Raw genomic sequence first — 49,118 nt, 5'->3', positions numbered from 1 at the left:
GTCAGATGCTCTAACCAACTGAGCTATTCAGGAATTTACCCGCGCTTGTCGTTTGGGATTGCAAAGATACGCAAGAATTTTAAGGTTGCAAATTTTTTTGAGAATTTTTTGGTGTGTGATTATTTATTAACTTTGCGTGATTTGTAGGAAGACCCAGAAAGCGTATGGATATCGAACTTCTGTCCAAGATGGTGAAGGAGCTGATCCTTGACAATGACAAGGTATATCTCCCTGGCCTTGGCGCATTTGTCGCCGAGGTTGCACCGTCTACATTCTCTGACAGAGGATACACTATAAATCCTCCATACAGGAAGCTTTCCTTCAAGACAAATGCGGATAAGGACAATCTTCTTTCCTCCTTCTACGCCAGCAGCAACGGAATTGCTCAGGATGTGGCAGAACGCATCCTGGAGAGTTTCTCGGCAGATCTTGCCAAGGCTCTTGACACGAATAGGGCAGTGCAGATTCCCGGACTTGGAAGGATGAGGCTCGGAAGGGATGGCAATATCTTCTTCATCGCGGATGAGGAACTGGATGTCTATCCTTTGGGATTCGGCCTTGAGCCTATCTCCCTCAAGACCCATCAGAAGCCGGCTTCGTTCGATTTCTCTACTCTGGAGGTTCCTGTTCCGGAAGCCAATGCTCCGGCAGTCGAGGTCGTCGTGCCTTCGTCATTCTCCGGTATCCCTGAAGCGGAACTTGTCTCTGAACCGATTGTCGATCCGGAGTCAGAACCGGTTGTCGAGCCAGAGCCAGAACTGGTTGCCGAGCCGGAGACTATTGAGGAACCACAGCCAGTTGCTGAATCAGAGATAGAGCCAGCTCCGGAACCAGAGTCCGTTGTTGAGCCTGAACCAGAACTGGTTACCGAGCCGGAGCCTACTGAGGAACCTGCACCAGAGCCTGAAAAGAAGAAAGAGGAAGGCTACTTCCTATACGAATATGAGGAAGAAGAGAAGATTCCGTCGCGCAGGAAGGGACTTCTTATATCGCTGATAGTGGTACTTTGCATTATTGTGATTGTGGTCGTGGGATTCATCGTTCTGAAGAACTGCTTCCCGGACCTTCTCGACAGGATGCTATACACCAAGGAAGAACTTGAGATTCTTAATTATTACAGATAATGCTGAAAGACAAGAAACTTACGACTGATATCCATGTCGTTTGTAGTGAGACTGATGAGGCCTGCTTGCTGAAGCCGGCCTCGTTTCTGAATTATGCACAGGAAATCGCAGGTGACAGCGCAGATATGCTCGGCTTCGGACAGAATGTCCTTGGCCCGCAGGGCTGCGCATGGATCATCTCCCGAATGAAGGCAGATTTCCTCGAGTATCCCCAGTGGAGGGATGACCTGAAACTTACCAGCTGGCACCGTGGCCCCGATGGACTCTTCTTCGTCCGTGATTATTGCCTTGCCGACCAGAGTGGAAAACCTATGGTTCTCGGAACATCTTCTTGGGTGATCCTTGACCTCAATGAGAGAAAGATCGTGCGTTCCGACCTCCCGAACAGCGAGGATACGGTATGTGACGAGACTGTATATAAAGACGCTACAGAGCATAAGGATACCGTATGCCAGAGGCTCAGACTTCCGAAGGATATCACTATGGAAGCATGCGGGGAGCACAAGGTGAGCTATTCGGACATAGATAGAAATGGACATACCAACAACGTCCAGTACACTGTCTGGGCGATGGACTGTCTCGATCTGGACTTCCTTCTCCACAACCATGTCCGCACACTCGAGATAAACTTCAACAAGGAAGCTATGCCTGGCGATACCGTACTTCTCTCGAAGGGTACGGCAGACGGAAAGGTATGGTGGGTTGAGGGCACCGTGGGCGGCGTCCAGTCATTCATCTCCAAATTCACATTCTAAGATGGAACTTATCTATCCTGTCGGTAGCTACGCGCCGGTAATCCCGTCGCCTAAGGCAACGGACCTTGAAAAACATGATGCAAAATCCGGCAACGAGGAATGGTTTCCCGTCGTCGAGCCGAGCGGTGAAGTGATAGGCATGTCTCGCAGGAGCTATTGCCATAGCGGAGCGAAGGTCCTGCATCCGGTGGTTCATCTCCATATCCTGGACAGGATGGGTAGGGTTTATCTTCAGCAGAGGGCGGATACCAAGGACCTGCTTCCAGGCGTCTGGGACACGGCCGTAGGTGGCCATGTCTCATACGGAGAGGCCATTTCGGAGGCGCTGATCCGCGAGTCCAGTGAGGAACTGGGCTTCTCCGAGTACAATCCTATCCCTATCTGCAGCTATGTGTTCGAGTCTGCGATAGAGAAGGAACTCGTGAATGTGTTCGCGGCGGTGGGCAGCAACTTCGTTCTCACTCCAGACCCTTCTGAACTCAAGGACGGACGTTTCTGGACGGTTGAGGAGATTGACGCACATATCGGTGACGGAAGTTTTACTCCGAACTTCGAAAGTGAATTCGCAATGATAAGGCAGCAGCTCTTCTCATTGCTTTAATGATAAAAATATGGGCAGATTCCAGTTCTTCTTCGTCGATGACATCAGACTTGCCTCGACTACCTTCCTCAGGGAGGTGGCGTCGCAGCTTGATTCGGATTACGCAGTGATAGAGAGTGCTTCCGTAGAGGTCGTGATAGACGACGCTGCTCTCGAGCGTATTTGTTCAGTGGCCGAGGACACGGCTGCGGACATGGTATATGCCGATTATGTCGGCCATCCTCTGATCGATTGCCAGAAAGGTGCGCTCAGGGACGACTTCGATTTCGGACAGCTGCTTGTTTTTCGCTCGGAAAGCCTTCGCAAGGCAGTCGCGGCGATGGTGACGGAGCGCAGCTGGGGTGCCCTCTATGAGCTCAGGCTCATGATGGATAAGATAGTCCATGTCAACGAGCCTCTCTACAGCGCAAAGGAGATTGACAAACGCAAGTCCGGCGAAAAGCAGTTCGACTACGTGAATCCGCGCAACCGTGAGGTGCAGATCGAGATGGAGAAGGTATGCACTGACGCTCTCAGGAGGATTGGCGGCTACCTGGCTCCGAATTTCGCGGAACCTCCTGCCGGCGACTGGAATGGTAGTTCTGCAGCGGATCAGGGCTTCCCTGTGGTTGCCAGCGTAATCATTCCTGTCTTCAACAGGATACGTACGGTAGCTGATGCGGTTCGCAGCGCTCTTGCGCAGACTCCGGACTTCCCGTTCAACGTGATCGTGGTCGACAATCATTCCACCGACGGAACCACAGCACTGCTGGATACACTCGCAGCAGAGGACAGGAGGCTCATACATCTCGTGCCGGAATCCACCACCCTCGGAATCGGCGGATGCTGGAACTATGCGCTCCATAGCGAACATTGCGGCCTATATGCAGTGCAGCTCGACAGCGACGACGTGTACAGCGGACCGGACACTCTCACCAAGGTCGTCGATGCCTTCCGTACGCAGAAGTGCGCGATGGTGATAGGCAGCTATCTGATGACTGATTTCAATATGAATCCTATACCTCCAGGGGTGATAGACCATAAGGAATGGACGGATGACAACGGCCGCAACAATGCTCTCCGAATCAACGGCCTCGGAGCACCGCGTGCCTTCCTCGTGCCGGTCGCAAGGAAGATAAACTTCCCTAATACCAGCTACGGCGAGGACTATGCCATGGGCTTGCGAATCAGCCGTGAATATAGGATAGGACGAATCTGGGACGTACTTTATTGCTGCCGTCGCTGGGAAGGAAATTCCGACGCGGCACTCAGCATCGAGAAGGTGAACAAGAACAATCTCTACAAGGATCGTCTCAGGACATGGGAACTGGAAGCGAGAATCAGGCTAAATGAATCCAGATAAGTTCATAAATGACCAGCTTTCGCGTTGGCCTCTTGCATGCGGGAACTTCAGGGCGCTCAAGAACGTCCGGACGAAGGATTTCGTGGTTGGAGGTCTGACCGTCAAGGCCCAGTTCAATCCGGCCAGGATAGTGTCTTCCGCGGCTAAGGTCGATCGCAAATCCCTTGAGCAGAGACCTTGTTTCCTCTGTGCCGACAATCGCCCATCCGAGCAGGTCGCATGGCCTTTCGAGGGCAGGAAAGGCAAGAGATACTCTATACTCGTCAACCCTTTCCCTATCTTTCCTGACCACCTGACCGTTCCGTTGGACTCCCATTCGGAGCAGAGCATCAGGAACAGGTACGTCGATATCCTCGACCTTGCCAGGGCATACAAGGGATATACATTCTTCTACAATGGCCCGAAATGCGGCGCATCTGCGCCGGATCACCACCACTTCCAGGCTGCGGGAAGCGGCAGAATGCCGTTGGAGAGCGATATAGACTCGCTTTTCGAACAGATCCTTGCTGCGAAGGAGGAGGCTCCTGAGCATAGGGCAGAGGCGGCAGGCATAGCCGATGTGATGGAGTACATGGCTTCTATCCTGGACGCCCATCTGTTCCATTATCATAAGTTCACCAGGGGAATTTTCGCTCTGAAGGCGCGCGAGCCAAAGTCGGCAGCCAAGCTGTTCTACCGCCTGATCGACTGCGCCGAGATTCAGGACGGAGAGACGGAACCACGCTTCAATATGATGACATGGTTCCGCTCGGGAGAGTTCAGGACCATAGTGATCTTCCGTAACCAGCATCGTCCGCACCACTATTTCAGTGATGGCCCCGACCACCTTACGATGAGCCCGGGATGTGCTGACATGGGAGGGCTTCTGATAGTCCCATGCCCGGAAGATTTCGAAAAGATAGATTCACGCCTTGTCGAGGAGGTGATGGCTGAGGTGTCCTGTGCCCCAGAAAAGGAGAGGGACATCATAATGAAGCTTACCAGGAAGCAACCAAAGCTCGCCGTGGGCATACTTACAGCCCCTGAGATCGAGTTCGAGATGCTCTCTGACAGTGCCGGACGCCAGCTGGCCAGCTGGCGTGATGGTAGGATAGACTATAACGGGGCTCTATATGATGAGCTCATCTTCGATTCCGTCACTCAGTCGACACTCTTTGCAGAGCCGTCCTTCGTGCTCCACGATGTCGTGATCGGAAAGAATTTCCATTGGCAGCGCAAGGAGAGCCAGAAGTTCGCCGGAAGCCTCCGGATAATAGTCGATGGTGACAATCTCACTGCCGTCAATGTCATAGGTGTCGAGGACTATCTCCTCAGCGTGATTTCTTCCGAGATGAAGTCAACTTCATCCGAGGAATTCCTCAAGGCCCACGCGGTCATATCCCGTTCATGGGTGATGTCCCAGATCGCTTCCTCGCATGATGGAAAGAGTGAAACCGTGGGCATGATAGATACCCCGGACGAGATCAGGAAGTGGTACGACCACGATGACCATAAGCTCTTTGACGTGTGTGCTGATGACCACTGCCAGAGGTATCAGGGCCTGACAAGGGCCACAGGGGAGACCGTCAGAAAGGTCATTGACGCCACCTGGGGCCAGATATTGACTTCTGAAGGAAAGATATGCGACGCCCGCTTCTCGAAGTGCTGTGGTGGCGTGATGGAGAGATTCTCGGCATGCTGGGGCGACGTTGATTACCCATATCTGCAGGCACTTCCGGACACTCCGGAGCATGACCCTCAGGGCAAGCCTTTCTGCGACACCCAGGACGCTGCCGTGCTCTCGCAGATACTCAATAACTACGACCTTGAGACACCGGATTTCTTCCGTTGGGAACAGGAATATGACAAGGATGAGCTTGCCGCTCTTATTGCGCAGCGTTCAGGAAGACGGATTGGACGTCTGCTCGGACTCGAGCCGATAGATAGGGGAGAATCGGGCAGGATCACGAAGCTCATGATCAAGGGAAGCGAGAACAGCTTTGCCGTCGGCAAGGAACTGGAGATACGCAGGACACTCTCCTCAAGCCATCTCAAGTCCTCGGCTTTCGATGTCGTGGATGCCGGAGACAGGATAGTACTCCGCGGAAAGGGCTGGGGGCACGGTGTCGGCCTCTGCCAGATAGGTGCGGCCGTAATGGCCTCGAAGGGCTATGGCTACCGCCAGATACTCGAACATTATTATCCGGGCTCTGAAATCACCGTCAGGCCCGCGTCAGATACAGGAAGATAATGGAAGCAAAGAGAAATATGTCCCCATGGTCATGGGTGCCGACCGTTTACATCTTCGAGGGACTGCCGAACGCCATCGTCAATACGGTGTCGCTCATCGTGTTCAAGAATATGGGCATGCCGAACGACAAGCTGACCCTCTACACCTCGCTTCTCTCGTTCCCATGGATACTCAAGATCGTGCTCAGCCCCTTCGTCGACACGATAGGCACGAAGAGAAGGTGGGTCGCAGCCATGCAGATTCTGATGGTGGTATGTACCTGTCTGCTCGGTCTCACGCTCCCAAAGTGCCCTCTGAGCCTCATCCTGATACTTTTCCTCATCACTGCGTTCGCGTCATCCATCCATGATATCGCGGCCGACGGCTTCTACATGCTCGGACTCGACCAGCACCGCCAGTCGCTCTTCGTCGGCGTCAGGAACACCTTCTTCCGCCTTGCGCTGCTCTGCGGCCAGGGTCTGCTCGCCATCATCGCAGGAATCTTCCAGAAGAACGGACAGGACGCGGTGGTCTCATGGTCATGGACCCTCATCGGAGGCTCCGCAGCCATGGCGCTCATCGCGGCGTGGGACATGATCTCGATGCCGAAGCCATCGACCGACCATCCGCGCAAGGGGAGTGACGCGAAATCCACTCTGGGCGACCTGTACCAGCTTTTCAAGACTTTCGTGGGCAAGAAGGAATTCCTTGTCGCGCTGGTCTTCCTGCTCCTCTACCGCCTTCCGGAGGCATTCTCGATCAAGATGCTCATTCCTTTCCTCAAGGACGCGAGGGAAGTCGGCGGACTGGGCATGGACGACGTCCAGGTCGGCCTCGCGAACGGTACCATAGGCGTGATCGCGCTGCTTCTCGGTGGTATACTCGGCGGTATTGCCGGTGCGAAGTGGGGATTGAGGAAATGTCTCATCCCGATGGCGCTCAGCCTCGCCCTGCCATGCTCCGTGTACCTCTACCTCAGCGTCGCGCAGCCAGCCGGAGTGCTGCCTGCATACCTTTGCATAGCAGTGGATCAGTTCGGATATGGATTCGGATTCACCGCATATACTCTTTACATGCTCTACTACTCCGTCGGTCAGTACCAGACCTCGCACTATGCGTTCTGCACTGTCCTGATGACGTTCAGCATGATGCTCCCGGGCCTTGTCGCAGGTAAGATACAGATGGCCCTGGGTTACCCGAAATTCTTCATCATGGTGATGGTGTGCTGCCTGATAACCATCGCCGTGACCTTGATGATCAGGCGTCATATCAATCCTCAGTATGGAAAGAAAGACGATATGTAGCATCGCTGCAGTGCTCGCGCTGCTTATGGCATTCCCTATGCCTGCCGATGCGATTAAGAAAAAGAAGAAACAGACTCCTTCCACCACCATCATCGTGCGCGACACAGTCGTGATCGAGAGGGAGGTCCAGAAACCTGTGTTCGTGGAAAAGGAGGTCGTCAAGATAGTGGAAATCCCTGCCGAGGTCTGCGTCAAGCCTGGTGTCGAGGTGCTCCGGGAGAGCGGCTTCGCCTGCCTCAAGGGCAAGCGCGTCGGTCTTGTCACCAACCCTAGCGGCGTGGACCGTAACCTGAAGTCCACCATCGACATACTCAACGAGGCTCCGGAAGTCAACCTTGTGGCCCTGTATGGCCCTGAGCACGGAGTCCGCGGCGATGTCTATGCCGGCGGAAAGGTGAGCGACACCAAGGACGCGAAGACTGGCCTTCCTGTATATTCTCTCTATGGCTCGACCCGCAAGCCTACCGCAGCGATGCTCAAGGGCATCGATGTGATGGTCTATGATATCCAGGACGTCGGAACTCGTTCTTACACCTTCATCAGCACCCTCGGCCTCGTGATGAGGGCATGCTCGGAGCAGGGTATAGAAGTCGTCGTTCTCGATAGGCCTAATCCTCTGGGAGGTAAAAAGATAGAAGGCTGCTACGTGGAGCCTGGCTACTTCTCTTTCGTGAGCCAGTTCCGCATTCCTTACGTATATGGCCTTACCGTCGGAGAGTTCGCTCAGATGATCAACGAGGAAGGTCTCAACAGGGACCAGAAGGGCGATCTTCCGCATCTCAAGTGTAAGCTCACGGTGATTCCTATGGAAGGATGGACCAGGGATATGGTGTATGCAGATACCAAACTTCCATGGGTGCTCCCTTCTCCTAACATCCCAAGCGCACAGGCAGCGATCAGCTATCCTTCTGCAGGCATCTGCGGAGAGTTCTCGAACTTCCTCAACATCGGCATAGGATATACCCTTCCTTTCCAGGTGTTCGGAGCCACATGGATGGACCCGGACAAGCTCAAGGCCAAGCTCGACAGCTACCATATTCCGGGAGTGGACTTCAGGGTGATATACTTCAATCCTATAGCCGGAAGCCAGAAGGGAGAGCTCGTCAAGGGCGTTCAGTATTTCTATACGGACTACGACAAGGCTGTGCTCACGCTGACTCAGTTCTACGTGATCCAGGCCGTCTGCGAACTCTATCCAGACCGTACTCCTTTCGAAAAATCTACGGTCTCGAATCTCTTCGACAAGGTTTGTGGCACGGACTATGTAAGAAAGGTATTAGGAAAGAGATATAAGGTCGAGGATCTTGAGCCGGTTTGGCAGAAAGATGTTGAAGATTTCAGGACGATGTCCTCGCGATATCATCTTTACAAATAAGTTTAACAATTAAATAACCAACACCATGAAAAAGTTTGCTACCATCTTGACAGCCAGCTTCATGGCAATAGCCATTGCAGCTCCACAGGCTGAGCTCAATGCACAGTCACGCACTTCGAGCGGATCCTCAACTTCAAGGACCTCGTCGTCGTCATCTTCTTCTACCAGCAGATCAAGCGCTCCCGCTTCGTCTTCACAGACCAGGAGCAGCAGCTCTTCTTCTACTACAAGAAGCAGCGCAGCTGTCAGCAGCACCCCTTCAAGGAGCACCACTCCTTCGGCTTCGGCTCAGAACAGGACTACCACCTCTTCTACCACCAGGAGCAGCAGCTCGCAGTCTACTGTAAGAAGCAGCAGCTCTTCTACTACAAGCAGAAGCTCTCAGGGTAGCGTTGTTTCACGCAGCACTACCTCAGCAGGCGCTTCAACCGTACGAAGCGGCTCTTCAAGCAGCAACAGCACCAACAGGACCGGTTCAGCTACCAGCTCAACCACCAACAGGACTGCTACTACTTCAGGTAATACCACCAACCGTACTTCTACAAGCGCGACTGCAGGTACCGCCGGTAACCGTACCGCGACTACCGCAGGCAGCAATTCAGGAAGCACGACTGACAGAAGGGCCGTAACCGCTACCTCAACTGCAGGCAACAGGACTGCTCCAGGCAACAGCCAGGTTGCAGACAGGCCTCAGAGCGGTACAGTATCTGCTCCAGTGAAGCCGGTACAGGTGAAGCCACAGCAGAAGCTCTACGAGGTACCTCACGTACACCCACGCGAGCATGACTTCATCAGCTACAAGTATATCGGTCACTTCTACGATCCAGGTCACCACTGCTTCGGTTACAGGGTCATGAGAATCCCTTCAAGGGCTATCAGGCTCCATCACCATCACCACGTATACTACTGCTACAACGGTGTGTACTACAGACCTTACGGCTCTTACTACGTGGTTTGCCGTCCACCTCTCGAGACCATCCTCGAGTGGGAGATCGCAAAGGCAATGAACCTCTATCGTTGCAAGATCAGCTACTACTACTCAGAGGCAAGAAGATATGACGCTGTTTACAAGAACAACCGCTATATCGACGAGCAGTATGAGATCATGGCGAAGAACAACGAGATCATCGCGCAGCAGAACGCTATCATCGCAAAGAACAACAGCCACCTTGAGGGCTTCTCTTCAAACGGCCGTCTCCTCGCAACTGATGCATTCAATACTGCACAGAGCCTCGGACTCGTTCAGAGCTATGCAAACGCAAACGCTGAGTACTACTATCAGGACGGTATCTTCTACCTCCCTGATAACGGCAAGTACAAAGTCATCACTCCTCCTGCAGGAGCGTTGGTAGAGTACATCCCTGACGACTATGAGGTCATCACCCTTAAGGATGGCAATCAGTACTACCAGGTAGACGAGACTGTCTACAAGGTTACCGTCAAGGAAGGCGTTGCTTACTTCGAGGTAATGGGACAGCTCTACAAGTAAGAGCTTCCTAGAAATAAAAAACACATTGAAAGACCGGGCAGACAGCTGTCCGGTCTTTCTTTTTTAGGTAAACATTTACTAAATTTGCAGAGATTGACGATAATATGGTAAGTACCGAACAGATAAGGAATCTGCAGCAGCGTGTGGCTGTGCTGGAGAAGTGCCTGAACATAGCACAGAGGAGGGAGGAGGTGGCCGCCAAGACGGAGAAGACGCTTGCCCCTGATTTCTGGAACGACGCGAAGGCGGCCGAACTTTTCCTCAAGGAACTCTCGGGCGTCAAGTTCTGGGTGAACGGCTACGACAAGGCGGCATCATCTGTTGCCGATCTCGACGTTCTCCTCGAGTTTGCGAAGGACAGCGGTGCTTCCGATGATGCCGAGACAGACGAGTCGAGGGAACTCGACCAGGCATTCCAGGCTGCGCTCTCGGAGGTTGAGGCCTTGGAGCTCCGCAACATGCTCGGCGAGGAAGGCGACAATCTCGGAGCCATACTCACCATCAACTCGGGCGCCGGCGGCACCGAGGCCAATGACTGGTCTGCAATGCTGATGAGAATGTACCTCCGCTGGTGCGAGTGGAACGGATACATGACCACTATCACCGAGCGGACCGAAGGTGAGGACGTCGGAATCAAGTCCGTGTCCATAGCGGTCGAGGGCGAGTTCGCGTTCGGTTACCTCAAGGCAGAGAGCGGAGTCCACAGGCTCGTGCGAATCTCTCCTTTCAATGCCCAGGGCAAGCGTCAGACCACCTTCTCTTCCGTGTTTGTATATCCTCTCGTGGATGATACCATCGAGATCGAGATAAATCCGGGTGACCTCGAGTGGGATACCTACCGTTCGAGCGGCGCCGGCGGACAGAATGTCAACAAGGTCGAGACCGGCGTGCGCGTAAGGCATATTCCTTCGGGAATAGTCGTTGAGAACACCGAGACCCGTTCTCAGCTCGACAACAGGAACAATGCTCTCCGTATCCTCAAGTCACGTCTGTATGACCTGGAACTCAAGAAGCGCCAGGAGAAGCAGGCGGAGCTCGAGGGACAGAAGAAAAAGATCGAGTGGGGATCGCAGATACGCTCGTACGTGCTGCATCCTTACAAGATGGTGAAGGACCTCAGGACGGGATATGAGACCTCGGACACGCAGGGTGTGCTCGACGGAGATCTCAACGAGTTCATGAAGACCTATCTGATGAATAATTAATCTAAGAAATATTAAACTACTATGGCAGAATTCAAGTACGCTCCAATGTTCCAGCTCGGTCCAGATACTACCGAGTACTACAAGATCCCAGGCTCAGAGAGCCTCGTATCAGTAGGCGATTTCGAGGGAAAGCCAATGCTCAAGGTCACTCCTGAAGCTCTTACCCTCATGACCAACACCGCATTCCGCGATGTGAGCTTCCTCCTCCGTCGTGCACACAACGAGCAGGTGGCAAAGATCCTCTCTGATCCTGAGGCAAGCGAGAATGACAAGTATGTAGCCCTCACCTTCCTCCGCAATGCAGAGGTTGCAGCAAAGGGTAAGCTCCCTCTCTGCCAGGATACTGGTACTGCCATCGTCCATGGCGAGAAGGGTCAGCAGGTCTGGACAGGCTTCGAGGATGAAGAGGCCATCTCTCTCGGCGTATTCAAGACTTACACAGAGGAGAATCTCCGCTACTCACAGAACGCTCCGCTCGATATGTACAATGAGGTCAACACCAAGTGCAACCTCCCTGCACAGATCGACATCGAGGCTACCGAGGGCATGGAGTACCGCTCCCTCATGGTAACCAAGGGCGGTGGTTCTGCAAACAAGAGCTACCTCTATCAGGAGACCAAGGCCCGCATCCAGAACCCTGGCACCCTCATTCCTTTCCTCGTGGAGAAGATGAAGAGCCTCGGTACCGCAGCGTGCCCTCCTTACCATATCGCATTCGTTATCGGTGGTACTTCAGCTGAGAAGAACCTTCTCACCGTGAAGCTTGCATCTACCCATTACTATGACAGCCTTCCTACCACAGGTGACGAGACCGGCCGCGCATGCCGCGACGTAGAGCTCGAGACACAGCTTCTCGAGGAGACCCACAAGATCGGTCTCGGTGCTCAGTTCGGCGGTAAGTACATGGCACATGACATCCGCGTCATCCGTCTTCCTCGCCACGGTGCGAGCTGCCCTATCGCTCTCGGCGTAAGCTGCTCTGCAGACCGTAACATCAAGGCAAAGATCAATGCAGACGGCGTATGGAACGAGAAGATGGAGGACAAGCCATACGAGCTCATCCCAGAGGAGCTTCGCAATGCAGGTGAGGGTGAGGTAGTGAAGATCGACCTCGACCAGCCAATGAGCGAGGTTTGCAAGATCCTCTCTCAGTATCCTGTCAGCACCCGTCTCAGCCTCAACGGTACCATCATCGTCGGCCGTGACATCGCTCATGCGAAGATCAAGGCTCGCCTTGACGCAGGTGAGGGTATGCCTCAGTACCTCAAGGATCATCCTATCTACTACGCAGGTCCTGCAAAGACTCCTGCTGGCATGCCTTGCGGCTCTATGGGCCCTACCACTGCAGGCCGTATGGATCCTTATGTGGACGAGTTCCAGGACAATGGCGGTTCTATGATCATGCTCGCAAAGGGTAACCGTAGCCAGGCTGTGACCGACGCTTGCAAGAAGCACGGCGGTTTCTATCTCGGTTCTATCGGTGGTCCTGCTGCGATCCTCGCACAGAACAACATCAAGAGCATCGAGTGCGTTGAGTACCCAGAGCTCGGTATGGAGGCTATCTGGAAGATCAAGGTCGAGGATTTCCCTGCTTTCATCCTCGTGGATGACAAGGGCAACGACTTCTTCAAGCAGCTCTAAAGAACAGATAAGATGAAGAGATGGCAGGTGAAGGCCCTCAAGGGGCTCGCCTGGACGGCGGGTGTCGTATTCGGGCTTCTCGTTGTGGTGGAGGTTCTCCTTTCACCGGCGGTAGCTACGCGCCTCGTCAATAGATATGCTCCGGAATTTCTTGATGCTGACCTTGTCTTTGACAAGGCCGGCATCTCTATTTTCCGAAACTTCCCCAATGTCAGCGTCAGGATGCACAATGCCGTGCTGACATATCCGCATGACCGTTACGCACGCTTCGAGAATGCTTCTTCTGCCGTGCTGATGAGGGAGGGAAGGAACGTTGCTGCCGATACCTTGGCCAGCTTCGAACGTTTTACCGGAGCGGTGAGCGTACCTGCCCTCTTGACTAAGACCATAAAGATAAAGAGAGTCGAACTCCTCCATCCTCGCGTGTTCGCGAAGATGTACGATGGGGAGAATGCGAACTGGAACATTCTCCGTGATGGCGGAGAAAGCGTCAGTGATGAAGCTTCCGACCAGGAGGCGATCGAGGTCGAGTCCGAAGCTGGTAACAAGCTGAAGATTAAGCTCAACAAGGTGCGTCTTGCAGACAATGCACACATAGTATTCTGCATGCCGTCTGACACTCTCTTTACTCGCATGACTCTCAAGGAGATGAGTCTCAGGGGCAGACTTGCCCTCCAGGACTTGTTCTCCAGCAGGGGCAATTTCGAGGTGGATGAGCTCACCGTGACCGGTAGGTACAAGAAGGACACCGTACTGTTCAATCTCCAGAGCCTCGCGCTCAAGGGGAACAGGAAGGATTTCTCTCTTGACGCAGATGCCACGGCCTACGCCGCCACCGACAATTTCGGCAGGCTCAAGGTCCCAATGACCATAGATGCCAAGGCCGGATGTCCTAAGGACAGCATTCCTGTCATCAATATCAAGCGCCTCAGAGCCGACGTAGCCGGTATTCCTCTTGATGTCAAGGGACAGGCAATACTCTATTCTGACAGATATTTCGTCGATGCGGACGTGGCGATGAAGCCTATACGTGTCGGTGATCTCATCAAGGAATACGGACCGTCATTCTGGTCGGAGGCTGGAAAGATCGAGTCCGATGCGAAGATCCTGCTCAGCGCGGATGTGAACGGATACTATGTGCCGGCGACCAAGGAACTTCCTGCACTCAAGGCTAGCATATCCATTCCTGATTCGTACCTTAAGTACAAGGGCGTGGATCAGGCACTCCACCTTTACATGGATGCCGCAGCCAAGGGTGGTGCCGGAGATCCTCTCAACGTGAGGGTGGATACTCTTGACGTCCATACCGACGGACTCCTGTTCGGGGCCGCTGCTGAGGTCAAGGACCTTCTCGGCAAAGATCCGGCAATAAAGCTTGACTCGAAGCTCGCAGCCGACGTCGCAAAGGCGATGGGCGTGCTCCCTAAGGACCTCGGAATGGAGGCCGAGGGAGATGTGAACGCAGTAATAAGTGCGAAGGCCCTGCTGTCGCAGCTGACGTCGATGAACCGCATAGGAGATGCGGAGATTCTTGGAGAGCTTACCAGCGACTGCTTCGTGTTCTCGATGCCGGACAATCAGTTCTCCGTCGATGTGGATGGCCTGGACATAAATCTCGGCATTACGAAGAATAGGTATGACGAGAGCATGGCGGACAACGCCCGTGTGCTGATGGTCTCTACCGTCGCAGATACGCTGAGCGCTGATTACAAGGGCATGTACATAAGGGCCGGAAAGCTTGTCCTCGATGCTCAGAACTCCGCCGATCTGCTCAGCGACATGAAGTTCTCGTTCACTGAGAACGTGCGTCCTTTCTGCGGCTTCAACACGATCAGGTCGATACGCATCAAGGACGCTGATTCGACCAGAATCAATGTACGTGACCTCAAAGACCATTTCTATATCAGACCTCATGCCGGCAATCCGAACATTCCGGAGCTCTACGCGACGAGCGATATCGCACGTGCTTCGATCAGGAGCGCTGCGAACCGCATGAACGTAAGCCGATTGAATGCCGAAGTCACGGCCGTGATGAGGCAGAATCTGCGCAAGGCAAGGTCGAATGCACGATTGGATTCCATCTCGAGGAACCATCCGGACATCCCACGTGACTCCATCGCAAAGCATGTCCGTGGTCAGAGAAGGGGAGGTGAACGTCGTCGTGGCGAACTTCCTGAATGGCTTCGCGAAGAGGATTTCAGGGCAGCGGATCTGAACTTCAAGCTTACCGGGAATGTTGCTGAGATGTTCAATCAATGGGATCTCAAGGGTCGCTTGTCGCTCGGCAGGGCGACCATGACAACTCCGTACCTACCTTTGAAGAACAGTGTCAGCAAGGCTGTGGCAAGTTTCACGAGCGACAACATTGACCTTAGCAGCATAGTCTTCAGAAGTGGTACTTCGGATCTCGCGGCAAGCGGTTCCGTGACGAACCTCAGGCGAGCGCTGATGGGCAGAGGCCCGATAAACCTCGACCTCAGGGTTACTTCTGACGCTCTCAATGCAAATGAGCTCCTGGCGGCTCTTGATGCGGGCTCCAAGGTGACAGAGGAAGACATCAAGGCAGCGGCCGATCTTACGGACTCTGATTTCGAGGCCTCGGTGGTACATTCCGATTTCGCGGACACGACCATACAGCACAAGCTCATCGTCATCCCCGCGAACGTAAATGCGAACGTCTTCCTCGACGCGAACAGAATACAGTATTCGACTATCGATTTCGATTGGGTGCAGGCCGAGCTTACCATGAAGGAGAGGTGCCTGCAGCTTACGAACATGATTGCGATGTCCAACATGGGCAACGTCTATTGCGAAGCATTCTACTCGACCAAGACCAAGCAGGATATCAAGGCCGGTGTATCAATCGACCTTGAAGACATCACTGCCGAGCGAGTCGTCGAACTGGTTCCTGCCGTGGATAGTCTCATTCCTATGCTCAAGTCCTTCTCGGGCCTTCTCAACTGCAGCGTGGCAGTGACCACGGACCTCGATGAGAACATGGATATCCAGTTCCCGTCACTCAAGGGCGTCGTGAGGATTGCCGGTAGCGACCTCATGGTCGATGACATGGGAGATCTCTCTAAGATCACAAGGCTCCTGATGTTCAAGAACAGGAATCAGCTCTTTGTCGACCACATGTCTGTGGACGGACTCATCGGGGACAACCACGTGGAGATATTCCCGTTCGTTCTTGACATCGACCGCTACAAGCTAGCTCTTGCCGGCATTCAGAACCTTGATACCTCGTTCAAGTACCATGTGTCGGTGATGAAGTCGCCTCTTCTGTTCAAGTTCGGAATCGATCTCTTCGGAGACTTCGATAAGTTCAAGTTCCGTCTGGGACGAGCAAAGTACAAGAGGGAAAAGAGGATGCCTGTGTTCACTACAATGGTGGATGAGTCTAAGGCCAACCTCAAGGAAGTCATCAAGAACATCTTCCAGAAGAGCGTGGAACGCGCCATCGAGGAGTACAATGTACAGCAGAGAATGGATGACTACAAGGAGAAGGTGAACTATAAGCCAGTCGAGGATAATCCAACAGACACGCTCTCGGCAAGGCACTCGGCCATTTTCGACAAGATGGATGCGATAGGCTCGGTGATCGACCTTGACAATCCTGATTTCGACAATCTCGATTCTCTCCAGGTGGCACGTCTGGATTCGCTCGGAGTCTCAGCCGCAGACCTCAGGCAGCTTGCCGTGGACTTCGGTGACGATGACGACGATGATGAGGATTAGCTAGAGGAGTGCGAAGATCCTTTCGAGAGCACTCTTGTCTCCGCTTGACATAAGCCTTATATCGGCATCCTTCGGATCTGTAGCCCGAGGGTTGCCGTCTTCTTTTATAAGACCCTTGGCCGTGACTACGCGCAGAAGATGTCTGGCTGCTGCAGGGGCGGGATCGATGACTCTGACACTCTCTCCGGCAACTTTCTGGACCATGTCCTTGAGGAAGGGGTAATGGGTGCATCCCAGTACGATGATGTCCGATCCTTCGTCGGTCAGAGGCTCTACGCTTGCCCTTACTATGGCTTCTGCTTCCGGGCCTTCGAGAACGCCGCTTTCGACGAGCTCCACGAATCCTTGGCCGACGTGCTCCACGACCTTGACCCCGTCGGTGTACCTGTCCTTAGTGTCGAGATACTTGCTGGCCTTGAGCGTGCCTGCGGTTGCAAGAACTCCGACGACTCCGCTGCGCGTTGCGAGCGCTGCCGGCTTGACTGCCGGTTCCATTCCTATGAAAGGAATATCGTATCTGGCCCTCAGGGTGGAGATTGCCGCCGCTGTTGCCGTATTGCATGCAACCACGACTACCTCGCAGCCCTGCTCCATCAGCATCTCTGTGATTTCGCATGCGCGATTGATTATGTACTCCTGGCTTTTCTCCCCGTATGGGCAATGTGCATTGTCAGAGAAGTAGACATACTTCTCCCTCGGGAGCAATCTGAATATCTCTTTATATACCGAGAGGCCACCGGCCCCTGAATCGAAGATTCCTATCATCAATTCTGTACTTTTCTATTACAAATTTATAATAAAGTTTGCTATAAACCAGCTTTTTGTGAATTCTTGAATCCTTGATGTGATATCCGTAATAGCTTGTCTCGGGTAGAATTGCCCTGAAGCGTGGCCGAATATATATTTGTACATCATTGTGATAAGTAATTCGGCCGTGAAAAGAATACTTCTGACATTATTGCTCATGATTTCCTGTCTGGGTTCAGGAGCTGTTACCCACGATGAGGTGTTGAACCTCTACAACGGTAGGGACAGCTCGGTGGTGTCCAAGGCTAGGGAACTGAGGCTCATGTGCGACAAGCCTGGGGACAGAAATGAGTTTTTCTGGACATATTTCATAGAGGCTCTGTACTATGTCAACGACATGAACAGGACGAAGGCCAGGGTCATCATCTACGAGATGCAGGATGAACTTGCCGGAGAGAAACCGGACCATGTCGGCTGGGCATACCTGAACTATATCCTCGGAAGACTCTACTACCTCCATACTGACTACATCCTGGCAGATGCAGCATACGAGAAGTGTCTCTCAATCCCTTCTGCATTGAAGGACCCGGAACTATATAACGCAGCACAGACTGAGTACGCACGCAACAAGTACGCGATGTGCAAGTGCGCGGACGCACTCTCGTTGCTCAGCAATCTCGTAGACAGGGACAGGAGCGAAGTCAATCTCCGAAACGGTACGATCATCACCTGCCTGATCTATGGCTACCTCGGCGAGAGGGAAGGCTTCCTTGACTCATACGAGACGTTCAGGACCTTCGACCGTTGCCCTGACTACAGGGACAGTCTCTTCATCGAGGCTTATGCCGATCTCTTCACCACCGGTAACGTGAATGTGGAGAAATATGCCGACAAACTCGAAGATATCAAGGCAAAGAAGCTTCGATATCTCATGGCCAAGGCTCAGGGACAGACCACAAGGGCTCTGGCCTACTACGAGGAGTTCTCGAATGCGCTCAAGAATAAGAACAGCATAGAGAACAACAGCGATTTCGAGCTCGTGAACATGTCGCTTTCCAACGAGCTTCTCCGTCGCCAGAACAATGAACTTCTGCTTGAGCACGAGCAGCAGCGCGTCAAATTCATGAGATGGATCGTGGTCGTGGCCGTGTGTCTGCTGATCGTCATACTCATCCTTGGATATCATATGTTCCGTACGGTCAAGAGGAAGAATGCGGAGATTCTTGCAGCGAACCAGGAGAAGACAGACTTCGTCCAGACCATTGCCCATGATGTCAGGACTCCTCTCAATGCCGTGGTCGGCTTCTCTCAGCTACTTGCGCTTCCTCCGGACTTTCTCACGGAGGAGGAGAGAAACAGCTATTCTGAGTTCATCGGCGCGAACGCTCAGCTTCTTACCATACTCATCGACGACGTTCTTACTGCCGGAAACACTAATCAGAAGATGTCGTTCATGATTTCCGAGACCAATGTGAATCAGATTGGAAAGCAGGCTGTGCTGACCTGCCAGCATAGATGCAAGGACGGAGTGGAGATGTTCTTCACATCTTCCGCAGATGATTCCTTGGTCATAAAGTCGGATCCTAACCGCTGTCTTCAGGTGCTCATCAATTTCCTGACGAACGCGACCAAGAATACTGAGACGGGAACCATCGAGCTTCACTGCTCGGTTAACGAGAACCCGGGAAAGATAACCTTTGCTGTTACGGATACGGGCTGCGGCATTCCTCCTATGCTTCAGGATGCCGTATTCGAGCGCTTCGTCAAGCTTGACAGGAAGAAGCAGGGATCTGGTATCGGCCTTGCCATCTGCCGACAGATTGCCGAGGCCCTTCATGCCGAGGTCAAGCTCGACAAGAACTACAGGAACGGATCGAGGTTCCTGTTCGTGTTACCTATGGAGACAAAACTGGACTGAAAGTGAAAAGACTATTATATATAATTGTTTCGTCGGTGGTTCTCATGGCGCTGTCCTGTGAGCCGGGTTTTTCCCGCTCTCAGGGCCATCATGGCTTCCACAGTTCCTTCGAAACCTATGATTACGGTACTGCAGGTGGCGGAAGCGCGCCGCTTGATTCCGTGGACCTGTATATCCAGAAGGCCAGGGATATGATCAGTGCCGGGAATATGCAGGAGGCTCAGGCCTTTCTCGAGGATGCTGCCGCCATAATGGCGAGCAGGAGGCCATCCAATATATTGAACATAACATTCTTGGTATTGGGCATTATTCTGATCGTCGGTCTGGTACTCGCGCTCTTGTTCAATTCGAGGGCGAAGAGCCGCAACCTCGAGCTGCTTGCGACCAATGCCGAGCTCATGACGGCAAGGGAGATCGCCGAGGACGCATTCGACCAGGCCAAGCTCGCCAGTGAGGTTGAGTCCAGATTCCTGCAGAACATGAGTCATGAGATCAGGACTCCGCTCAATGCCGTTCTCGGATTCTCGCAGATGCTCGGACTCCCGGACGATTTCATCACCGTGGAGGAACGCCAGGAATACAGCAAGTTCATCGCCGACAACGCCGAGCTGCTCCTTACCATCATCGATGATATGATCAGCGTCGCCGACGTGGAGAGAGGCGAGTTCAAGGTACGCTACTCTCATGCCAAGATGCAGGAGATCTGCGTCAGGGCGATCAAGAGCGTCGAACATAGGATGCCTTCCGACGTCGAGTTCAGGTTCATCGACAACCTTCCTCCGGAATTCAGGGTGGAGACTGACGTGATGCGAGTGCACCAGGTGCTCGTTAACATACTTACCAATGCGTGCAAGAACACCTTCAAGGGAAACATCACCATGCGGCTCGACCTCAGGGAGGACGGCTCGACTTCGGTATGCGTGACGGATACCGGAGTAGGTATCCCGCCAGAGTCCATCCCGTTCATCTTCGACCGCTTCTACAAGGTCGATCCTAACATGCAGGGCGCGGGCCTCGGCCTCCATACCAGCCTTGCCATCTCGCGCTGTCTCGGAGCGAAGCTCTACCTTGACGCAAGCTATACCGGCGGAGCCAAATTCTACTTCATTCTCCCTGCCCGCAAGGGCTGATGGGACGTTCTGGCGCCAAAATGAACCGTGGTTGCAATATCATGGTTTGTATTTTAAAGACAAGGGAGAGATTCTGATAGCAACGAGTCTTATTTCTGAGTAAATTTGTGTTATTGGCAAATCAATTTTTTAATAACACATAGATTATGAAAAGACTCCTAGCCTTTTGTATCGCAATCCTCGCCAGCATGAGCATGTTCGCTCAGGCTCCGAAGACATTTGCAAATCCACTTGACGTCATCATCGGCAACGAGAGGGCGTACCGTGGTGGTGAACCTATCGTCCTCATCTATCAGGACGACTACTATCTTTTCGTATCCCATCGCAAGGGATACTGGTATTCTCCAGACTTCCGCAACTGGACCTATGTCGACGCTCCTAACTATCCAGGTGGTGTCGTATCGGTAGCAGAGTACAAGGGTACTCTCATCGGTTGCTCAATGAACAACAAGAACGTCTACAAGTGTATCGACGCAAAGAAGGGTCAGTGGGAACTCTGCGGCCAGCTCGACAGGGACCGTTACGGTGACGCAAACTTCTTCGTTGACGATGACGACCGTCTCTACCTGTACTTCGGCTGGTCACAGATCATGCCTTTCCAGGTGGTCGAGCTCGATCCTGTCACCTTCCACGAGATCACCGAGCCAAAGCAGCTCTTCTTCAGCGACATCATGAACCATGGTTTCGAGGCCCGCAAGCCTGAGGACGTGATCTACTCTATCTTCAACGGCCGTCGCGACTATTTCGAGGAGGAGTTCCCTTGGATCGAGGGCCCTTGGATGACCAAGCACAACGGCAAGTACTATCTCCAGTATGCTGCCATCGGTCTTGAGTTCATCTCTTACTCACATGGTGTATATGTTTCAGACAGCCCTACAGGTCCTTTCACATACTCAGAGCATAACCCTCTCACCTTCAAGACCAGCGGTTTCCAGGTGGGCGCAGGACATGGTAGCACATTCCATGACAAGAACGGTCGTCTCTGGACCATCTGTATGATTCCTGCACAGTTCGGCGGCACCGGCCGTGGCTCTGAGCTCGCAATCTATCCTACAGCAGTCGATGCAGAGGGCGTCATGTATTCTAACACCGCTCTCGGTGACTATCCTCAGTTCTATCCTGACATGAGACCTAGCGACGGCGTGGACAACTATGCTGACTGGATGCTTCTTTCAAACGGCAAGAAGGCCATCGTATCTTCAACTTACGGCAACTTCACTCCTGACAGGGCTCTCGACGAGAACTTCACCACCTATTGGTGCGCTGAGACCGGCAATCCTGGTGAGTTCTTCACCGTGGACCTCGGTGCAGACGCAAATATCTGCGCAATCCAGATCAACTGGGACCATATCGATGCACAGGCTTCACAGAGCGTGGGTGACCGTATGACCGGCTTCACCAACAATCCTGACCACTACCAGTGCTACACCGTCGAGGTTTCAAGGGACGGCAACACCTGGACCAAGATCATCGACAAGCCTAACAACAAGGTCGAGCTCAGGCATGACTACAACGAGCTTGCAACTCCTCAGCACGCACGCTACGTCAGGGTTACCAACGTGGCTTGCTACGACAACGCCAAGTTCTCTATCAAGGACCTCCGCGTGTTCGGTACAACTTCATGGCAGTCCAGGACCAAGGTAAAGGATGTCAAGGTAGTCCGCAATCCTGAGGATCGCCGCGAGGCCAACCTCCTCTGGGATCCTGTCCCAGGTGCAGACGGATACGTAGTTCGTTACGGTATCGAGCCTAACAAGCTCTACAACAGCTACATCGTTTACGGCAAGAATACCCTTTACATGCATAGCCTCAATACCGCTCCTGAGTACTACTTCGACGTAGAGGCATTCGACAGCGGTCTCAACTACTACAAGGAGAATACTCTTGCTACCAAGGGTACCGGTGCTGAGATCCAGCTCCTCAAGAGAAAGCCGGGCGAGCGCGTATCAGGTTATACCATGGACAACCAGACCAGGTATTTCATGATCAAGGAAGGCGTTAACGAGTATGTATTCGACGACGTGACTCCAGGTTACTGGGTACTCAGCCACTCTTATGGCCCTGTATTCTTCAACGGCGAGCTCACTGAGAAGGATCTCATCTCTAAGGAAGCCAACCCTAAGCCAACTTACACTGAGGTTGCTACCAAGATGGGTGTTGGTACCCAGATCACCAAGCAGCTCAGATTCGAGATTATCCCTGGCAAGACCGCAGGTAAGATCAGAGTCGTGATCGAGGACGTTCCTGCAGATCAGCCCAGTTCTCCCAGTAATAGCAAGGGTTCGCGTAGAGTCTCCAATCGTAAATAGGGACAACACAGTAACATTCAACTATCTTAATCCTAACGCCAAGGACGTCAAGCTGAACGTTCAGTTCGCCGGCACTGTGCAGATGGAGAAGAATAAGGACGGAGTCTGGACCGCAACTGTCGGTCCAGCCGCTCCGGACCTCTATCCTTATTGCTTCATCGTTGACGGAATCAATGTCATGGATCCTCAGAATCCGGACTGGTTCCCTAACGAGACCTTCAAGAACAGCGTCGTGGACATCCGTGGCAACGGGGCGCCGTTGCTCCATGCGATTAAGGAAGTTCCTCACGGTAGCGTGGACTATGTCAACTATTGGTCCGAGACACTCGGAACATTCGGCAACGCTATCGTCTATACTCCTCCTACATACGACAAGAATCCGGGCAAGAAGTATCCTGTGATGTACCTCATCAGCGGTACCACCGACACAGAGGAGGTGTACTTCAAGGTAGGACGAGTCAACTTCATCCTTGACAACCTCATCGCAGAGGGAAAGGCCAAGGACATGATAGTCGTTCTTCCTTACGGTAATCCTTCGAAATACTTCCAGCCAGGTCAGGTCGACATGAGGAAGCTTGGTGACGCGTTCAGCAAGGATCTTCTCAACGACCTCATGCCTTTCGTGGAGTCTAACTACAGGACCATCAATGACCGCGAGCATCGTGCGATCGGAGGCTTCTCCCGCGGTGGTAACCAGGGCCTTGCCTTCGGACTTACCAACCTCGACAAGTTCTCTCATCTCTGCTCATACAGCTCATTCACCAGCATGGATCTTCCAGGCGTGTATGATGATGCAGCGAAGCTCAACAAGGACATCAAGGTGTTCTGGCTCGGCGTGGGAACCGATGACTTCCTCTACGGAAACGCAAAGGAATATATGGACTTCCTCGACAAGAAGGGAATCAACAACATCAAGGTATTTACAAACGACAAGTACGGCCACACTTGGATGAATGCCAAGTTCTGGCTTGAGGAGTCGCTGCCGCTTCTTTTCCAGGAATAACCTAAATCCACGAGACTATCATGAAAACAGTATACAAGACCATATTGGCTGTAGCGGCGACGATGCTCATGCCTCTCCTCCTCAATGCCCAGCAGCAGGAGCAGAGACTCACCCCGGAGGTGATGGCTCGTCTCTTCCCAGCCGGTGTCGTATCTCCGGAGTACAATGCTGACGGCAGCGTGACATTCCGCTGCCAGGCCCCAAATGCTACCAGGGTCGAGCTCGAGTGCCAGATGTTCAGCGGCACCAAGCCGATGACCAAGGACGAGAGGGGAGTGTGGACTATCACCGTCAAGCCGGACCAGCCTGACATCTATCCATACGCTTTCCAGATCGATGGCACCCAGGTGGCCGATCCTAACAACATGTTCATCTTCCCTAATGAGGGCTTCAAGTACTCTCTTGCAGACGTACGCGGTCCGGAGCCTGGCATCCAGGATATCCAGAAGGTGCCTCATGGAAAGGTTTCCTATCGTTACTACCATTCTGAGAACTGCGGCGGCTTCGATCGTCCGATGTGCGTCTACACTCCTGCCGGTTATGATCCTGCAGGCAGCGAGAAGCTCCCTGTCCTCTATCTCATCCACGGTATGACCGATACCTATGAGACATGGTTCAAGGTCGGACATGTGAACATCATTCTTGACAACCTCATCGCCAAGGGCCTCGCAAAGAGGATGATAATCGTCATGCCTTACGCGAATCCTTATCCGGAGATGATGCTGCGCGGACTTGCTGACAGCTATGACGCTACCGGCACTGACATCGTCACCCGTGAGATTCTCGACGAGGTCGTTCCGTTCATCGAGTCTAACTACAACGTCCTCACCGGCAAGAAGAACCGCGCTATCGCAGGCTTCTCTCTCGGCGGACGTCAGGCACTCGCATGTGGACTCGGCAATCCTGAGCAGTTCCAGTACGTGGCTGCGATGGCACCTGCCATCTTCGGCGAGGAGTACAGGACCAACTTCGAGACAGGCGTGTATGCACCGGTCAAGGCAATCAAGAAGAACGTGAAGATGATGTGGCTCGGCACAGGTTCGGACGACTTCCTCATCAAGGCGTCCCGCGACCTCGATCAGCAGCTCACCACTCTCAAAATCAAGCATGATTTCTATAACCCGGGCGGCGGACATACTTGGATGAACTGCCGTGACTATATCGAAATCGTTGCCAAGAAACTCTTCAAGTAGAATGAAAAGAATCATTTGTATAGCAATGGCGGCTGCGGCATTTACCGCAGCCGCAGCCGCACAGGAAAAAGTCTCTATCGACGTGACCGCGAAGAAGCCTTCCGGAATCATCGACGAGAACTTGTACGGTCAGCTCTTCGAGCACATCTATTTTTCTGCCAACAACGGTGTTTGGCAGGAACTTATCTATGAGAGGTCCTTCGAGCCTGAGCACCACCCAGGCATCACGCCGAGGGATGGCTTCTTCGACGGTTGGTTCATGGATGGCGACGTCCTCCATTCTCCTACCCGCTATGAGCAGCCTCTCAACATCACTACCGTGAACGCGGATTCATACGACATCACCATGGACGTCAACTGGCGTGCGTACAAGCTTGCCAGAAGGTCATGGTCAGGTGGTCTCCTTGATATCAGGTTCGCTGTCGGAAACGACGCGGAGGGCAAGCCTTACTACGTCCGTATCCATGATCCTAAGTATGAGGCAAGACTCTTCAATCCTGCGCAGACCGAATCTCAGATTCAGGCCAATAACCTCGCACAGGCCAGGGAGAGGGCACAGGCAGCCGAGACCGGTCCTAACTTCGCTCTCGCACAGCAGGTTGAGAGGGAGATGCAGATGGGCCCACGTACACGCAAGGTGAACGTGTTTGAACCAATCGTGATGAAGAATGCTACAACAGCGCAGATCCCACCTCTCGAGTGGGTGAGCGGCGACTGGCATAAGCTCCGCATCAATGTGCGCGGCAAGAACATCACCGTGTTCTGGGACGGCAAGAAGGTGCTTGCCTACAGCAAGCTCTCACTTGCTCCGAAGAACGACGTGACTCTCTGGGTAAACTATACCGAGACCTATTATAAGAATATCAAGGTCACTTCACCTAACGGCTACACCACCTACTTCGAGGGTACTCCAGAGGACGTGAAGATTCCTTCTGTCGCTCCTCAGTGGAACTCTTTCGGAAACGGCAGCTTCGAACTCGTCAAGGGTGACGCCATCAATATGGACTATTCGCAGAAGATCACTGCCACCAGCGCTACCGGCGTTGCTCAGGGCCCTCAGAACGTGATTGCAGGCGAGAAGTTCGTCGGCTCAATCTACGCGAAGGGCGACGGCAAGCTTTCTGTGGCTCTCAAGAACGGTGCTTCTGACGTGGCTGTCCAGTCTCTCGGCGTACCGGGTTCAGAGTGGAAGAAGTATGACATCGAACTCAGCGCCGGCTCATACGCTGGTGACGCAGATTTCGCCATCGTCGTCGAGAACGGTACCGTACAGGTCGACCAGGTGAGCCTTACAACCGCGACCGGAGAGTCTCTCGGCGGCTTCCGTCCTGACATCCTCAAGGCGGTCCAGGATCTCCATCCTACCTGTCTCAGGTGGCCAGGAGGAGGTTATACCGCCCAGTATGACTGGAAGTGGGGTATCGGTCCACAGGAAGAGCGCCAGAGGTGGGCACACTGGATGTGGATGGATTACGACCAGAACTGCTTCGGAACCGACGAGTTCATCAAGTTCTGCCGTACCATCAACTCTGAGCCTATCATCGTGGTTCCTGTAGGTTTCGAGCGTCCAGACTCGGAGCGTCCGGACTTCATCCAGAGCGCATGCGAGTGGCTTCGTTACTGCAATGCTCCTGCAACCGATGAATGGGGTGCTAAGCGTGCCGCGAACGGTCATCCGGAGCCATACAACGTGAAGTTCTGGGAGATCGACAATGAGATGTGGGAGATGGGTATCGAGAGATATGAGGCTTGCGTACGCGAGTTCTCTACAGCCATGCGCGAGATCGATCCTACCATCACCATCATCGCCTGCGGTGGCTTCTCAGAGGATGAGGAGTTCATCAACAGGTCCGGCAACTACTTCGATTTCCTCAGCCTCCATCACTATGAGCAGCAGGGTGGATATGCTACCGGTCCTCAGAGGCTTGCAGCTCAGTACGACCACTATGCTGAAGTGATTGCTAATTCTCCGAACCCTAACATCAAGCTCTTCATCTCGGAGTGGAACCTTCAGAGCATTGACTGGAGAACCGGTCTCTTCGCTGCTGGCTTCCTCAATGTGTGTGAGCAGCGTGATATCGTAGGTATGGGTGCAGCGGCTCTCTTCATCCGTCGTACCGACATGCCTGACTGGAACAACGCGTTCATCAACTTCGACTACAAGGATGTATTCGTTGCACCTAACTATCAGGTGACCGAGCTCTGGTACAACCACTTCTCGAAGTATCTCGTAGACTTCAAGGGCGAGACCAAGGACCTCAGCATCGTGACCACCATGTCTGAGAACGGAAGGGACGTGATCGTCAAGGTCTGCAACCCTACGGAGACTCCTTATGAGCTCGAGATCAGCGGTGACTGGAAGGGTATTGCACACGCAGAGTACGAGTATTATGCTCCGGGTGACCTCATGGCTGCCAACAGCATGGAAAATAAGAATGCGGTTGCTCTCAAGACCGCTTCTCCGAAGGTAAGCGACGGCAAGGCTACCATCTCGATTGATGCCCTCTCTGCAGGTGTCATCACTCTTACCAGGAAGTTCTAGCAAGTTTCCTTATATTATATAAAAGCCGGCCCTCTGCGGGTCGGCTTTTATTAGTTTCTGTGTTGGCCGCCGGGGCTGCAAGCCCCGAGGACCAATTATTTCTCTCCGGCGACAGGGCCGGCGCTGGACATCTGGCCTCCAGGAACGAACCTGCGGTTAGGCACGAGGACTGGCATGTTGTTCTCATCATGGGTAGGCATGCCGTCACGCTTTGAGAGCATCTGCTTGGTCATCACGGAGTCGATAGGCATGTTGAGAGGGCGTACGTCCTCAGGAAGTTCCCTTCCGGAATAGGTCTGGAAGAAACCTACGCACGCGTCACGCCACCACTCTGCATCGTTCTTCTGGATATCGAGCTTCTTGGTGACCTCTGCGAATATCTGTGGGCTCACATAAGGCTGAAGGCCCTTCCAGGTCTTCTGGAAGTTCTCTACCTCGGAGATACCAGTGTCGTAGTGGAGACAGATCTCGTCCCATACGGTCCTGCCGGACTTCATCTTATAGTCCCATGGAACATGGTGGAACCAGAGGATGAGGTTCTCAGGGCAGGTGGTGATGTCGTCATACTTGGATGCGAGAGGCTCGTTGTACTGGTCAACGTTGTCAGATCCTCTGCGGGTTCTCTCGAAACCTACACCTTCCTCGTCTGCCTTGTGATAGAACATAGGCGACCAGTCCTGACGGATGCTCCTCTCCCATGGGCCCGGGCCATAGTGAGAGCCGGCGAAGAGATGGTGGAAACCGAGTGGCATGGTGTAGTTGACGCAAGCTTCACGAGACTCCATCATGATGTCCTTGACCGGGGCGACGAATTTGTTGTCAAATGCCTTCTCTGACATGCCCTGTGGTCTTACGAAGGTCTGATGTATCCACTCGTCTGCGATCTGCTCGGCGCTGAGTTCGGGATTCCATGCGAGACGACCGAACATGTACCAGTTGGACTGTGCGAAGATGTATCCGGAGAAGTTCTTGTCCTGACCGGTGTTTGCAACACCCGCGATACCCTTGATGACCTTGGCCACATTAGAGCCTTCGCCGTCACGATAAGTGTCGGCATCGAGGACCTCCTCATAGGTGGTTCCGTGATATACGAGATGGTTGGAGAAACCGAGATACTCCTGAGTGATCTGGAACTCCATCATCATGTTGGTGTGGCGGAGCTGACCGAAGAGCGGATTGAAAGGCTCGCGTGCCTGGAAATCGATAGGACCGTTCTTGATCTGGATGATCACGTTGTCCGCGAACTGCCCGTCGAGAGGAAGGAACTCCTCTACGGCCTGATTTGCGCGGTCTGGGCTGGCAGGGTCATATACGAAAGCCCTCCACATCACGATACCGCCGTAAGGCTTGAGCGCCTCTGCGAGCATGTTCGCGCCGTCGGCGTGAGTCCTGCCGTAGTCCTGCGGACCAGCCTGACCCTCTGAGTTCGCCTTTACGAGGAAACCTCCGAAATCAGGGATGGCAGCATAGATCTCGGCAGCCTTGTCTGCCCACCACTGACGCACTCCGGCATTGAAAGGATCGCCGCTGGTGAGTCCGCTGAGAGCGATTGGACTGGTCCATTTGATAGAGAGGTAGGTGGTGATGCCGTACTCCCTGAGTATGTCTGCAATCTTTGCGACGCGTGCGATATGCTCCTCGTCGAGGATGAGAGGATTGGAGTTCACGTTGTTGAGGACGGCACCGTTGAGGCCGACCGAAGCACAGAGCTCGCCGTAGAGACGGATTCGTGCTTCTGGGATGTTCTCGGAGGTCCATTCCCACATAGATGGACCTGCATATCCGCGCTCGACTGAGTCGTCGAGGTTGTCCCAGTGGTTGAGGATACGATACTCGTAGTATGGCTTCTCCCTGAGGTCCATGCCCTTTGCGGCATGGCCGAGGATTTCGGCTCTCTGGAGCGCGTATACTCCGTACCTGACGCCGGCTTCCGAACCGCCGGCTACGATGCGCTTGCCTTCTGCGTCAAAGATATGGTATTCTTCCTTCTCCAATGATGAGTCGATGACAGTCTCCACCGAGCTGAGCACCTCCTGGTATGGGCGTGAATTCACGAGCCAGAGTTCACTGCCGTCCTGATTCGACGGGGTGACCTTGCAGGAGTTTAACGACAGGCAGGATACGACTGCTGCTGCGCAGAAAATAAGGTGTCTGATATTCATGTGTAGTTGGTTTTGTGCAAATATAATAAGTCCTTTGTCAATAACTTTTTGTTATGCAGAAAAAAACTTCGCATTTTTGCCGACCTTATTATGAAAAAACAAGAATTATTGGAGCCAGTTTTTAAAGCTGGACTGTTTGATCTCGACGGAGTGATCGTCGATACGGAGCCTCAGTATACTGAATTCTGGGGCGCAATGGGACGCATATACCATCCTGAAATACCCGATTTCGCATATCGTATCAAGGGACAGACTCTCACCCAGATAACAGAACGATGGATAGAGCCGCAGTATGTACCCGAGCTCGTGCGCAAGCTTGACGAATTCGAGAGTAACATGGTGTTCGACTTCATCCCTGGTGCATGGGACTATCTCGTGAAGCTCAAGATGGCAGGAGTGAAGACCGCTCTGGTGACTAGCAGCAATGCCGTGAAGATGGAGAACGTGTGGAAGGCTCGACCTGCACTTCGGGATCTTTTCGACGAGGTGTTCACCAGCGAGCATTTCAAGGCGTCGAAACCCGATCCGGATTGCTATCTGCTCGGTTCTCGTGTGTTCGACTTCAAGCCGGAGGAATGCGTCGTCTTCGAAGACAGCTTCGCGGGTGTCGCCGCAGGCCGCGCTGCAGGATGCAAGGTCGTGGGCCTTTCCACCACCAATCCGGCGGAAGCGCTGGAGCCTCTTTGCGATATAGTCCTTCCTGATTTTAACGAAATCATTTAGTTAGGAACGATATTTGATTTATATTTGCAGCGTTAATTAAGAAGTGTAACCATTATGAAGAAGATCTTATCATTTGCAGCTGCAGTGGCAGCATCGGCACTCTTGGTCGTTTCATGCGGCGGTGCCAAGGAAGCCGTAGATGTAAACGGCGAGTGGGCAGTGGTTTCTATCGACGGTAACGCAGTCGAGACCATCATGAATGAGGTTGTAATCTCATTCGACGGTACTAACTATAGCGCCAATACCGGTGTCAACATGATCAACGGAACATACTCTGTCGAGAATGGCGCTCTTACCCTCGAGGAAGGTATGATGACCAGGATGGCAGGCGATCCTGCAGCAATGGCTCAGGAAACCAATTTCGTGAATGCTATCCAGGAGCCTCTCTGCATCAATCTCAACGGTGAGAAGCTCGAGCTCCTCGATGCAGACGGCAACGTCAAGCTCGTACTCGCAAAGAAATAGTCTCTACACGGGATCTATAAACTGATAACGGCCGGCGAAAAAATCGTCGGCCGTTATTGTATTTGTGAACTGCCATCAGGCAGAATTCCTCTCTAGAGGCTTGCGTAAGCAGGGGAGAAGGTGTCGCCCTGACGGATGTCTCCGGTGCTGAAGCCCTTCTTGAGCCACCTTGAACGCTGTGCAGAGGTTCCATGGTTGAAGGTCTCAGGGGCAGTCCTTCCGTAATTCTTCTGCTGGAGGTAGTCGTCACCGATGCGGGCTGCGATCGCGAGGCCCTCGTCGAGGTCACCAGGTTCGAGGGAACCGAACATCTTATTGTCGTTGTATGCCCATACGCCGGCATAGAAGTCGGCCTGAAGCTCAAGACGCACGCTGATCTGGTTGCTCTCGGTCTTGCTGACCCTGGCCATCTGCTGATGTGCCTGCTGGAGGGTACCGAGGAGATACTGAACATGGTGTCCGACCTCATGTGCGATGACGTATGCATAGGCGAAGTCACCGCCGGCTCCGAACTGCTGCTTCATGGTCGTGAAGAATGATAGGTCGATATATACGCACTGGTCTGCGCTGCAGTAGAAAGGACCGCTGGACGCTGTCGCACCGCCGCAACCTGACTGAACCTGGCCCTTGATGAGGACGAGCTTCGGTGGTACATAGGTCTTGCCATACTGGCTGAATATCTCTGTCCATACGTCCTCCGTACCTGCGAGAATCTGGCTTGCGAACACTCCAAGTTCCTGCTCTTCCTGTGAGAGGTTCTCAGCTCCGCCGACAACCTCGGTGCCCTGCATCATGGAATTGATGGTCTGGATGGCATCACCAGGATCGCCGCCCAGGAGCAGGGAGATCAAACCAACGATTATGGCGCCGCCGAGTCCGAGTCCTCCGACCGCTGCTCCTCTTGATACTCCTCTGCGGTCTACCACATTGGAGCTCTGTCTTCTTCCGTCTAACTGCATATTTGTTTGTCTAAGTTTGTACAAAAGTAATAATTACTTTCCGAAAGCCTATAATTAAATATTTTACTAATTTGTTAAGATGTTATTATTCAGAAGAATATGCGATTTTAACAAAATTTTAACGAAAAAAGTTTTTAAAAAATTTGCAAAATAAAATTTTCGCCGTATCTTTGCATCGGTTGAACGGGAAAGCTGTTCAGTAAGTACCTTCAATCAATTGGTTATTAGTTTTAGTGTTATTAATTATGTGGTTAGTATGAGGTGCCCCGCGTGATGCGGCGCAGCTCATTTTTTTTGTACCCACTTCAATCGTTTTTTGCCTCAGAATAGGTGACTTTTTTTTATTTTTGCGACGTTTTCCAAGCTTAAGACTATGAACATAGGTATACTCGGTACTGGTGTGATCGCATCAGCCCTCGTCGACGGCTTCTGCACTGATGCAGAATCTCGTTCTCAGCTCCATTTCTATCTTTCTCCTCGCAATGCCGGCAGGGCACAGCGCCTTAAGGATGCGTACCCCGATGCAGTGACTGTCTGCAATGACAACCAGGAGGTCGTGGACAATGCCGAGTGGGTATTCCTTACCCTTATCCCGCGTCATGCGGAGGGCATTCTCGCTGAACTTCACTTTCGACCTGAGCAGAAGATACTGTCGATCATGAGCGACCATTCCATCGAAAAGGTCGGTGCCATGACCGGTCCGGTTGCGAAGATACTCCGAATGGTTCCGCTGCCGTTCGCAGCCATGCACATAGGACCGATTGCATACTTCCCATATGATGAGGAGGTTGATGCACTCTTCTCGCCGCTGGGCCGAATGATCACCGTGGAGAAGGAGAGCGAACTGTCGGTGATATCGGGACTCACCGGTCTTATGAGCGCATATTACATGCTCATACATGAGACCACCAAGTTCGGAATGGAGAGGGGACTCTCGCAGAGAACCTCCATCGACTATATGACCGGCTTCTACGAGGCCCTGGACATCAAGGCTCGCGCAAGGGAAGACGGCGATATCTATGATCTCGCATACGAGATGACTCCGGGCGGCCTCAACGAGATGGCGCTAAAGTCCATACTCGAATCCGACGGCTACAAGCCATGGATCGAAGCCTTGCGCAAGATCATGGACAGACTGGAAAAGAAGAATCAGAAGTAGACCACTAAATAGAGATGAAGAAATTTGTTGTGTTGCTTGCGGCTGCAGTCCTTGCGGCCTGTACGATTGATGAGCCCTTCACTGGGAAGCCAGGCGAAGATACCCAGTTGGGTCAGGCTCAGGAAAGAACTATCGTGATGTCCGCCTCGTCGGCAGATCCGGAGACCAAGACTACCCTTGACGGCATCCAGGTCCTCTGGGACGAGGGCGATGCCTTCCATGTCATGAGCACGAATGGTGGTGCTCTTGACCTGAGGATGGAGCTCAAGAGCGAAGCCGGCCATCCTTACGGAGAGTTCGAGGCTAAAACCAATGCAGAAGGTGAACTGGATGACAGCTATGTCGCCGTATATCCATATTCTTCCATGGTCGGAGTGGAGAACGGTGCGGTCAGGATCGAGATTCCTCAGAAGCAGGAGTATGTGGCCGGCTCATTCGGACATGCCGCAAACATCATGGTCGGAACCGTGGAACTCAACGGCGAGAGGTACAAGGCTAACTTCAGCAACGTGATGGGCGTTCTCCAGCTTTCTCTCACCGGAGACTGCGCGGTCGACAACATCACCATCTCGGATAGGGGAGGAAAGAGCCTCTGGGGCAGCTCTACCATCACTCTCGCGGACTGCCAGGACGGAATCGCAGCAGAGGAGATCGACGGCGGAAGTTCGATGATCATCCTGGACTGCAAGGGTGCGCAGCTTTCTTCCGAGCCTACGACCTTCCATTTCGTAGTACCAGTGGGAGTATTTGACGAGGGCTTCGACGTGAGCATCTACTCCGGCGGATCATACCAGGATTTCGGAACATCGAAGGCTAATGTCATCTCGCTCAATTCCATCAAGAAGATGCCTGCCAGGGCAGTTTCCCTGGCCCCAATCGATACTTTCAATATCGAGAATAATGCTCTGAAGACATATCTTGATAAGGGCCCTTATAGCAAATGGGGTGCGGCGACTTATTTCACAGGTACTTTCGCTACTTCTGCTGTAGACCAAGATAATCCGAGATACAATACCATCACATGGACTGGTGAATCTTCAGCTACGTATAAGGTGGGCTTGACTGACGTGACTAAGGGTCATGATGTCTATTCTGGTAGATCTGTCACAGGAACAAGTCATGTGTTCATGAACATGATTCCTGGGCATATCTATGCCTATCAGGTAAAGGACGGCAACGAGGTCAAGTCAAGCGGCAAGTTCAAGGCAGAGGGTCGAGTTCGTATGGTGACCGTTGAGGATACATGGAATTTCCGCGATCTCGGTGGTTGGACAGGACTTGGAGGTCACAAGGTGGAGTTCGGCTTAGTCTATCGTTGCGGTAGCCTCAATGGAGTATGGAAACTGGATACGAAAGAGTATGACATGAATGAACTTGGTGATATCAATAATTATCATCAACTCTCTCAGAAATCAGAACAACAACTGAAGGATATGGGAATTAAGGCTGAGCTTGACCTCAGGGCTTTACCTTCTGAGGAGAAGTCTACCAAATCGGATTACTCACATGCTTATTCTCTTGACATAGCGCACTTAAGCATATCGGGTTGGCAGTTCAAGAGAATTATGACAAACAATGCCATGACGGCCCCGCTGACCTATTATTCTGTGGTACAGGATGTGGCCTGGATCATTGATCAGGTCGTTAACAATGATACCCCGGTTGCTTTTCATTGCAAGTCTGGAGCGGACAGGACCGGTGCTGTAGGATTTACCATTCTGTCTTTGTTGGGTGTTTCGGAAGGAAACATAGCGCTTGAGTTCGAGATTACCAATATGTCTCATGAGCAGAAGATAGTGAAAGGAAAGTCTGCCCTGAGGGGAAAGTATACGGGTGGCATAAGTAAAGTGCCTCAGCAATTCTATTCGTCAGACGGCTTCATGAAATACACTTCTGACAAAGGCAAGGACAGGCAGGAAAAAGCCTACTACTACCTGAACCAGCAGTTTGCGGCGCAGGGAGTGGCAATCAGCGCGAGCGACCTCGACAGATTCATCGAGAAGATGCTCGGAATGGCGGCCGGAGAGTATCAGCACCCGAACTGGGCGACAGACAACGACAATACTCTCGAGAGCATATATACTAAGGTTCAGACCAATAAGATCATGTAGACAGATATGGAAAAGATATATACAGAATACTCCGCACCTGAGTGCAGAGTGATAGAAATCAAGTCGGAGTCTATTTTCTTGGTTGGAAGCGATGAGAATCGCACCCAGTCTTTCAATCTGGACGACGACGGCGAGTGGTAGCAGACTCCCGACCTACTGGCGGGCGGTCATGTGGAAACAGCTCTCCTTCTTCTCGTACTTGACATAGAGGCGTCCTGCTTCCTGCTCTTCGCGGAGAACTTCCGCGAGGACCTTCCTGAGGTCGTCGGGGTCCATCCAGTGCTTGTCCTTCCCGACATGCTGGAAGGTGTAGTAGGAGATGTCCCAGGTCGTGCCATAGCAGTGCGCGGAGTTCGCGCTGGCATTGACGTTGACCTTCCTGAGATTCTTCACGTCCTCGTCTGTACGGAGGACTGACGTCACCGTGAACTGATATTGAGGGAGCTTGTTCTCCTTGAGCTTCGCGCGGAATGCCTCGCCTATGCGGTCGAGCTCCTTCTTTGCGTTCTTTGTGAGGTAGGGGATGGAATAGTCGAGCTTGTCGACCACGTATGCCTTGGTCTCCTCGATGAGAACCAGGTTCTTGCCCTCGACGTCCGTCCTCGTGGCAGGCCTTTCCTTGAGACCGAACTCCTGCGCCGCCGCGAGCTGCTCCGGGTTGAGGTCATTGAAAACGGTGCCATATTTCATCGCCGGTGCCTCATATCGGACGAGGTACTTAGCCGGATCTTCGTTCTTTTCCTTCTTCTGGCCGAACACGATGGCAACCACCACCGCCAAGACGGCGACGGTTGCGCTTATCCATGTCAGTTGCTTGCTTCTTTCCTGGATGAACTCAAACATCTTCTACCTGAGACCGAGCTTCTTGGCGATGTCCTTAGGGAGGGCATCCTTGTGAATCATGAAATAGATGGTCTTGGCACGTACGAAGCTCTCCGACATGTTGAGGTAACCTCCGTCGATGTTGCTCTCTCCCCATGAATTCTTGGTGATGTAGTATTTGGTGCCGTTCTGGTCCTTTGCGATTCCGGTGATGTGCATAAGGTGGTCGTCGGTGGTAGCAAAACTCTCATAGCCCTGCTGGCGCACTTCCTGGGTCACTTCGATCTCGGGATATGGATTCTCGAACTTGTAGACCTCATCGAGGCGCTCTGCGACGCTGAGGTTCTCGAATCGGGCGCGGTCGGTGGTGGAATAGTCGTCGAGCTTGGTGACGAGAGGGTTGATTGCGACACCCTTCCTGAATCCGAAGCCCTTCTCGCTGGCGTCGGCGTCCCAGTCCACTGTGTAGCCGTGCATCAGCGCATGGTCGAGCACTGCCATCATCTCGTCGAGCGGAAGGTTGTACTGGCTCTCGTGCTCCCAGTTGTCCTCTACCTCCACAATCATCTTCTCATAGTAAGGCTTGTGCGAGAAGCTGGTGATCTCGATGTAGTCATCCATGTTGAGGCCGAGGCTGGCTGCGAATGACTGCGGAGTATATTCCTTGCCCTTGTAGCTGAAAGACTCCGGCACTTCGCCGAGGTATGAGTCGAGCACTGACGCCACGATCTTGTCGTACTGGGCGCTCTTCTTCTGCATGTCCACAGAAATCTTTGCGACGCTGCCGATCACGCGCGCCATCTCGCTGTGGTTATGGGACTTCGAGTCGTATGCAATTCCATGGTAAACATCCTCCGGAACGATTCCGACCTGGCGGAAAGCATTCATCCATGTGTGTGAGAGGCTGCCCTGACCGACATTGCCCTTGCCGTGGCGCAGGTAGTTGTCATTGATCTGGTTGATGTATTTCTGGCGGACGATGAACATCTCGGAGAGGTCATATTCGCCCTTTCCCATCCTCAGGAGCTCTGACTCCATGAACGATGTGGTGGCAAAGCACCAGCATGTGCCGGTAGAGGCCTGGTCCTTGACCGGGGTCGCCTTCTGTGATACGACAGTGGTGAACTGATATCCCTGGGCATGTGCTCCGAAAGAGAATGCGCCGATCAGGATGAGAGATGCTATTGCAAGTTTTTTCATTTTAAAAGGAATAATGGGGATTATGACCGCTAATTTAGCGAGAATCTTTTGCAAATCCTTTTTTTTTGTATCTTTGCCGTGATGGATAACGATATAGATTTATTAGAGGTTTCCAGGTAAATATTTTAATTATTGATTTTTGCGCAGAGGACTGCGCATTGTGTCCCGGAAGGGCACGCTTTTAAATTAGAGTTGGTTACTTTATAACCATTCCGACTTGAACGCGGTCAATAAGAGTAGTAAAAGTAAATATTTGCTATATAGACTCTGATAATTCTGTATTGAAGAAGGTATCCCGATTCATGCAGACGTAGACAAGAAGGTAAGTATTGTTTATGTCTTTTTTTGTGCCCCGACGGGCTCGGAAAAAGGCCATTTATGAACTTATTAATTAAGACTTAAGCCGATGAATCAGGACAAAGCCCCGATCTACGAGGCTCTGGAAGAATTCCGCAGGAACAGGGTCGTGCCGTTCGATGTCCCCGGTCACAAGAGGGGCAGAGGCAATCCCGAACTCGTCAAGCTGTTTGGTAAGCAGTGCGTCGAGCTGGACGTCAATTCGATGAAACCGCTCGACAACCTTTGTCACCCGATCTCAGTCATCAAGGAAGCCGAAGCTCTCGCCGCAGATGCCTTCGGTGCCGCTCATGCGTTCCTCATGGTAGGAGGTACCACCTCTGCCGTGCAGACCATGGTCCTTACAGCCTGCAAGGCGGGTGAGAAGATCATCCTGCCGCGCAATGTCCACAGGAGCGTCATCAACGCCCTCGTAGTCAACGGAGCGACTCCGATCTATGTCAATCCGGAGACGGACAAGAAGCTCGGAATCGCGCTCGGAATGAAGATCTCCCAGGTCGAGAAGGCCATTGAGGAGAATCCGGACGCTGTCGCCATACTCGTGAACAATCCGACCTACTACGGAATATGCTCGAACCTCAGGAAGATAGTCGAGATCGCCCATCAGCACAACATGCTCGTCCTCGTGGACGAGGCTCATGGAACTCACTTCTACTTCGGCGAGAACATGCCAGTGACGGCCATGGCGGCGGGTGCGGACATGTCTTCGGTGAGCATGCACAAGTCCGGCGGAAGCCTTACCCAGAGCTCCTTCCTGCTCGCAGGACCGAGGGTCAGCGCAGGTTACGTGCGTCAGGTGATCAACCTTACCCAGACCACGAGCGCTTCCTACCTCCTGATGGCGAGCCTCGACATCTCCAGGCGCAATCTCGCGCTCAGGGGCAAGGAGTCCTTCCGTCAGGTGTGCGAGATTGCGGAGTACGCCCGTACGGAAATCAACAAGATCGGCGGATACTATGCCTATGGAAAGGAACTGATCAACGGCGACAGCGTATATGATTTCGACACGACCAAGCTCACCGTGTTCACCCTCGACATCGGACTTGCCGGCATCGAGGTGTACGACCTTCTCAGGGACGAGTATGACATCCAGCTTGAGCTCGGCGACATCGGCAACGTGCTCGCATATATCTCCATCGGAGACCGCATGAGGGAGGTCGAGAGGCTCGTCAGCGCACTCTACGACATCAAGAGGCTCTACAGCAAGGACAGGACCGGCCTCTTCGACCATGAGTATATCAACCCGCAGGTCGTGCTCACTCCTCAGGAGGCGTTCTATGCGGTGAAGGAGGAGATGATCCCTATCCGCGAGACCAAGGGAAGGGTATGTACGGAGTTCGTGATGAGCTACCCTCCAGGCATTCCTATCCTCGCCCCGGGAGAGAGGATCACCCAGGAGATCATCGACTATATCCTCTATGCGAAGGAGAAGGGCTGCTCCCTTACCGGACCGGAGGACGAGAAGTGCGAGAGACTCAACGTTATCAAGGAAATGACCATATATTAGAAAAGGATGGAGTACTGGTTTTCTGAACATCATACGGAGGACGTCAAGTTCTCGGTGCGCGTCGACAAGCACCTCTACAGTAACGAGAACGACCTCGGAAGGGTGGACATCTTCGACTCTATCGAGTATGGAAGGATACTCGCGGTAGACGGTTACATCATCTTCACCGAGAGGGACGAGTTCATCTATGACGAGATGCTCGCCCACGTTCCGATGGCGGTCCACAAGGACGCTCGCAAGATACTCGTGTTCGGTGCCGGAGACGGCGGAGTGATAGACGAGCTCGTCAAGTACGAGAGCATTGAGAGGATAGACCTCGTCGAGATCAACGACGGAGTGGTCGAGGCATGCCGCAAGTTCTTTCCGGACGTCGCAGCATCGCTGGATGATCCGCGCGTCAACCTCTATACCGACAATGCGCTCCGCTTCATACGTCACATCGAGAACGAATACGACATCATCATCGTCGACTCGGCAGGATTCTACGGCCCGGGAGAGAGCCTCCTCACCCGCGAGTTCTACGGCAGCTGCTACAAGGCCCTCAAGGAGGACGGAATCATGGTCAACCAGCACCAGAGCCCGTTCTATGAGGCCGACAGGGTCGAGACCCAGAAGGCGCACAAGCGCATTCTCACCAGCTTCCCGATAAGCCGCGTATACCAGGCGCACATCCCGTCATACCCTTCTGGCTACTGGCTCTTCGGCTTCGCCTCGAAAAGGTACCATCCGGTGGACGACCTCGACGCGGCCCGCTGGAACAGCCTCGGAATCGCTACGGACTACTATACCACGAACCTCCATGTCGGATGCTTTGCGCTTCCTGCGTACGTCGAGAGGGCACTCAAGGACGTGGAAAAGATAAAGGACTAGGATATGCTTGAAAGAAACATAGAGACATTCATCGCCTGCGATGCACCTTACGAGGATGCGGAGATCGTCATTTTCGGAGCCCCGTTCGATTCCACGACCTCATATCGCCCGGGAACACGCTTCGGAAGCCGTGCCATCAGGCACGAATCGTACGGACTCGAGACCTACAGCCCATACCAGGACAAGGACCTCACGGACTTCGCGACCTTCGACAGCGGTGACATCGAGCTCAGCATGGGCAGCAGCGAGATCGCTCTCGGACAGATCTCCGAAAGGACGCGTACCATACTCGAGGACGGCAAGCTTCCGTTCATGGTGGGCGGCGAGCATCTGGTAACCCTCGGTGCTTTCCGCGAGATTGCGGCGAAGTATCCCGACGTCCATGTGATCCATTTCGATGCCCATACCGACCTTCGCGACGAGTATCTCGGGGTCCAGCTCTCGCACGCCTGCGTGATCAGAAGGTGCCACGACATCGTCGGTGACGGACGCATCCACCAGTTCGGAATACGCTCGGGAGACCGTCCTGAGTTCGTCTGGGCTGCGCAGGGACATACCGAGATGCACAAGTTCAATCTCGACGGACTCGAGGAGACCGTGAAGTCGCTCGGCTCGACTCCGGTGTACTTCACCATCGACCTTGATGTGCTCGATCCTTCGATCTTCCCCGGCACGGGTACTCCGGAGGCCGGAGGAATAGGTTTCATGGACCTTATCAGGGCCATCATCCTCGTCGGCGGAAACTGTAACGTCGTGGGCTGCGACGTCAACGAACTCAGCCCATCCTACGACCAGAGCGGCGTCTCTACCGCAGTCGCATGCAAGGTCGTCAGGGAACTCATACTTTCATTGAACAAACAATAAAAACACTACGATAAGTAAATGGGAAAAGTTTTGGTAATCGGATGCGGCGGCGTTGCCGGCGTAGCAATCCAGAAATGTGCACAGAATGACTCAGTATTCACTGAGATCTGCATCGCAAGCCGCACTGTAAGCAAGTGCGACGCCCTCAAGGCAAAGCTCGAGGGAAAGACTAAGGCAAAGATCACCACCGCCAAGGTGGATGCCGACAAGGTAGACGAGCTCGTGGCTCTCATCAACGAGGTGAAGCCTGACGTAGTCCTCAACCTTGCACTGCCTTACCAGGATCTCACCATCATGGACGCATGTCTGGCAACCGGAGTCGACTATGTCGATTCAGCCAACTATGAGCCAGAGGATACCGAGGATCCTGTATGGAGAGCTATCTACGAGAAGAGGTGCAAGGAGAAAGGCTTCACTGCATATTTCGACTACTCATGGCAGTGGGCATATCAGGACAGGTACAAGGATGCCGGCATCACGGCTCTCCTTGGAACCGGATTCGATCCGGGCGTGACCAGCGTATTCTCTGCCTATGCTCTCAAGCATTATTTCGACGAGATCCACACCATCGACATCCTCGACTGCAACGGTGGTGACCACGGCTATCCTTTCGCTACCAACTTCAATCCTGAGATCAACCTCCGCGAGGTGTCTGCCAACGGCTCATACTGGGAGGACGGACATTGGGTAGAGACCAAGCCTATGGAGATCAAGAGGGAATACGTATTCGAGGGCGTCGGTCCTAAGGACATGTACCTTCTCCACCACGAGGAGATCGAGTCGCTCGCAAAGAATATCCCTGGCGTGAAGAGGATACGCTTCTTCATGACCTTCGGCCAGAGCTACCTTACCCACATGAAGTGCCTCGAGAACGTCGGCATGCTCAGGACCGATCCTGTGATGTTCGACGGCAAGGAGATTGTTCCTATCCAGTTCCTCAAGGCCCTCCTCCCAGATCCTGCATCTCTCGGTCCGAGGACAGTCGGTAAGACCAACATCGGCTGTATCTTCACCGGAATCAAGGACGGAAAGAAGAGAAGTATCAAGATCTACAATGTCTGCGACCACCAGGAGTGCTACAAGGAGGTCGAGTCCCAGGCAATCTCATACACCACCGGTGTACCTGCAATGATCGGCACCATGATGGTTATGACCGGCCAGTGGAAGAAGGCCGGCGTGTTCAACGTCGAGGATTTCGATCCAGATCCATATATGGACGCTCTCAACAAGTGGGGACTTCCATGGGTTGTCGATGAGAATCCTGTGCTCGTAGACTAAGATGCTCAAGGACGGAATGAAGACGCCCTGCTATGTGATAGATTCCGGTGCCGTGCGCCGGAATCTGTCCGTTCTTGCGGGTGTCATGCAAAGGACAGGTGCCCATATCCTTCTCGCGCAGAAGGCCTTCAGCTGCTACGCTCTCTATCCGATGATAGGAGAGTATCTCAGCGGAGCGACTGCGAGCGGACTCTTCGAGGCGAGGCTATGCCATGAGGAGATGCCCGGAAAGGAGAACCATGTGTTCAATCCTGCATTCAGGGCGGAGGATATCGACGAGATCGTCAGCATCTGTGACCATATAGTCTTCAATTCAGTGCGCCAGCTCGCGCTTTACGGAGCCAAGGCTAAGGCTGCAGGATGCGCCGTGGGTCTGAGGGTCAATCCGGAGAAATCTACCCAGGAAGGCCATGAAATCTACGATCCATGTGCCCCTGGCAGCAGGATGGGCGTTACCCTCGATGAGTTCAGGAAGGGACTCGCGACATTCCCGGCGATGCTCGATATACTCGACGGGCTGCATTTCCATACCCTGTGCGAGCAGGATTCGGACGCTCTCGAACTGACTCTCGACGAGGTCGTGGCAAAGTTCGGGGACTATCTCCGCGGCATGAAGTGGATCAATTTCGGCGGAGGTCACCACATCACTCGCGAGGGATACGACATCGCAAGGCTGGAGCGCTGCATAGGCAGGATGAGGAATGATTTCGGACTGGAGGTCTACCTCGAGCCAGGAGAGGCGATAGCTCTGAACGCCGGATATCTGCACACGACGGTGCTCGAGATTCAGGAGCGTGAATGGGGCAACATCGCCATCCTTGACACATCGGCGGCCTGCCACATGCCGGACGTCCTCGAAATGCCATACCGCCCGCCTCTTCAGGGAAGCGGTGAAGCCGGGGAGAAGGCATATACCTATCGTCTGGGCGGCCCTACCTGCCTTGCAGGAGATGTGATCGGAGACTATTCCTTCGACCAGCCGCTCAAGGAGGGGGATGTCCTGACATTCGGAGACATGGCCATCTACTCCATGGTAAAGAACAACACCTTCAACGGAATGCCTCTCCCGTCGATCTGGATTCAGGACGGGGAAAAGGCCATGCTGTGGAAGGAATTCTCATATCTCGATTTCAAGTCAAGAGTATAGGCCTAAATCCAGTCATCTGGTGAATTAGAAAGCCCCTTCCCCGATCTGAAGCCAGATCGCCGGACGGGGCAAATATGTTATTTAGGTAAAGAATTACTTGTTGAGAGTCTGAGCAATCTCGTCTGCAGCGAGGCAGAGGAGGATGTACTGAGGAGCGGTGTTGATACAGCACTCGTTCTCGCCCCAGTGGAATGGGTAGTCATCCTTGTTCTCGAAGAAGTCTGGACCCTTTACGAGAAGACCAGGAACGATACCGCCAGGGATTACTGAGTAATCTGCGCGGTTGTTGCTGTAGGCAACCTTCTTGGTGTTCACGCCGACTGCAGTCACGAATGATACGTTGCTGTATGGATGGCATCCGAGGATGTAGTTCATACCTGCGAGAACGTACTCAGGATCGATCATGTCAGGGAAGAGCTTCCAAACCTTGTAGCAGTTGTATGCAGCGCTGATTACGCCGCCGTTGCCTGCCCAGTTTGCACCGGTGATGGCAACGCCGTAAGGATTGTCCTTACCGCCGCTGGTGATTCTCTCCACGTAAGCTGGAACGAGAGCCTTCACCTTAGCCTGGAACTTGGCGTCCATGTAAGGATATACTCGGAGAGCAGCAGAGAGATCTACGAAGCCCTGAGGCTGAGGGTTCTTCTTGCTGGCCTTTGCAGGAGTGATCTGGGCGTCGATGAGCGGATAGAAGAAATCCTTGTACTTAGAGTCGCCGGTAGCGAGCCAGAGGTCGATCGCTGCGTTGAGACGTGGGTCGCCTCTCTGGTATGCACGGTTGCCTGCCTGAGCTGCGCTAGGAGCCTCCACCTGTGGAGCGTACTTGTCCCAGAGCATGATTGCGTTCTTGAGAGAGCGCTCTGCCTCCTCAGGATAGTACTCCTTGAGGCCTGGATAAGCAGCTGCGAGAGAAACGATGTCCTGCATTACGCCAGCTGGGCTGAATCGGCTGGTGAATACGAAACGGTCATCTGGAGTACCGCTGCGGCGGCCGTCTGCTGAAACCTCGTAAGGCTTGAGTGAAGGATCGTAGATGAGGCCGTCGGTAAGAGTCATGGCGTCACCGAGATGATGGTAGTGATGCATGTCTGGCTGACCGATGACCTGTGCCACGTAACCGATGTTCTCAACCTGAGCATTGATGTTGAGGGTACCGTGCTGAACGAGCTCGACTACATCTGGAACTCCGTCAGGAACGTGGATGTCAGCATACTTGGTCTTCTGGTCGATGAGGGTCTGGTCTCTCTCGACGCGGAAGTTGTTCCAGATACGTGCGAGGTCCTCGGTAGTGTTGAGGACTGAATTTGCCTGGATGTCAAAGTCACCTGCATCATACCAGCCACCTACTGCGAGGCCTGGGATGTGCTGGAGAGGCTGCCAAGGGTCGTTGGTCTGGTCACCCTGACGATAACCGTCGTGGAGAACGACGTTTGCAGGAGCCTGGAGAGCGTCGTCCATATTGGCGCGTCCGTGCCAGATGCGGTAAGCCTCGTTTACCTCCATGTGGTCCATGTTAACGACGAGAGATACGTCGAGAGATGGATGCCACTTGTCGCTGTAGACGTTCTTGTCGATAGGGAATGCATTGGTCTCGACACCTTCGTACTCGATGCTGTAGAGACCTGGCTCACGAAGCTCGGTGAAGTCGATCTGCACATAGTTGTAACGGTGGTAGAACTCACCCCACATCTTTGCCTCAGCGGTGAGAGCCACGGTCTTGCTTCCGTCAGGGTTCACCTTGAGGATCTTAGCGGTCTTGGCTGGGTTGTCGTTCTTGTCGAGCTCGACTACAGCCACCTTCTTCTGTGCAGGAGTGTAACCCACCTGAGAGAAACCGATGTTAGGCTTGCGGACCCAATCCTTGGATGCGCTTGGCTCGAGATACCACTCGAGGACCTTTCCGGTCTTTCCGCCAGGAAGGATAGAACGAACTACGAAGGTACCGTTCTGTGCGAGGTGGCGTCCGTCGTAGATGCTAACCTCCTCGTCAGAGGTGATGCCTACGCGAAGGTTCTCATCCTCTGGTGCCATCACGATCTGGTGGCCGGTAGCCATAGGACGGTTTACGAGGAAATCGCCGCGTCCGCGGTCGTCGAAGGTCGACTCGCCGAAGTACTGAGGGATCTTCTCCGATACTGGACGGATGTCGTTGTCGTGCATTGGATACTTAGGGAGGATCCTGCCGGCACCGTCAACGAGGAAGTTCTTTCCGAAGTAAGAAGCAGGGAAGAACTCGAGGTTCATGCCGGCCTTACCTACGAGTGCTGCGGGAACTGGCTTGTCGAGGTATACCTGTACGAGGCAGCCTGCACCCTTAGGAGAGACCTTGATCTTCGATACGAAATCGTAGTCAGGATAGGTGAGTTCGACTTCGATGCTGCTGTTGCTGCGGTCAACGACCTTTGAAGTCATCTCGCCGAAGATGTCCCACTGCTCAGGAGTGTTCATGAGCCTGATGCCACCGCCGGTGCTGATACGCTCACCACGCTGGATGATCTCGATGCCGGCAAACTTCTCGTCATAGAAGCTACCGTTGTAGAGATTGTTGTAGACAAGCACATTTGTGCCCCTCTCCTCGAAATAATCGAGGTCATTGAGTTTCATGGTCTGCGCTGACGCACTCATTGACATGAATGCTGACAATGCTGCCACTGACAAAAAATAGAGCTTTCTCATATTGGATTGGTTTAGTGTATTTGATTAAGAGAAATATAATCGGATAGTCTAAATTAGACATAATTTGGCGAAACGGCGAAGCCGTATTAGCGATAGGACCGTTTTTGTTGCTTTTGGACCTATTTTTAAAAGGAATTGTAGCTGATTTTCATAAATAGGTCAAGCCGACGTGGTCTAAATATTAAAGAAATCGTTATTCTGGGAGCATTCTTTTCTTATTCTTTATTAAACCTTAAGCCTCGCAGGTTGTCTAAATGAAAGTTGACAATTAAAACCATACGTTATGAAAAAGAGGCTTTTGTTTGCAGCTGCAGCACTGCTTTTTGCTGTTACGTTGAGCGCTCAGCCCGGCGGAATGGGCGGTTTTGGCGGTCCCGGAATGGGCGGTGGCATGCCTGGTATGGGCGGCCCTGGCATGGGACCAGGAATGGGCGGAATGATGATGGATCCTTTCGCTAGCGCAAGGACAGATATTGCCTATGACAGGGCTGACGAACTTACTGAACTCCTCGGCCTTGACAAGAAACAGGCAAAGAAAGTCTTCAAGATATATGACCATGTTGACGGCTTCATCATGGAGGAGATGAGCAAGGCTCGTCAGGCCGGCGGAGAAGGTGCCTCAGGCGAAGGCGGTCAGGGCGCGCCTCGCGGTGGCTTCCCAGGCATGGGCGGCGGTATGCCAGGCATGGGTGGCGGTTTCCCAGGTATGGGAGGTGGCTTCCCTGGCATGGGTGACGGTGACCATGAGTTCAAGATGGAGGTCATCCCTGTGTCGAAGAAGGAGCAGGCATGGCGCGAGAAGCAGATGGCAAAGATCCTCACTCCTGAGCAGTTCGAGAAGTGGAAGGCTTACGAGGCAGAGAAGATGTCTAAGATTCCTGCCTTCGGTGCTCCAGGTGCAGGTTTTCCAGGCGGTTTCCCTGGTGGCTTCCCAGGTATGCCTGGCGGTCAGGGTGGCCCTGGACCTAGAAATTAATGTGTGAATAATAATGGTTGGGACTTCTTCATTTCCTTCTAATGTTCCAGGAAATGAAGAAGTCTTTTCTTTGTCTCTGTTGTTATGACGAATGCCTCTGATAGGTACGGCTCTTTCATGCGTACCATGGACTCTCTTCCTGCCCCGGTGGTGATTCTGTCGATACAGTCGATGTTGACGAGTATCTGGCGGTTGATTCTCATGAAGCGGGAAGGGTCAAGGGATTCGGTCAGGCTTGCGAGAGAAGAATTGATCATGGCTTTGAAACCATCTTTGAACAACACCGTGACATACCCTCTCTCTGTCTGTACATAGCATAGATCCTCCGTGTCACGTATTATCAAGTCCGGTCCCTTCTCGATCAATATCTTTTTTCTGTATCCGATATTTCCGCTGAGTATCTCGGATGACATGCGATGAACATTGCTCGGGCTGGCTGTGATGTTTCGGCTGTCATATCTCGCCAACGATCTTGCCAGACTATCCAGAGAAACAGGCTTGAGCAGATAGTCCACACAGTTATAGTCGAATGCCTTCAGTGCAAATTCGTCATAGGCAGTCGTGAATACCACCATGGCATTTGTACTTACCTGCTCAAACACGCGGAACGACATTCCGTCATCAATCAGGATGTCTGCAAAGATAAGATCGAGATCCTGATTCTTGTTAATCATACTGACCGCGACATCGATACTGGACGCAGTCCCGACTATTTCTGTTTGTGGACGCAGTTGCTTAAGATCTTCTGCCAGACTGATGGCAATCTCTCTTTCATCTTCAATTAGTAAAACTTTCATAGCTCAAATCCTCTTCAAATATAAGCGGTAGTGATACGTTGAACATCTGCCCGTCTGAGTCCACTTTCAAATGTTTTTCTGTCAATAGCAGATATCTTTTTTTGAGGTTATCTAGTCCAGAATGGGTGCCCGTTACTTCATCGCTGCGTTTGATGACTTTGTTGGAGACGACAATGTACTCGTCATTCAAATTGACATTGACGACCAGAGGATTCTCTGAACCATGCACATTATGTTTCACTGCATTCTCAATGAGTGACTGGATGGCGGCAGGTGGCACAAACGCATGGATGGAGCGCAACTCGGTGGAGACGATGACGGTCAGTCCGGAATATCTGTTTTTCAATAATTGTATATAATTCTCAACAAAGTCGACTTCCTCATTAAGCGGGACAATATGCTTATTGCTGTTTTGGGTCATATATCTATACATTGAGGAAAGGTTATTGATGAATGCTTCTGCTTTTGGGGGATCGTGCCTGATGAGCCCGGTCGCTGTGCTGAAGCTGTTGAATATGAAATGATTATTGGTCTGAAGTGAAAGCATCTCCAGTTTTGTCTGCAAGGCTAGAATCTCGTTCTTTCTAGCTGTTGCCTCTGCGTTTCGTCTATCCTTCTCTTCTTTTTTGCTCTTGTTTACAAGAGCCATGGAAATATTTGTTGTGGAAAAAATAACTAAAACGAAAAAGTCGGATAATAGGACATGGTAGAAAATGATTTTTTCACCAGGAAACAAGAGGCTATAGAATAGTGCTAACCCGAGAGCGAAAATTGCGTTGGCTAAAACATGTGATATCAGTCCGGCCACCAATGACTTTTCATTATCACTATGGCTTCTTATGTGGTGGGTCAGCAGTTTTCCCGAGAAGAAACAAAACGTGTAAAGAAGAATTGCCTCAAAAGCTGCCTCCGCGAAATCAGCAATTAGGGCTCTTTTCAATTCGGACATGGATAAGGAAACATAATATGTTATGTTTACGATGACCCATACTGTCCATCTGGCTATCATCATAATCAGATAACCCCAAAATACATTGTACTTGATTTTTCTTAAATCGTTCATTGCCATTGCCGATTTCTATAAATATAGGATGAATAAGCTTGAATGCCAAATTTGAGTGTGTGAATGTGGCAAATTTGAAGATAAACACGGCAAAATATCCTGCGAACATGTTCTTTGGGACGTTATGACTCAGATATTGTAATGACGTGAAAGAATTGATTCATCCGCCATTTTGCAGGCTTCGTCATATTTGTGTTGCCGTATATACTCAAACAACTAAGTATATGACAAAAATTTGAAAACATTGATTCTATAGCGGTCTGTATGGTTGATCAGGCACTGAGAGATGTAGTCCAGTCCATACTTGAACAGGCTCACGGCCCTTCTCCCATGCTTCAGGACCTTTATGGGTTTGAT

The 49,118-nt window shown here is 52.6% G+C and carries 36 protein-coding genes; 28 read left to right on the top strand and 8 right to left on the bottom strand.

Going from position 1 to position 49,118, the window contains the following annotated elements; all coding sequences use genetic code 11:
* Positions 1–164: 164 nt before the first annotated feature.
* From AC06ND_RS00510 to AC06ND_RS00460, 11 genes are all read left to right on the top strand, one after another.
* Entirely contained in the window at positions 165–1,124 is a 960-nt protein-coding gene (locus tag AC06ND_RS00510; protein WP_475677036.1) for an HU domain-containing protein, read from the top strand.
* Positions 1,124–1,879 carry an acyl-[acyl-carrier-protein] thioesterase gene (locus tag AC06ND_RS00505; protein ID WP_475677035.1) on the top strand — a complete coding sequence of 252 codons (756 nt, stop codon included), beginning with the start codon at positions 1,124–1,126 and terminating at the stop codon, positions 1,877–1,879. The genes AC06ND_RS00510 and AC06ND_RS00505 overlap by 1 nt, the downstream gene beginning before the upstream one ends.
* A 139-nt stretch (positions 1,880–2,018) precedes the next feature.
* On the top strand, positions 2,019–2,480 hold the full coding sequence (locus tag AC06ND_RS00500; RefSeq protein ID WP_475677038.1) for an NUDIX hydrolase: 462 nt from the start codon (positions 2,019–2,021) through the stop codon (positions 2,478–2,480).
* A gap of 10 nt (positions 2,481–2,490) precedes the next feature.
* Complete coding sequence (locus AC06ND_RS00495) at positions 2,491–3,822, top strand: glycosyltransferase family 2 protein (RefSeq protein ID WP_475677034.1); 1,332 nt, start codon at positions 2,491–2,493, stop codon at positions 3,820–3,822.
* Positions 3,809–6,052, top strand: a complete 2,244-nt coding sequence (locus AC06ND_RS00490) for a DUF4922 domain-containing protein (RefSeq protein ID WP_475677033.1) — start codon at positions 3,809–3,811, stop codon at positions 6,050–6,052. Before AC06ND_RS00495 ends, AC06ND_RS00490 begins: the two co-directional genes overlap by 14 nt.
* Complete coding sequence (locus tag AC06ND_RS00485; RefSeq protein ID WP_475677032.1) at positions 6,052–7,335, top strand: MFS transporter; 1,284 nt, start codon at positions 6,052–6,054, stop codon at positions 7,333–7,335. Before AC06ND_RS00490 ends, AC06ND_RS00485 begins: the two co-directional genes overlap by 1 nt.
* Positions 7,313–8,710 (top strand): exo-beta-N-acetylmuramidase NamZ family protein, encoded by a 1,398-nt coding sequence (locus tag AC06ND_RS00480; RefSeq protein ID WP_475677031.1) that lies wholly within the window; start codon positions 7,313–7,315, stop codon positions 8,708–8,710. Before AC06ND_RS00485 ends, AC06ND_RS00480 begins: the two co-directional genes overlap by 23 nt.
* Before the next feature lie 25 nt (positions 8,711–8,735).
* Positions 8,736–10,199, top strand: coding sequence for a DUF6515 family protein (locus AC06ND_RS00475; RefSeq protein ID WP_475677030.1), 1,464 nt, complete (start codon positions 8,736–8,738; stop codon positions 10,197–10,199).
* A gap of 104 nt (positions 10,200–10,303) precedes the next feature.
* Entirely contained in the window at positions 10,304–11,404 is a 1,101-nt protein-coding gene (gene prfB / locus AC06ND_RS00470) for a peptide chain release factor 2 (protein ID WP_475677029.1), read from the top strand.
* A gap of 21 nt (positions 11,405–11,425) precedes the next feature.
* Positions 11,426–13,045: a fumarate hydratase gene (locus AC06ND_RS00465; RefSeq protein WP_475677028.1), complete on the top strand. Its 1,620-nt coding sequence runs from the start codon at positions 11,426–11,428 to the stop codon at positions 13,043–13,045.
* Positions 13,046–13,057: 12 nt separating this feature from the next.
* On the top strand, positions 13,058–16,783 hold the full coding sequence (locus AC06ND_RS00460) for an AsmA family protein (protein ID WP_475677027.1): 3,726 nt from the start codon (positions 13,058–13,060) through the stop codon (positions 16,781–16,783).
* On the opposite strand, the gene murI is transcribed toward AC06ND_RS00460, so the two are convergent.
* A complete protein-coding gene (gene murI / locus AC06ND_RS00455; RefSeq protein WP_475677026.1) occupies positions 16,784–17,548 on the bottom strand; it encodes a glutamate racemase in 765 nt (254 codons plus the stop codon). It lies immediately after the preceding gene.
* Positions 17,549–17,717: 169 nt separating this feature from the next.
* On the opposite strand from murI, the gene AC06ND_RS00450 reads away from it, so the two are divergent.
* From AC06ND_RS00450 to AC06ND_RS00425, 6 genes are all read left to right on the top strand, one after another.
* The gene (locus AC06ND_RS00450; protein WP_475677025.1) at positions 17,718–19,448 is read left to right on the top strand and encodes a sensor histidine kinase; all 1,731 of its coding nucleotides are present in this window, start codon (positions 17,718–17,720) and stop codon (positions 19,446–19,448) included.
* Positions 19,449–19,450: 2 nt separating this feature from the next.
* A complete protein-coding gene (locus AC06ND_RS00445) occupies positions 19,451–20,578 on the top strand; it encodes a sensor histidine kinase (RefSeq protein ID WP_475677024.1) in 1,128 nt (375 codons plus the stop codon).
* A 146-nt stretch (positions 20,579–20,724) separates the two neighbouring features.
* On the top strand, positions 20,725–22,887 hold the full coding sequence (locus AC06ND_RS00440; protein ID WP_475677023.1) for a family 43 glycosylhydrolase: 2,163 nt from the start codon (positions 20,725–20,727) through the stop codon (positions 22,885–22,887).
* A complete protein-coding gene (locus tag AC06ND_RS00435; protein WP_475677037.1) occupies positions 22,823–23,890 on the top strand; it encodes an alpha/beta hydrolase-fold protein in 1,068 nt (355 codons plus the stop codon). The genes AC06ND_RS00440 and AC06ND_RS00435 overlap by 65 nt, the downstream gene beginning before the upstream one ends.
* A gap of 20 nt (positions 23,891–23,910) precedes the next feature.
* On the top strand, positions 23,911–25,083 hold the full coding sequence (locus tag AC06ND_RS00430) for an esterase (protein ID WP_475677022.1): 1,173 nt from the start codon (positions 23,911–23,913) through the stop codon (positions 25,081–25,083).
* 1 nt (position 25,084) lies between these two features.
* Positions 25,085–27,625, top strand: a complete 2,541-nt coding sequence (locus tag AC06ND_RS00425; protein WP_475677021.1) for an alpha-L-arabinofuranosidase C-terminal domain-containing protein — start codon at positions 25,085–25,087, stop codon at positions 27,623–27,625.
* 95 nt (positions 27,626–27,720) lie between these two features.
* On the opposite strand, the gene AC06ND_RS00420 is transcribed toward AC06ND_RS00425, so the two are convergent.
* A complete protein-coding gene (locus AC06ND_RS00420; protein ID WP_475677020.1) occupies positions 27,721–29,787 on the bottom strand; it encodes an alpha-glucuronidase in 2,067 nt (688 codons plus the stop codon).
* 90 nt (positions 29,788–29,877) lie between these two features.
* Here AC06ND_RS00420 and AC06ND_RS00415 point away from each other — a divergent pair, with 90 nt between their 5' ends.
* Together AC06ND_RS00415 and AC06ND_RS00410 are read left to right on the top strand one after the other, a co-directional pair.
* A complete protein-coding gene (locus AC06ND_RS00415) occupies positions 29,878–30,510 on the top strand; it encodes an HAD family hydrolase (protein WP_475677019.1) in 633 nt (210 codons plus the stop codon).
* Between the two features lie 54 nt (positions 30,511–30,564).
* Positions 30,565–30,975 carry an META domain-containing protein gene (locus AC06ND_RS00410; protein WP_475677018.1) on the top strand — a complete coding sequence of 137 codons (411 nt, stop codon included), beginning with the start codon at positions 30,565–30,567 and terminating at the stop codon, positions 30,973–30,975.
* Positions 30,976–31,067: 92 nt separating this feature from the next.
* Here the strand turns inward: AC06ND_RS00410 and ypfJ are convergent, their stop codons facing one another.
* A complete protein-coding gene (gene ypfJ, locus AC06ND_RS00405; protein ID WP_475677017.1) occupies positions 31,068–31,934 on the bottom strand; it encodes a KPN_02809 family neutral zinc metallopeptidase in 867 nt (288 codons plus the stop codon).
* A 373-nt stretch (positions 31,935–32,307) separates the two neighbouring features.
* Here ypfJ and AC06ND_RS00400 point away from each other — a divergent pair, with 373 nt between their 5' ends.
* Genes AC06ND_RS00400 through AC06ND_RS00390 form a run of 3 tightly spaced genes read left to right on the top strand, consistent with a single transcriptional unit; the run spans position 32,308 to position 35,345 of the window.
* On the top strand, positions 32,308–33,093 hold the full coding sequence (locus AC06ND_RS00400; protein ID WP_475677016.1) for an NAD(P)-binding domain-containing protein: 786 nt from the start codon (positions 32,308–32,310) through the stop codon (positions 33,091–33,093).
* Positions 33,094–33,107: 14 nt separating this feature from the next.
* Entirely contained in the window at positions 33,108–35,204 is a 2,097-nt protein-coding gene (locus AC06ND_RS00395) for a tyrosine-protein phosphatase (RefSeq protein ID WP_475677015.1), read from the top strand.
* Positions 35,205–35,210: 6 nt separating this feature from the next.
* Positions 35,211–35,345, top strand: coding sequence for a hypothetical protein (locus AC06ND_RS00390; RefSeq protein WP_475677014.1), 135 nt, complete (start codon positions 35,211–35,213; stop codon positions 35,343–35,345).
* Between the two features lie 12 nt (positions 35,346–35,357).
* Here the strand turns inward: AC06ND_RS00390 and AC06ND_RS00385 are convergent, their stop codons facing one another.
* Together AC06ND_RS00385 and AC06ND_RS00380 are read right to left on the bottom strand one after the other, a co-directional pair.
* The gene (locus tag AC06ND_RS00385) at positions 35,358–36,047 is read right to left on the bottom strand and encodes a DUF5715 family protein (protein WP_475677013.1); all 690 of its coding nucleotides are present in this window, start codon (positions 36,045–36,047) and stop codon (positions 35,358–35,360) included.
* Between the two features lie 3 nt (positions 36,048–36,050).
* Positions 36,051–37,226: a C1 family peptidase gene (locus AC06ND_RS00380; protein ID WP_475677012.1), complete on the bottom strand. Its 1,176-nt coding sequence runs from the start codon at positions 37,224–37,226 to the stop codon at positions 36,051–36,053.
* A gap of 406 nt (positions 37,227–37,632) precedes the next feature.
* Here AC06ND_RS00380 and AC06ND_RS00375 point away from each other — a divergent pair, with 406 nt between their 5' ends.
* Genes AC06ND_RS00375 through nspC form a run of 5 tightly spaced genes read left to right on the top strand, consistent with a single transcriptional unit; the run spans position 37,633 to position 43,249 of the window.
* Positions 37,633–39,090: an aminotransferase class I/II-fold pyridoxal phosphate-dependent enzyme gene (locus tag AC06ND_RS00375; protein ID WP_475677011.1), complete on the top strand. Its 1,458-nt coding sequence runs from the start codon at positions 37,633–37,635 to the stop codon at positions 39,088–39,090.
* 6 nt (positions 39,091–39,096) lie between these two features.
* Complete coding sequence (gene speE, locus AC06ND_RS00370; protein WP_475677010.1) at positions 39,097–39,960, top strand: polyamine aminopropyltransferase; 864 nt, start codon at positions 39,097–39,099, stop codon at positions 39,958–39,960.
* 3 nt (positions 39,961–39,963) lie between these two features.
* Complete coding sequence (gene speB, locus AC06ND_RS00365; RefSeq protein ID WP_475677009.1) at positions 39,964–40,824, top strand: agmatinase; 861 nt, start codon at positions 39,964–39,966, stop codon at positions 40,822–40,824.
* Positions 40,825–40,842: 18 nt separating this feature from the next.
* Complete coding sequence (locus AC06ND_RS00360) at positions 40,843–42,102, top strand: saccharopine dehydrogenase family protein (RefSeq protein WP_475677008.1); 1,260 nt, start codon at positions 40,843–40,845, stop codon at positions 42,100–42,102.
* A 1-nt stretch (position 42,103) separates the two neighbouring features.
* Positions 42,104–43,249 carry a carboxynorspermidine decarboxylase gene (gene nspC / locus AC06ND_RS00355; RefSeq protein ID WP_475677007.1) on the top strand — a complete coding sequence of 382 codons (1,146 nt, stop codon included), beginning with the start codon at positions 42,104–42,106 and terminating at the stop codon, positions 43,247–43,249.
* A 93-nt stretch (positions 43,250–43,342) separates the two neighbouring features.
* Here nspC and AC06ND_RS00350 read toward each other — a convergent pair whose 3' ends face one another.
* Positions 43,343–45,925 carry a glycoside hydrolase family 9 protein gene (locus tag AC06ND_RS00350; protein WP_475677006.1) on the bottom strand — a complete coding sequence of 861 codons (2,583 nt, stop codon included), beginning with the start codon at positions 45,923–45,925 and terminating at the stop codon, positions 43,343–43,345.
* A 283-nt stretch (positions 45,926–46,208) separates the two neighbouring features.
* Here AC06ND_RS00350 and AC06ND_RS00345 point away from each other — a divergent pair, with 283 nt between their 5' ends.
* Entirely contained in the window at positions 46,209–46,901 is a 693-nt protein-coding gene (locus AC06ND_RS00345) for a hypothetical protein (protein ID WP_475677005.1), read from the top strand.
* Between the two features lie 38 nt (positions 46,902–46,939).
* Here the strand turns inward: AC06ND_RS00345 and AC06ND_RS00340 are convergent, their stop codons facing one another.
* A complete protein-coding gene (locus AC06ND_RS00340) occupies positions 46,940–47,698 on the bottom strand; it encodes a LytR/AlgR family response regulator transcription factor (protein WP_475677004.1) in 759 nt (252 codons plus the stop codon).
* On the bottom strand, positions 47,679–48,767 hold the full coding sequence (locus tag AC06ND_RS00335) for a sensor histidine kinase (RefSeq protein ID WP_475677003.1): 1,089 nt from the start codon (positions 48,765–48,767) through the stop codon (positions 47,679–47,681). Before AC06ND_RS00335 ends, AC06ND_RS00340 begins: the two co-directional genes overlap by 20 nt.
* Positions 48,768–49,118: the final 351 nt, after the last annotated feature.

Source organism: Candidatus Cryptobacteroides sp., from assembly GCF_056207615.1.
The sequence above is the reverse complement of the archived record's forward strand: the minus strand, read 5'-3'. Positions and strand labels throughout refer to the sequence as shown.

What these genes read in the sequence shown, in the direction of transcription:
- AC06ND_RS00510 (WP_475677036.1), top strand. Translation starts at nt 165, where the DNA reads ATGGATATCGAACTTCTGTCCAAGATGGTGAAGGAGCTGATCCTTGAC.
- AC06ND_RS00505 (WP_475677035.1), top strand. Translation starts at nt 1,124, where the DNA reads ATGCTGAAAGACAAGAAACTTACGACTGATATCCATGTCGTTTGTAGT.
- AC06ND_RS00500 (WP_475677038.1), top strand. Translation starts at nt 2,019, where the DNA reads ATGTCTCGCAGGAGCTATTGCCATAGCGGAGCGAAGGTCCTGCATCCG.
- AC06ND_RS00495 (WP_475677034.1), top strand. Translation starts at nt 2,491, where the DNA reads ATGGGCAGATTCCAGTTCTTCTTCGTCGATGACATCAGACTTGCCTCG.
- AC06ND_RS00490 (WP_475677033.1), top strand. Translation starts at nt 3,809, where the DNA reads ATGAATCCAGATAAGTTCATAAATGACCAGCTTTCGCGTTGGCCTCTT.
- AC06ND_RS00485 (WP_475677032.1), top strand. Translation starts at nt 6,052, where the DNA reads ATGGAAGCAAAGAGAAATATGTCCCCATGGTCATGGGTGCCGACCGTT.
- AC06ND_RS00480 (WP_475677031.1), top strand. Translation starts at nt 7,313, where the DNA reads ATGGAAAGAAAGACGATATGTAGCATCGCTGCAGTGCTCGCGCTGCTT.
- AC06ND_RS00475 (WP_475677030.1), top strand. Translation starts at nt 8,736, where the DNA reads ATGAAAAAGTTTGCTACCATCTTGACAGCCAGCTTCATGGCAATAGCC.
- prfB (WP_475677029.1), top strand. Translation starts at nt 10,304, where the DNA reads ATGGTAAGTACCGAACAGATAAGGAATCTGCAGCAGCGTGTGGCTGTG.
- AC06ND_RS00465 (WP_475677028.1), top strand. Translation starts at nt 11,426, where the DNA reads ATGGCAGAATTCAAGTACGCTCCAATGTTCCAGCTCGGTCCAGATACT.
- AC06ND_RS00460 (WP_475677027.1), top strand. Translation starts at nt 13,058, where the DNA reads ATGAAGAGATGGCAGGTGAAGGCCCTCAAGGGGCTCGCCTGGACGGCG.
- murI (WP_475677026.1), bottom strand. Translation starts at nt 17,548, where the DNA reads ATGATAGGAATCTTCGATTCAGGGGCCGGTGGCCTCTCGGTATATAAA.
- AC06ND_RS00440 (WP_475677023.1), top strand. Translation starts at nt 20,725, where the DNA reads ATGAAAAGACTCCTAGCCTTTTGTATCGCAATCCTCGCCAGCATGAGC.
- AC06ND_RS00430 (WP_475677022.1), top strand. Translation starts at nt 23,911, where the DNA reads ATGAAAACAGTATACAAGACCATATTGGCTGTAGCGGCGACGATGCTC.
- AC06ND_RS00425 (WP_475677021.1), top strand. Translation starts at nt 25,085, where the DNA reads ATGAAAAGAATCATTTGTATAGCAATGGCGGCTGCGGCATTTACCGCA.
- AC06ND_RS00420 (WP_475677020.1), bottom strand. Translation starts at nt 29,787, where the DNA reads ATGAATATCAGACACCTTATTTTCTGCGCAGCAGCAGTCGTATCCTGC.
- AC06ND_RS00415 (WP_475677019.1), top strand. Translation starts at nt 29,878, where the DNA reads ATGAAAAAACAAGAATTATTGGAGCCAGTTTTTAAAGCTGGACTGTTT.
- AC06ND_RS00410 (WP_475677018.1), top strand. Translation starts at nt 30,565, where the DNA reads ATGAAGAAGATCTTATCATTTGCAGCTGCAGTGGCAGCATCGGCACTC.
- ypfJ (WP_475677017.1), bottom strand. Translation starts at nt 31,934, where the DNA reads ATGCAGTTAGACGGAAGAAGACAGAGCTCCAATGTGGTAGACCGCAGA.
- AC06ND_RS00400 (WP_475677016.1), top strand. Translation starts at nt 32,308, where the DNA reads ATGAACATAGGTATACTCGGTACTGGTGTGATCGCATCAGCCCTCGTC.
- AC06ND_RS00395 (WP_475677015.1), top strand. Translation starts at nt 33,108, where the DNA reads ATGAAGAAATTTGTTGTGTTGCTTGCGGCTGCAGTCCTTGCGGCCTGT.
- AC06ND_RS00390 (WP_475677014.1), top strand. Translation starts at nt 35,211, where the DNA reads ATGGAAAAGATATATACAGAATACTCCGCACCTGAGTGCAGAGTGATA.
- AC06ND_RS00385 (WP_475677013.1), bottom strand. Translation starts at nt 36,047, where the DNA reads ATGTTTGAGTTCATCCAGGAAAGAAGCAAGCAACTGACATGGATAAGC.
- AC06ND_RS00380 (WP_475677012.1), bottom strand. Translation starts at nt 37,226, where the DNA reads ATGAAAAAACTTGCAATAGCATCTCTCATCCTGATCGGCGCATTCTCT.
- AC06ND_RS00375 (WP_475677011.1), top strand. Translation starts at nt 37,633, where the DNA reads ATGAATCAGGACAAAGCCCCGATCTACGAGGCTCTGGAAGAATTCCGC.
- speE (WP_475677010.1), top strand. Translation starts at nt 39,097, where the DNA reads ATGGAGTACTGGTTTTCTGAACATCATACGGAGGACGTCAAGTTCTCG.
- speB (WP_475677009.1), top strand. Translation starts at nt 39,964, where the DNA reads ATGCTTGAAAGAAACATAGAGACATTCATCGCCTGCGATGCACCTTAC.
- AC06ND_RS00360 (WP_475677008.1), top strand. Translation starts at nt 40,843, where the DNA reads ATGGGAAAAGTTTTGGTAATCGGATGCGGCGGCGTTGCCGGCGTAGCA.
- nspC (WP_475677007.1), top strand. Translation starts at nt 42,104, where the DNA reads ATGCTCAAGGACGGAATGAAGACGCCCTGCTATGTGATAGATTCCGGT.
- AC06ND_RS00350 (WP_475677006.1), bottom strand. Translation starts at nt 45,925, where the DNA reads ATGAGAAAGCTCTATTTTTTGTCAGTGGCAGCATTGTCAGCATTCATG.
- AC06ND_RS00345 (WP_475677005.1), top strand. Translation starts at nt 46,209, where the DNA reads ATGAAAAAGAGGCTTTTGTTTGCAGCTGCAGCACTGCTTTTTGCTGTT.
- AC06ND_RS00340 (WP_475677004.1), bottom strand. Translation starts at nt 47,698, where the DNA reads ATGAAAGTTTTACTAATTGAAGATGAAAGAGAGATTGCCATCAGTCTG.
- AC06ND_RS00335 (WP_475677003.1), bottom strand. Translation starts at nt 48,767, where the DNA reads ATGGCAATGAACGATTTAAGAAAAATCAAGTACAATGTATTTTGGGGT.